Genomic DNA, 54828 nt, shown 5'->3' on the forward strand with positions numbered 1-54828 from the left:
CACGCTGTTGAGTTCTCAAGGAACGGACACTTCCTTCGAGCCACTCTCGTGAACTCTCCGGGCGCTTCGTTCTTTCGTGTTTCCAGCTTATCAGATCCGTTCCGCTCCGTTTTCCGGAGTTTCACTTTTCCAACCCTGGCCAGCCAGGTCCGCTTTTCTGCGGCGACCCCCACATTAGCGCATTTCCGGACTGGTCCGAAATTCACCGTTTCTTCGCCCGGCGCCACGCCGAAGCGCACCCAAATGAATGGGAGCCGAGTGAAGAGTAGGTACGTGCTTGATGTGCTGGTCGCTCCGGTCGGTTCGGTCCAGCCACAGGGGCCGACCCGCTCACCCGCCCGGTTCAGGCGACTCGTCCAACACTAGGCCACGCATCCGGCCGCGTCAAACACGTGGGGGCCGGATCCGTCCGGATCCGGCCCCCAGGGCTCAAAGACGCAGGTCAACGAGCGGCTGTTTTCAGCCTTCTGACGTCAACTCAACGGCGGCCAGGTTGCGCTTTCCGCGCCGCAGCACCAGCCAGCGGCCGTGCAGCAGGTCCGCCACGGCCGGCACCGCCTCCTCGTCCGACACCTTGGTGTTGTTGAGGTACGCGCCGCCCTCCTTCACCGTGCGGCGGGCCGCGGAGCGGCTCGGGGCCAGGCCGACGGCGACCAGCAGGTCGACGATCGGGAGCAGCTCGGTGACCTCGGCCTTCGGGACCTCCGCGAGGGCCGCCGCCAGGGTGGCGGCCTCCAGGTCGGCGAGGTCGCCCTGGCCGAAGAGGGCCTTGGACGCGGCCACCGCACGCTCGTACTGGTCGGCGCCGTGCACCAGCGAGGTCAGCTCCTCGGCCAGCGCACGCTGGGCGAGGCGGGCGGCCGGCCGCTCGGCGGTCTCGCGCTCCAGCTCCTCGATCTCCTCCTTCGAGCGGAAGCTGAAGATCCGCAGGAAGGTGGAGACGTCCCGGTCGTCCGCGTTCAGCCAGAACTGGTAGAAGGCGTACGGCGTGGTGAGCTCGGGGTCGAGCCAGACCGTGCCACTCTCGGTCTTTCCGAACTTGGTGCCGTCGGCCTTCACGATCAGCGGGGTGGCCAGCGCGTGCACCGACTTGCCCTCGGCCTTGCGGATCAGGTCCGTGCCGGCGGTGAGGTTGCCCCACTGGTCGCTGCCGCCGGTCTGCAGGGTGCAACCGTGCCGGCGGTTGAGCTCCAGGTAGTCCATCCCCTGAAGGATCTGGTAGCTGAACTCGGTGTAGCTGATGCCCGCGTCGGAGTTGAGCCGGCGGGCGACGGCCTCCTTGGCGATCATGTTGTTGACCCGGAAGTACTTGCCGACGTCGCGCAGCAGGCTGATCGCCGACATCCCGGAGGTCCAGTCCAGGTTGTTGACCATGCGCGCGGCGTACGGCCCGTCGAAGTCGAGGAAGCGCGAGATCTGGCCACGCAGGCGGTCCACCCAGGCGGCCACCGTCTCCGGGTCGTTGAGCACCCGCTCCGCGGTGGGCTTGGGGTCGCCGATCAGGCCGGTGGCGCCGCCGACCAGGCCGAGCGGCAGGTTCCCGGCCTGCTGGATCCGGCGCATGGTGAGGATCTGCACCAGGTTGCCGAGGTGCAGGCTCGGGGCCGTCGGGTCGAAGCCGCAATAGAACGTGACCGGGCCGTCCGCGAACGCCTTGCGCAGTGCGTCCTCGTCGGTTGACAGGGCGATCAGCCCACGCCACCGCAGCTCGTCGACGATGTCCGTCACGGTCACGCTTCTCCTTCGATCGGGCGCCCGGCCCCGGGACGGGCCCAGTTCGATCGGGCCCGGGGACGGTACGGCTCCAGCGTTGTAGAGGGTACGCGGTCGGGGCCGGCGGGTTTTCGCCCCGGCGGCGTCCGGCCCCCGCGCGCGGCCGGGCCGACACCGGAAATTCCGTTGTTCGTCGGCCCCGGGCCCGTTCACAGTGGTCCCACCGCCGTGCGGCGGCAGTGACGTGTGAGGAGCCGGTCGTGCCGCCTTGGCACGCCCGCAGGGAGGTGGCCGAGGTGCGCAACACGCTGGTGCTCAATGCGAGCTACGAGCCGCTGACGACGGTGTCGTTGCAGCGGGCCGTGGTGCTGGTCCTGCAGGACAAGGCGGTCGTCGAACACGCCCATCCGCTGCGCACGGTCCGCGGTACGGGAGTGAGCGTTCCGGTGCCACGGGTGATCAGGCTCCAGCGGTACGTCCGGGTGCCGTTCCGACAACGGGCGCCGTGGTCGCGTCGGGGGGTGCTGGTCCGTGACCAGCACCTGTGCGCCTACTGCGGGCGCCGGGCGACCACGGTCGACCACCTGCAGCCGAAGTCCCGCGGCGGGGCCGACAGCTGGCTGAACACCGTGGCCGCCTGTGCGGAGGACAACCAGCGCAAGGCGGACCGGACGCCGGAGCAGGCGGGGATGCGGCTGCTCCGCAGGCCCTTCGAACCGACTCCGCAGGCCACCCTGATGCTGGCGCTGGGGCTGGGCGGCTCGGACATCCGCGAGCTGGCCGCCTGGCTGCCGCCGACCGCGTCGATGACCGCGGCGGCCTGAGGATCCGCCGGTGCCCTCGGCACCGGCGGTGTGTGGGACGTCGGTGGGCCGGCCCGATCGGGGGACCGGCCGGCCCACCGGCTCCGCCGCGCCGGCGGCGGTGCCGGGCTACGCGACCCCGGGGAGGGCCGCCGGAGCGGGGATCAACCCTTGGCCTGGTAGGCGGAGGCCACCCCGAAGGTCGAGGAGTGCTCGGGAACGGCGATCACCTTGCCGCCGCCGATCAGCACCCGCCCGGCGATCAGCAGGGACCCGGTGCCCTGGGGGAAGTTGCCGCCCACCGTCTCGTCGCCGCCCGACAGGGCGAAACGGCTGAGCCGGGCGGGCTGGCCGAGCCGCTCGTCCGCGGCCAGCAGCAGGGCGCCGTTGTCCAGGCCGACGGCCCGGACCTTGCCCTTCTCCGCGGTCGGGGCCTTCCACAGCTGCTTGCCGGTGGTGAGGTCGTAGGCGGCGACGCTGACCGGGCCGCCCGCCACCGGGGTCAGGGTGACGGCCATCGTGTGGTCCTGGAAGTACATCCCCGGAGTGGCCGAAAAGCTGCCGTGCACCACGTCGATCCGGGTGTCGTCGGCGACGACCGGGATCTCGGTGGCCGGGTCGCCCTCGGCGCCCCAGGCGAAGACCCGGTCGTCGGCCGGCTTCTCGCCCGTGGTGGCCACCACGGCGGGCTCGGCGGAGAGCACGGTGACCGTCCTCGGCCGGTTGTTCAGGCCGCGCCACCAGCCCACCTTGCCGTCGGCGGTGTGCAGCGAGACGGCCTGGTCGACCGGGGTGGAGTCGGCGCAGCTGCTGTGCAGCACGACGGTCTTGCCCTCGACGCCGCCCGCGAGCGTGCAGAACTTGCCCTGTCCGGTGTACTGCCAGACGTCCGCGCCGTCGGCGGACTGCCAGGCGACCGCCTTGTCGTCGCCGATCGCGATCACCTTGTCCTCGGTGACGCCTATCCGGGCGCCGTACTTCTCCTTGGCGTCGGAGAGGGTCTTCGTCCAGGCGGCCTTCCCGGCCTTGGTGTCGACGGCGACCACCAGGGTGCAGGGGGCGTTCGGATCGGCCTGGGGCCGGAACAGCGCCGCGCCGAGTCCGGCGGCGTTGACGGACGGCGAGAGTCCGCAGGGCACGGCGCCGGCGACGGGCGGCTCCACCGACCAGGTGGGCTTGCCGGACGTGAGGTCGTAGGCCTGCACGCCGGTGCTCTGCGCCCGGACGACGGCTTCGCCGAGCAGCCAGCTGCCCAGCAGTGTGTCGTCCGCGCCGGGCTGCGCGGCGGCGGCGGGTTCGGCGGCCCACGCCTTGGTGTGGGCGACGGTGAAGCCCTTCTCCGCGGAGCTGCCGGCGGACGTGCGGTCGCCACCGCTCTCACCGCTCACCATCAGGCCGGCGGCGAGCAGCACGCCGAGGGCTGCGACGCCGGCCCCGGACCGGATCGCCAGCGCCCGGCGGCCGGGTGCGTGGTCGGCGGAGACCACCGCGCCGGCTGCGGACCGGGCCCGGTCCACCAGGGAGGTGCGGGTGCCGCCGGCGGGCCCGCTCGACCGGACACCGTCCGCACCGTCACCCTCCGCGCCGCCGTTGGTCGCGGCGCGGACCGGACCGGCCGTCGCCTCCTCGGCGTCGGCGGCGCTCCCGGCCGCGGTGTCGGGCTCGACCGGGTCGTAGTGAAGGGACTCGTAGGGGACGTAGCCGTCCTGGGACTGCTCGGTGCCGGCCGGCGCGTACAGCTGCTGGGACGGTCCGTCCTGCTGGGCGTACGGTTCGGGCTCCCCGTACGGAGACTGCGGCGCGTACACCGACTGCTGGTCGTAGCCGCCCTGCGGGGTGTAGGAGGTCGGGTCGTACGGTGCCTGCCCGCCCTGGACGTCACCGAGGTACCGGCCGCTGGCGTACTCCGTCCCGGCGTACCCGGGCGCGGTGTGCCGGTCCTGCGGGTAGCCGTCCGGCGCGTACGCGTCCTGCCCGAAGGGGGCCTGGCCGTACGCCTCCTGACCGTAGGCGCCCTGACCACCGGGGGTCCGACCGTACGGGGACTGCCCGTAGGCGGACTGACCGTACGGGGACTCGGCGTAGCCGTTCGGGGTGTACGCGCCGTGGTCCTGGGCGGCGGCCTGCGGCCGGTACCCGCCGGGGTACTCCTCGGGGACGCGCGGCGCGGGGATCGACTCCTGCCACTGCTGCCCGGGCGGGAACGGGACGTCGGCGGCGGGCTCCTGGCCGTACTCCCAGGGCTGCCGCGGGTCGCTTCCGAAGGGCGGCCGGCCGCCGGCGCCGGCGAAGTGCTCCGGACCGGAGGGGGGAAGGTCCTGAGCCATGTGTTCGTCCCTCCCGGCGCTCTGCGATGCGGCAGTCAGCATCTCACGCCGGGCGGAGCGGACCGCTCCGCCCGGCGTGGAGGTGCCGTGAGGGCCTTTCGGCGAGGGCGGCGCCCGCGGACGGGCCGGTCAGGCGTCCGGCGCCTCGGCCCGGAGGGCGTCGTCGATGCGGGCGGCGAGGGTCAGGTCCAGGGCGGTGAGGCCGCCGGCGCTGTGGGTGGAGAGGGCGAAGTGGAGGGTGCGCCAGCGGATGTCGATGTCCGGGTGGTGGTCCAGTTCCTCCGCGGCCTCCGCGACCGCGACCACCACCCGGATCGCGGCGGGGAAGTCCCTGGCGTCGGCGGTCCGGACGATGGTGTCGCCCACCCGCGACCACTGCGAGAGGCCGGTGAGGCCCGTGGTGATCTCGTCCTCGGTCAGTCGCGCTCTGCTCATCGGTCCACTCCCGGGTGCCGGTGGGGTCAGGTCGTCCGGCGGGGACGGGCCACCAGTTCGCCCCCGCAGTCGGGGCAGGTGCCGGCCATCGCCTCGGTGCATTCCGGACAGGAGGTGCACTCGTAGGAGCATAGGAAGGCGGCGCCGCCGGGGGTGAGCGACACCTCGCAGCGTTCGCAGTTCTCGCGCATTTCCAGGGCCGTGGGACGCGTCCGCCCACCGGGGGTCAGCTGATGAGCAGTTTGGTGACGGCCGCCAGGCCGACGACCACGATGACCGCGCGCAGCACCGGCGCCGGCAGCCGCCGTCCGACCTTGGCGCCGATCTGGCCCCCGACCACCGATCCGGCCGCGATGAGCAGCACGGCCGTCCAGTCGATGGTGGAGGTGAAGAGGAAGAACACCGCGGCCACGGCGTTCACGATCAGCGCCAGGCCGTTCTTGACCGCGTTGAGCCGCTGCATCTCGTCCTGCAGCAGCATGCCCATCAGGGCGATCAGCAGGACGCCCTGGGCCGCGCCGAAGTAGCCGCCGTAGATCCCGGTCAGGAACACCCCGGCCAGGAGCAGCGGGCCGCCGTCCGGGTCGCCTCCCTCGGGGCGCCGCGCGGCCACCGCACGCGCCACCCGGGGCTGGATCACGACCAGCACCAGGGCCAGCAGGATGAGGACGGGGACGATGGCGTCGAAGGCCTGGCCGGGCAGTTTCACCAGCAGGACGGCGCCGAGCAGGCCGCCGAACAGCGAGGCGGTGCCGAGGCGCCGCAGTCGGCGCCCCTGGCCGACGAGTTCGCGCCGGTAGCCGACCACGCCGCTGATGCTGCCGGGCACCAGGCCCAGCGTGTTGGAGACGTTGGCGGTGACCGGCGGCAGGCCCACCGCCAGCAGGACCGGGAAGGTGATCAGGGTGCCGGATCCGACGATCGCGTTGATCGCGCCCGCGCCGACTCCCGCGACCAGGACGGCCACGGCCTCCCAGACGGTCATCCGCCACTCCTCTGCTCGGTCCTGTCAGGGCATGATCATGCCCTGGCCGGGGCCGGGCTGCCCAGCCCCGCCCAGGATGCGGAACGCCCGAGGGCCCGCCTCGGTGGAGGCGGGCCCTCGACGATGCGTCAGGTGCCGGTCGGGCGGGCGGCGGAGCGCCCCGCCCTCACTCGGGGTCGAGCGTGGGGTACTCGCGGGTCCGGTCGATCCGGGGGCGGGCCGCGCCCTTGTCGGTGTCGACCGGGCGGGGGCCGGCCGCCGGGTCCAGCGGGACCTGGGTGGCCGGCGGGGCGGCCGCGGCCGGCGCCCCGGAGCCGTTGGCGCCGGTCAGACCGGTGAAGGCGCCGCCGAGACCCTTGAGCGCGTCGCCGACCTCGCTCGGGATGATCCAGAGCTTGTTGGCGTCGCCCTTGGCGAGCTCGGGCAGGGTCTGCAGGTACTGGTACGCCAGCAGCTTCTGGTCGGGGTTGCCGTCGTGGATGGCCTCGAAGACCGTCCGGATGGCCGCGGCCTCACCGTCGGCGCGCAGCACGGCGGCCTGCGCCTCGCCCTCGGCCTTGAGGACGTCGGCCTGCTTCTCGCCCTCGGCCCGCAGGATCGCGGCCTGCCGGGCGCCCTCGGCGGTGAGGATGGAGGCGCGCTTGTCGCGGTCGGCGCGCATCTGCTTCTCCATCGAGTCCTGGATGGAGGTCGGCGGGTCGATCGCCTTGAGCTCGACGCGGTTGACGCGGATGCCCCACTTGCCGGTGGCCTCGTCCAGGACGCCGCGCAGACCGGCGTTGATGACCTCGCGGGAGGTCAGGGTGGATTCGAGGTCCATCGAGCCGATGATGTTGCGCAGCGTGGTGATGACCAGCTGCTCGATCGCCTGGATGTAGCTGGCGACCTCGTAGGTGGCGGCGCGGGCGTCGGTGACCTGGTAGTAGATCACCGTGTCGATGTTGACCACCAGGTTGTCCTGGGTGATCACCGGCTGCGGCGGGAAGGGCACGACCTGCTCGCGCAGGTCGATCCGGTTGCGGACCCGGTCGATGAACGGGACGACGATGTTGAGGCCCGCGTTCAGCGTCCGGGTGTAGCGGCCGAAGCGCTCCACGATGGCGGCGCTGGCCTGCGGGATCACCTGGATCGTCTTGATCAGCGCGATGAAGGCCACCACGACCAGGACGACCAGGACGATAAGGACGGGTTCCACGGACTCTCCCCTAGACGACCAGGGCGGTCGCGCCCTGGATTTCGACGACGTCGACCTGCTGTCCCGGCTGGTACACACTGCCGGGGTTGAGCGCGCGGGCCGACCAGACCTCGCCGTTCAGCTTGATCCGCCCGCCCTCCCCGTCGACTGTTTCCGCGACGACCGCGGTGGCGCCCTGCAGCGCCTCGATGCCCATCTTGACCTGCGGACCGTTCTTCAGCTGCCGGTATGCGATGGGCCGCACGACGACGAGCAGCGCGGTCGAGACCGCGACGAATGTGAGGACCTGCCAGACGATGCCGGCCCCCAGCCCCGCGACGCCGGCGGCCGCGCCGGCTCCGACCGCGAACATGGCGAACTCCGGCATCGCCGTGATCACCAGCGGTATACCGAGGCCGACGGCGGCGAGGAGCCACCAGATCCAGCTGTCCACGTGTCCATCCTAGGGAGCGAAGGGCTTCGAGGCGGAAGGTTCCCGCAGGTGGACGGGCGGAAACCGGCCGCGGGCACGACCGGTTGGAGTTCAGTGGAGTTCAGGACCTGATCGTTGTCGTCCGCCCCCGGTCCGAACCTGCCCGGAACGCCGCCGGGTGGCCGCGGCCCGCCCGCGCCGGGTGCCCGGCGGGGTGGGGCCGGCGGCGGGGTCCGGGACCGACGGGCACCGGGACCGACGGGTGCCAGGGAGCGGCCGGGCCGACCGGGGCCGGGGTCAGCCGAGCGGCAGCCCCTGGGCGGACCAGCGGTCGCCGTGCCGCTCCAGGGTCAGCGGCAGGCCGAAGCAGAGCGAGAGGTTGCGGGCGGTCAGCTCGCTGTCGATCGGACCCGCGGTGAGCACCTTGCCCTGGCGGATCATCAGGACGTGGGTGAAGCCGGGCGCGATCTCCTCGACGTGGTGGGTCACCATCACCATCGCGGGGGCGAACTCGTCCTGGGCCAGCGCGCCGAGGCGGCGGACCAGGTCCTCGCGGCCACCGAGGTCCAGGCCGGCGGCCGGCTCGTCCAGCAGCAGCAGCTCCGGGTCGGTCATCAGGCCGCGGGCGATGAGCGTGCGCTTGCGCTCGCCCTCGGAGAGGGTGCCGAACTTGCGGTGGGTGAAACCGGCCATGCCGAGCCGGTCGAGCAGGGCCAGCGCCCGGGACTCGTCGGTGTCCTCGTACTTCTCGTGCCAGGTGGCCGTCATGCCGTACGCGGCGGTGAGCACCGTCTGCAGGACGGTCTGCTCCGCGGGCAGCCGGTCGATCATGGACGCTCCGGCCAGCCCGATCCGGGCCCGCAGCTCGAAGACGTCCACCTCGCCGAGCTTCTCGCCGAGCACGGTGACCTTGCCGCTGCTCGGGAAGAGGTAGGTCGAGGCGATCTGCAGCAGGGTGGTCTTCCCGGCGCCGTTGGGGCCGAGGATGACCCAGCGCTCGCCCTCGGAGATCGACCAGGAGACCTGGTCGACCAGCTCGCGGCCCTCCCGGACCACGGAAACGTCCACCAGCTCCAGCACGTCGCTCATGCCTACGCCTTCCCCAATGCAGAATTTCGGCCGACCGAGGCTGCCCAAGGAAGTCTTGGCCGTGGGTCCTCGGGGTGCGGTCCACTCGTCTCGACAGCGGTGCGGGCGGGCAGCCTACTCCAGCACCGGGTCAGGTACGGAGGAGGTGCCGCGCTCGCAGCACAGGGCAAACCTACGCCACCCGGGTGTCGCAACTTTCCGTAGGCTGGCCGGATGCTCGTGACTCCTGCCGACAATCCGTACGAAGAGCCCCGATCAGGGCGGCTGACCGCCTGGGGCAACGCCCTGCTGAGCGGATTCGCACCGCCGGACAACGCCGCCACGGCCGTCCTGGGCCGGGACGAGACCCACCGCGTGACCGGCCTGCCCGGCGACGCCGAGGGCGAGCAGCACGGACTGACCTGGGCGCTCGGACGGCTGCGGGTGCTCGGGGTGACCGGGCTGCGGCTGGCGCTGCCCGCGGCCGGCCACCCGCTGGGGCTGACCGGGCCCGCCGATTTCAACGCCCGGGCGATGGGCGCCGGCGAGGCCGTGCTGGCGGTGGGCCGCCCGCTCGGGCTGATCCCCGAGGTGGAGACCTTCGGGCCGGTCGGCGACCAGGCGGTCACCGTGCTGTGGCGCTGCTCCGCGGTGGGCGAGGCCCCGCCGGCCGACGTCCCCTCGCTGCACGAGGCCGAGCGCGAGCTCGCGGACGGCCTGCGGGAGACCACCCTGCTGCTGGCCCGGCTGGACGTCGCCGGGGCCGGCCCGGAGGCACTGCGGGCGCTGGAGGCGTACCGGCGGCGCGGGCACGCCGAGCTGCTGGCGCCCGGGTACCCGCCGCGGGCGGTACGGGTGCTGGAGTCGGCCCGGCAGGTGTCGGCGCTGCTGTCGATCGCCTCCGGCGGGCACGGCGCGGCGGTCAGCGCCTCCGAGATGGCGGCCCGCCAGGCCGCGCTCGCCCCGCTGCGGCGGACCGCCCGGCGGGCACAGGTCGCCGCGTACAACGCGCTGGTGGACGAGCGCTCGGGCTGACCCGCCGTCGCCCGCCCGTCGCCCGGGGGACGTGCGGCGGGCGGGGCCCCGGGGCGTCGGGGGTCGCCGGCCCGTGGCCGGCGGGCGGAGACCGGCCGTCGGACGGAGATCGGCCGGCCGGGGCCGGTCTCAGCGGTCGCGGGCCGCGCCGTTGCGGACGGCCCAGAGGGCGGCCTGGGTGCGGTCGGCGACGTCCAGCTTCATCAGGATGTTGGAGACGTGCGTCTTGACCGTCTTCTCCGACAGGTGCAGCCCGCGGGCGATCTCGCGGTTGGAGCGGCCGTCCGCGATGTGGCCGAGCACCTCGCGCTCGCGCTCCGTCAGGGTGCCGCCCCGGCCCTGCGGGGCGCGCGGGGCGTCGTCCGAGAGCAGCGCCTCGGCCAGTTCGGGCTGGAGCAGCACGTGGCCGGAGTGCACCGAGCGGATGGCACCGGCCAGCGCCTCCGGGTCGACGTCCTTGTAGACGTAGCCGGCGGCGCCCGCGCGCAGGGCGGGGACCATCGTGCGGTGCTCGGTGAAGCTGGTGACGATGAGGATCCGGGCCCGGCTGCCGGCGTCCTTGAGCATCCGCAGGGCCTCGATGCCGTCCACGCCGGGCATCTTGAGGTCCATCAGCACGACGTCCGGAGTGAGCTCCTGGGTCTTCGCGACGCCCTCGGCGCCGTCGGCGGCCTCGCCGACCACCTCGATGTCGTCCTGGACCTCCAGGAACGTCCGCAGGCCGCGGCGGACCACCTGGTGGTCGTCCACCAGGAGGACGCGGATCGGCGGGTTCTCAGGCACCGGGGACCTCCAGTTCCACGGCCGTCCCCTTGCCGGGGGCCGACTCCAGGGTGAGCCGGCCGCCGACGGCGGCCGCGCGGTCGCGCATCGAGACCAGGCCGAGGTGGCGCCCGGCCCGGCGGACGGACTCCGGGTCGAAGCCCCGCCCGTCGTCGGTGACGCGCAGCACGGCTCCCCGGGCCGGGGTGCCGGTGAGGGTGACCACGACCCGGGCGGCGCCGGAGTGCCGCAGGGCGTTGTGCAGGGCCTCCTGGGCCACCCTGAGCACCGCCGCCTCCTGGGCGCCGGGCAGCGCCCGGACCCCGTCCGCGTCGAAGGAGACCTCGGCGGTGTGCGCGCGGTCGAGCACCTGCACCTGGGAGGCGAGGGTGGCGACCAGGCCGTCCTCCTCCAGCGCGGCCGGGCGCAGCTCGACGACGACCGCGCGCAGTTCGTCGGCGGCCTCGGCGGCGAGCCTGGCGACCTCGGCGAGTTCGGCGCGGGCCCGGTCCGGGTCGCGGTCGACCAGGGTGGCGGCGGCCTTGGCGGTCAGCCGCAGCGAGAACAGCTTCTGCGAGACGGCGTCGTGCAGGTCGTGGGCGATCCGGGCGCGTTCGCCGGCCAGCGTGAGCTCGCGGCTGCGCTCGTACAGCCGGGCGTTGCTGAGGGCGATGGCGGCGTGCGCGGCGAGGATGCGCAGCAGCTCCTCGTCGTGGTCGGTGAAGCCGCCGCCGGCGCTCTTGTTGGCGAGGAAGATGACACCCATCACCTCCGGCGTCCCGCCGGCGTCCTCGCCGGCCGAGGCGTCCGCGTCGAGGATCGGCATCCCGAGGAAGGCCTTCATGTCGGGGTGCGCGGCCGGCCAGCCCCCGAAGGCCGGCTCCTCGCGGACGTCGGCGAGCCGGGTGGGCCCGGACTCGTGCAGCATCAGGGCGAGCACGCCGTGCTGGCGGGGCAGCGGGCCGATCGCCCGCCACTGCTCGTCGGTGATGCCGTCCACCACGAACTGGGCGAAGCCGCCGTGGTCGTCGGGCACGCCGAGGGCGGCGTACTCGGCGCCGAGCAGGCTGCGGGCGGAGGCGGTGATCCGGCGCAGGACCTCCCGCACCTCCAGGTGCCGGCTCATCGCGAGCACGGCCGTGCTGACGGCCTCGATGCCGCCCAGGCACGGGTCGCACCGGACCGGGCCGGCGGCTCCGCGGGGGTGCGGCTCCTCGCGGGGGTGCGGCTCGGGGGCGGTGTCGCGGGGCTCGGGCGGCATACCGCCAACCTACCGCCGGGCCGCGGGCCGCCGCCTCGGTCCGCGGGCGCGTGGTCCCGGGTCCACGGACCTAGGCCGTTCGGCCCGGCCCGGCGGCGCGGGGGCCGGCTCGGCGGCCCGGGTGGGGCGGGGCCGGGCGGCCGGAACGCCGACGGGCGGCCCTCCCGGGGTGGGAGGGCCGCCCGTGCGGACGGAGCGGGGTTGCTCAGCCCTTGCGCATGACCTCGGGCTCGTGGCGCTTCTGCAGGCGGGTCACGATGTAGCCGAGGATGCCGGAGATGATGATCAGCACCGTCCAGTCGGCGACCAGCTGCCCGACGTTGTGCCCCCAGATCGAGTCCCACTCCGGGTTCTGCGGGTTGCCGTTCCAGGGCCCGATCAGGTGCGAGAGGTCGAGGGTGGTGGCCACCGCGCCGACGCCCCAGCGGGCGGGCATCAGCCAGGCGAACTGCTCCAGGCCGGGCTTGCCGAAGAGCTGGAAGAGGCAGCCGGTGAAGACGACCTGGATGATCGCGAACATCACCAGCAGCGGCATGGTCTTCTCCGCGGTCTTCACCAGGGCGGAGATGATCAGGCCGAACATCATCGAGGCGAAGCTGAGCAGGATCAGGCCGACGGCCATCTCGACGGCCGGCAGGCCGGTCAGGATCAGCCCCTCCTCGGGCAGCCTGCGCGGGGTGAAGCCGACGGCGGCGATGATCGCGCCCTGCACGACGCTGAAGAAGCCGAGCACGATGATCTTCGACATCATGTACGCCGATCGGGAGAGGCCGGTGGCCCGTTCCCGTTCGTAGATCGCCCGTTCCTTGATCAGCTCACGGACGGAGTTGGCCGCCCCGGAGAAGCAGGCCCCGATCGCCATGATCAGCAGAATCGTGGCGGCCCCGCTGTTGAAGCCGAGCCTGCCGTTGGGGAGCTGCTTGTACGTCAGGCCGGCCGTGTCGGGGATCATGATGCTGACCCCGCCGAGAATGGCCGGAAGCAGGATCGACAGCGCCATGAAGCCCTTGTCGGAGGCGATCACCGACAGGTAGCGGCGGATCAGCGTCCACAGCTGGGATCCCCAGCTCTGCGGCTTCGGCGGACGGATGGCCTGCTGCACGATCTGGGCGGACTGCGGGGCCACCGAGTCGGCGTCGGCCGAGTACTGCTGGTAGTGCACCGAGCCCCGGTAGCGGCCGGCCCAGTCGTGCTCCGGGTAGTTCTCGAAGGCCTGGAAGACGTCCGCCCAGGTCTCGTACCCGAAGAAGTGCAGGGCCTCGTCCGGCGGCCCGAAGTACGCCACCGAGCCACCCGGCGCCATCACCAGCAGCCGGTCGCAGAGCGCGAGTTCGGCCACCGAGTGGGTGACCACCAGGATGGTGCGGCCGTCGTCGGCCAGGCCGCGCAGCATCTGCATGACCTCGCGGTCCATGCCCGGGTCCAGGCCCGAGGTGGGCTCGTCCAAGAAGATCAGCGAGGGCTTGGTGAGCAGCTCCAGGGCGACCGAGACGCGCTTCTGCTGACCGCCGGAGAGGGCGGTGATGCGGTTCTCGGCGCGCTTGTCCAGGCGCAGCTCGTACAGCACCTCGTCGATCCGGCGCTCGCGCTCGGCCGCCTCGGTGTCGCCGGGGAAGCGCAGCCGGGCCGCGTACTTCAGGGCGGTCCGGACGGTGAGCTCCTTGTGCAGGATCTCCGACTGCGGGACGAGACCGATCCGCGAGCGCAGCTCGGCGAACTGCTTGTAGAGGTTGCGGCCGTCGTAGAGGACGTCGCCGCGGTCGGCCGGGCGGTAGCCGGTGAGCGCGCGCAGCAGGGTCGACTTGCCGGAGCCGGACGGGCCGATGACGGCGACCAGGGACTTCTCCGGGACGCCGAAGCTGACGTCGTTGAGCAGGATCTTCTTGGCGCCCTTGTGCTCGACCTCGACGGTCAGGTGGCGGGCCGAGAAGGAGACCGCGCCGGTGTCGACGAACTCCTGCAGCTGGTCGCCGACCAGGACGAAGCTGGAGTGGCCGACGGTCAGACGGTCCTGCGGCCCCATCAGCTGGCGCTGCACCGGCTGGCCGTTGAGGAAGATCCCGTTGTGGCTGCCGAGGTCGACGATCTCGTAGCGGCCGTCGGGCAGCTGGCGCAGCTCCGCGTGGTGGCGGGAGACCTGGAGGTCGGACACCACGATGTCGTTGTCCAGCGCACGGCCGATCCGGACGGTGCGCATCCCCGAGGTCAGGTTGCGGATCATCGTCGGCTGCGGGCCGTGGCCCTGCGGGCCCGCGAGGTTCGGCGGGAACCCCTGCGGAGGGACGGCCTGCGGCGGGACGCCCTGCTGCTGCGGGAAGGCCGGCGGCTGCGGCGTGTTCCACTGCTGGTGGACCGGGGGCTGCGGGTGAACGGGCGGCTGCTGGACGGGGGGCTGCTGGGCCCACGGCTGGGCGGCCGGCGCGGCGGCGCTCCGGCTGGTGGCGGCCTCGTGCCAGGCCTGGGCGGGGGCGGCGGCCTGGGCCGGCGCGGAGAAGCTCAGCCGGGGGCCGTTCTCGCCGTTGCCGAGGTTGACCACCGCACCGGGGAACAGCTGAGCGTGCAGGGTGCGAGCGCCCCCGACGTAGGTGCCGTTGGTGCTGCCGTGGTCCTCCAGCAGCCAGCCGGCGCCGTTGAAGGAGATGGTGGCGTGCTGCCAGGAGATCCTGGCGTCGTCGAAGGGGAAGTCCGACTGCGGGTTGCGCCCGATCGTGTAGGCCCTCCCCGGCTCCAGAGTCCGCTGCTGCCCGTTGATATCAATGACGAGTTGCGGCACTGCGCGCCTGCCCCGCTCTCTCGGTCCCCCGGTTTGGCCCCCTGCGGGGGTCTGTGTTCCTGAACTGACGGGGGGAATCATTCCAGCCCGCCGCCCGTTGACGAAAGTCACCCCTGGTGACTGTGACCAGGCGGCAACGATTCGCGGACGACCCCGAGTCGAAGCGCGCGCCCCGCCGTCCGGGCCCGCGCGGGGGCCCGGCGGGAGCTCCCGCGGCGGGGTCGGCGGGTGCTGTCCACGGTCCGGACCGGTGCCCTGGCCGCGGTCCGCGACGGGTAGCGTGGGAGCCACCATGAACGCATCGCCCCCGGCCGCTGAGCCCGCCCCCAGCCCGCAGCCCCGGACCGAGGACGAGCGCACCCTGCTCGTCAAGGTGTTCGGCAAGGACCGCCCCGGTATCACCGCCGGTCTGTTCGCCACACTCGGCGAATTCGCCGTCGATGTGATCGACATCGAGCAGATGGTGACCCGGGGCCGGATAACTCTCTGTGCCCTGATCACTCCCCCGGCCGGCGGCTCGCCCGGCGTCGAGGGAGCCCTCCGGGCCACCGTGCACCACTGGGCCGAGGAGCTCAAGCTCCAGGCCGAGATCATCTCCGGCACCGGTGACAACCGGCCCCGCCGCGAGGGCCGCTCGCACGTCACCGTGCTCGGCCACCCCCTGACCGCCTCCGCCGTCGCCGCCCTCACCTCCCGGATCAGCGCGGCCGGCGGCAACATCGACCGGGTGTTCCGGCTCGCCAAGTACCCCGTGACCGCGGTCGAACTGGCCGTCTCCGGTGTGCCCACCGAGGAGCTCCGGGCCGAGCTGGCGCTGGAGGCCGCCACCCAGCGGGTGGACATCGCGGTCGTCCAGGCCGGGCTGCAGCGCCGGGCCAAGCGGCTGGTCGTGATGGACGTCGACTCCACCCTGATCCAGGACGAGGTGATCGAGCTCTTCGCCGCGCACGCGGGCTGCGAGGCCGAGGTCGCCGAGGTGACGGCCGCCGCGATGGCCGGCGAGCTGGACTTCGAGGAGTCGCTGCGCGCCCGGGTGGCGCTGCTGGCGGGGCTCGACGCGAGCGTGACGGAGAAGGTCCGGGCGGACGTCCGGCTGACGCCGGGTGCCCGCACCCTGATCCGCACCCTGCAGCGGCTCGGGTTCCAGGTGGCGATCGTCTCCGGCGGCTTCACCCAGGTCACCGACTACCTGGTGGAGCAGCTCGGACTGGACTTCGCGGCGGCCAACACCCTGGAGGTGGAGGACGGCAAGTTCACCGGTCGGGTCACCGGCGAGATCGTGGACCGCGCCGGCAAGGCCCGCTGGCTGGCCCGGTTCGCCGAGCAGGCGAAGGTCCCGCTGGAGCAGACGGTGGCGATCGGCGACGGCGCCAACGACCTGGACATGCTGAACGCGGCCGGTCTCGGCGTCGCCTTCAACGCCAAGCCGGTGGTGCGTCAGGCGGCCGACACCGCGGTGAACGTGCCCTTCCTGGACACCGTGCTCTACCTGCTGGGGATCACCCGCGAGGAGGTCGAGGCGGCCGACGCCCTGGACGGCACCCCGACGGAGTGAGGTCGCGGGCGCGGCGCTCCGGCGGGCCCGCCGCGGAGCGCAGGGCCAGGAAGCGGAGTGCGCATAACAAAGGGGCGCGAGGATCTCTCCTCGCGCCCCTTTGCGACTCTGGTCGGCGCACCCGGCTCCCTGGCCGGTACCCGCGCCGGGCCCGGGCCGCGGACGCACTCGCCCCCGGACCCGTCCCGGACCATCACGGACGGGACGGACCATCGCGGACGGGACGGACCGGCGCGCGGTCCGTCCTCCGAGTCAGTCCTGCGGCGTGTGGTACGACACCAGCTCGGCCACCCCGGGCTCGACGCCCTTCCAGGAGCCGGTGAAGGCCAGCACGGCGATCGCCGCGGTCGGGAACCCGCCGAGCCGCAGCCGCTCCAGCGCCTCGCGGTCGCCGGCGTCGCCCGCCAGCACCTGGGTCAGGCCCAGCACACCGGGGTTGTGCCCGACGAGCACCACGTCGGCGTACTCGTCCGGGGTCTCCTGCAGCACGGTGATGATCTCACCGGGGCTGGCCTCGTAGACCCGGTCCTCGTACACCGTCTTCTGCGGTCGCCTGGGCAGCTCGTGCACGGCGAGCTTCCAGGTCTCGCGGGTGCGCAGGGCGGTCGAGCAGAGCACGTAGTCGGGGTTGATGCCGGAGTCGGCCAGCCAGCGGCCGGCGTCCGGGGCCTGGTGGCGGCCACGGTCGGCCAGCGGCCGCTCGTGATCGTCCACCTGGTTCGGCCAGTCGGCCTTGGCGTGGCGGAGAACGATGATCCTGCGGGGCGTTTCGGCGCTCATACCCAGCAAGCTTGGCAGAAAACCGGCCGCCGGGCGCGGTGCTCCGGGCAGCACCACCCGCAGGAGTGCGCCCCGAGCGGCCGGGCCGGTCAGCCGACGTTCTTCGCGATGATCGCGACCACGGCCAGCAGGATGACGATGCCGGCGATCACGGCGGCGATCTGGGCGAGCTTCTTGTGACCGTCGGTGGGGTTCGGTTCGAGTACGGGCATGCCCCGAGTCTGCCATCCCGTCCCGCGCGTGCCGGGTCCGGCCCCCGCGAGCGGACCCCACCCGGACACCCCGCGGCGCCGCTCGGCCCGCGGGGACGGTACGGCCCGGCGCGGGCGCTCAGGCCCCGGCGGGCACGGCCGGAGGGACGGCCTCGTCCTCGATGTGCCGGGGCAGCGCCGCCCGCAGGCCGAAGGCCATCTGCGGCACCAGCAGCAGGGCCAGGAAGCCCAGCGGCAGGTACCACTGGCCGGTGGCACCGTAGACGCTGCCGATCAGGATCGGGCCGGGGATGGAGATCAGGTAGCCCAGCCCCTGCGCGAAGGCGGAGAGCTGCGCCACCCCGCCGGGCGTCCTGGCCCGCAGGCCGATCATGGTGAGCACCAGCGGGAAGGCGCAGTTGGACAGGCCCATCAGCGCGGCCCAGACCCAGGGCGCCCCAGCTGGCGCCAGCGCCAGGCCGGTGTAGCCGGCGATCCCGCAGGCGGCCAGTACCACCACGAAGATCCGCTGGTCACCGCGCCGGGCGGCCCAGTTCGGCAGGACGAAGGAGACCGGCACGCCGACCACCATGGTGAGCGCCAGCAGCACCCCGGAGGTGGAGGAGGAGATGCCGGCGTCCTGGAAGATCTTCGGCATCCAGCCCATCGTCACGTACGCGCCGGTGGCCTGGAGCCCGAAGAAGCAGGCCAGCGCCCAGGCCGTCCGGCTGCGCGTGATCGGCAGCCGTTCGACGGCGCCGGCGGCCCCGCCGGAGCGCTCCCGGCGCAGCAGCAGGGTGACCAGCCAGAGCACCAGGGCGAGGGCCCCGGCGACGGCCCAGACGCCCAGGCCCACCCGCCAGCTGCCGCCGAGCGCGGAGGTCAGCGGCACGGTGACGGCGGCCGCGAGCGCGGTGCCGGCGGAGAGCGCCATGGAGTAGAGGCCGATCATCGGCCCGACCCGCTCCGGGAAGTACCGCTTGATCACCACCGGGATCAGCACGTTGGCGACCGCCACACCGGCCAGCGCGAGGGCGGTCAGCAGCAGGAAGACCGCGGTGCCGCCGGCGAAGGAGCGGGCCAGCACGCCGAGGGTGATGGCGCCGGTGCCGGCCGTGACCACCGCGATCGGGCCGATCCGGCGGGCCAGCGCGGGCGCGGCGAGGCCGAAGACGGCGAAGCAGAGCGAGGGGACGGCGGTGAGCAGTCCGGTGACGGTGGCGCTCATGCCGAGGTCCGCCTGGACCTGCTTCAGCAGCGGGCCGAGGCTGGTGACCACCGGCCGGAGGTTGAAGGCCGCCGCGGTGATCGCCACCGCGAGCAGCGCACCGAGGTACCGGGCGGGAGCCGGGGCGGGCCGCCCCGCGGGGGTGTCGCCGCCGGGCCGGGGGCCGGTCGGCGGGTCGGTCCGGACGTGCGGCCGAGCGTCTGCGGTGGAGTCTGCTGCGGTGGACATGGACGACATCATAGAATGATGGGATGAATTAACGCACGCTGGTTCCGCACGGTCGGGTCGCACGCCGGTTCCGCACCGCGGGGTCGCCCGCATCCGCGGACGGTGCCGCCGCCCGCCGGGCACGCACCGGCCCGACCCGCCCGTTCTTGGCATGATGGCCCGATCCGACCTACCCGCTAGGAGCCCCCCGTGGCGCTGTCCTCCCCGAGGCGCACCCCCTTGTCCGACCAGGTGATCGCGCAGCTGCGCACCCAGATCACCTCCGGCGAGTGGCCCGTGGGCTCGCGCATCCCCACCGAGGCCGCCCTGGTCGAGCAGCTGGGGGTCGCCCGCAACACCGTCCGCGAGGCCGTCCGGGCACTCGCCCACAACGGCCTGCTGGACATCCGCCAGGGCTCGGGCACCTACGTGCTGGCCACCAGCGAACTCGCCGGGGTGATGCACCGCCGCTTCGCCGACGCCGACCAGCAGCAGGTCGCCGAGCTCCGCGCCACCCTGGAGACCTCCGCCGCCGGACTCGCCGCGGAGCGGCGCACCCAGCGTGACCTGGACCTGCTGGAGAGCACCCTGGCCCGGCGCGAGGAGGCCTGGTCCTCCGGCGACGCCGAGGACTTCATCCAGGCCGACGCCGCCTTCCACCAGGCGGTGGTGGCCGCCGCCCACAACGACGTCCTGGCCGCCGTGTACGCCGACCTCGGCGAGGTCATGCGGGCGCACCTGCGGCACGACGTCGGCCCGGTACTCGTCCCGGAGCGCTACCTGGGGCACGACGGGATCCTCGAAGCCGTCCGGGCCGGCGACGCCCGGCGCGCCTCGGTCGAGGCGGGCCGCGCCATCGGCTCCTGCGCCCCGGCCGAGGCCTGATCCGGACACCACCCGGGTGGCTCGTATACGCGTGCTAACGTCCCGCTAGAACCGGCCCGGAGCCGGTTGACCGACAGTCAAGCGTGATGAATTCGGGGAGATTTCATGGCTGACCCAGACGCGGGGCAGACGAGTGTGGCACCCACCGCCGTCGACAAGGCGGCGCTGGCACTGGACAGCATCGCCACCGAGAGCACCGCAGCCGGTAGGACCGCGGACGACTCGACCGGAGCCGCGGCCTCCAAGCTGAGCGGCTGGGACACCGCCAACGCCCTCCGCTCGGCGCTGACCGAGTGGCACGAGCAGGTCTCGGCGCTGAACACCCGCCTCGGCCAGGAGGCCGGCATGATGCGCCAGACCCACACCAACTACATCGGCATCGACAGTGCCCTCGCCACGTCGTTCGGGGGGCGCTGACCATGCTCGGCTACGAGGACGTCCTCAACGCGGACCTGTCCGCGCTCACCACCGCCGCCACCGACTGGGAGTCGATGGCGAAGAAGTACGAAGGCGTCCAGCACCGCCTGGAGAACGAGGTGCTGACCGTCACCGGCAGCCAGGGCCTGTGGCTCGGCAGCGCCGCGAGCGCCGCCCACCAGCACGTCCTGGTGACGAAGCAGCAGACCATCGACGCCCAGACCGAGGCCAGGGCCGTCTCGACGATCATCGCCGACGCCCACGCGGACTTCGAGGCCGCGCAGAAGAAGCTCAAGGCGGCGGCCGCGGACGCCACCGCCGACGGCATGAAGGTCACCGGCACCGGCTCGGTCGTGTTCGACACCAGCCAGCTCGACCCGGCGACCCGCAACGCCATGCACCACGACCCGGAGTACATGCGGGAGCGCAACGACGCCGCCTCCAAGTGGGCGCAGCAGATCACCGCCGCGCTGAACGAGGCGACCGCGGCGGACGAGCGGGCCGTGCTCGCGCTGAAGCGCGCCGCCAAGATCGGCGACCCGTTCAACACCTTCAACGGCCAGGCCATCGGGGGCGGCGACGCCGCCGACGGGCGCCGGGCGGCCGATCTGGCCGAGAAGCTCAAGAAGGACGGCAAGCTCGAACCGGGTGAGCTCGCGGAGCTCAACAACCTGATGAAGGCCAACGCGAACAACCCGCAGTACGGCCAGACGCTGCTCAACACGCTCGGCCCCGAGGGCACCCTGAAGCTCGCCGACCAGCTGGAGAAGATCGGCGGCGACCGGGACGCCAAGAACAAGGAGGGCTACGGCCAGCTCCAGACCAACCTGGCCAACACCGTCGCCGGCGCCACCCGTGACCCGAACAGCAAGTTCTACCAGGACTGGCGCAAGGGCATGAAGGACATCGGCGACAAGAACCTGGGCCGCAACACCTCCCCGGTGTACGGGTACCAGACCCTCGCCACGCTGATGTCCAAGGGCGACGCGCAGTACTCGAAGGAGTACCTGAACGACCTGGGCGCCGACATCATCGACGTCGAGAAGAAGCACCCGCAGATCTGGAGCCACCAGTTCGACGGCGAGCGCCAGGACCTGGTCACCGACCCGCTGGACGGCGTCCTCAAGATCATGGGCAAGGACCCGGAGGCCGCCACCAGCTTCCTGGACCCCAAGTCGCCCGGCGCCGACGGCCGCCTCGACTACCTGCTGCGCGACCGCAAGTGGCCCGAGAACTACATGAACCCGCTGTTCAGCGCGCCCATGAAGATGGACGACCCGCTCCAGCGGGCCGGCCTCGGCGCCGCGCTGGAGGCCGCCACCACCGGCGACCCCACCGGCACCGCGCACAACGGCGGCGGGCACACCCCGGCCCAGGCCCGGGTCATGCAGGGCACCATCGACGCCCTCGACCAGGACAGCAAGGGCCAGGAGATCCCCGAGAACCTCCGCAAGCCGATCGCCGGCGCGCTCACCGACTACGTCGACGACACCCACGACATCCTCGGCGCGGAGCTCAGCTCGGCCAAGCACAAGGACGGCGCCTGGGAGGAGGGCGGCAAGGGCCACCTCTCCGACGACAGCTCCTCGCTCACCCGGGTGATGCGCGGCGTCTCGGACGACCCGGAGGCGTACGCCGCCCTCTACGAGGCCGAGAAGGCCAAGTCCGCCCAGGTGATCGGGGACATCCCGGCCGACGCCGGCCGCCCGGACCACGACCGCACCGGCCCCACCGACCGGTCCGGCTCCGCACTCGGCACCCTGGACGCCATCAGGAGCGACATCCTGCTGGACGAGCGGGACGACAAGAAGGAGTGGGCGGACAAGACCGGCGAGCTGGTCTCCGGCGGCGGCGGTCTGGCGACCGGCTACATCCCCGTGGTCGGCGACGTCGCGGGCGGCCTGGTGGACCTGGGCGTCAGCAACTGGTCGGACGGCGTCAAGGAGGAGGCCGCCGACAAGGCCAACAGCGAGGCCTCCAGCTCCCACGACGCCAACCTGAACCAGGGCACCCAGATGGTGATCGGCTGGGCCGAGCACAACAACCTCGACCCGAAGAGCGAGCTGGCCAACGAGGTCAACACCAGCCTGCGGGACGGCCACAGCCGCGGCTACGGCGAGGCGATGATCGCCCTCGGCCGGCACGGTTCGGCCGATTCGTGACGGTGAAGGTACGACGCCGGACGGCCTGGATCGCGCTCGTCGCGGTCCTGGCCGTCTCGGCCGGCACCGCCCTCACCTGGCGTCTGACCAACCTGTTCACCCCCGACCGGCTGTGCGGCGGCGCGGTGGCCCGCTCCGACGCCCAGCGGCTGCTGGGCGGCGGCCGGATCACCGAGGCCGGGCCGACCGCACGTGCCGGGGACCCGACGACCGACTGCACCATCACCGCGCGCACCGGCCTGGGCGGCACCGCGCGGGCGAGCGTCACGCTGCGCACCGAGCGCGCCGTCAGCCCCGGCATCGACACCCAGGCCAGGACGGTGCCGCAGATGTCGCAGCTCACGGGCGACCGGCCCGGCGCGTTCTCCAACCGGACCGGCTGGGTGCTGCTGCCGGCCGGCTGCGAGCTGCCCGTACCGAAGGACGACCCGCTGCCGCTGGTCTCCCTGGGCAACGCCGACGTGCTGCGGGCCGATGTCTGGCTCGCACCCGACGACGTCCAGCCGGAGCGGCGCCGCGCCGAGGAGGTGCCCGACCCCGCCGCTCGGGCGTCGCTGGCCCGGATCACCGACGGCCTGGCCGCCGCCATCGGCCGGGAGGCCCACTGCGGCACCCCCGTCACCGTCGAGGACCGGCTGGGCGACCCCGGCGGTGAGAGCCGCGCCTCGGACGACGGGAAGGCGTGCGGGCTGCCCGGGCTGAGCCTCGGCGCCGCGGCCGGCCGCACCACCCCGCTGCGCGAGCGGGTCACCGCGGAGGGCGCGCCGGTCTGGATCTGCGGGATCGACGACGGCTACTACGTCTCGCCCGTGGTCAGTTTCGTCGCCACCGCCGACGAGGCCTTCATCGGCGCCGCCGCCCTGGCCGGCGAACTGCGCACACCCCTGCCGGCCGGCTGGCGCGGCACCGGGGAGACGGACGGCCCGGTCCTGGTGCCGTGCGGCCGGGGCAGCCTCTACCTCGGGGTGTCCGCCCTGGACGGCGCGCTGCGGGACGGCGAGCAGGAGGGTCGCAGCGAACTGCCGAAGGACCTGTTCGCCCGCTTCGCCAACGCCGTGGCCGCCGCGCGCGGCTGCGAGCCGATCGCCCCGGGGTGAACCGCGGGCCTGCCGGCCCGCCGTCACGGAGAAACGCCGCTGCCCCGCCCGCCACTCCTGGAGTGGCGGGCGGGGCAGCGGCGTTCGGCGGGCGGGTGTCAGGCGCCGATGGCGTGCAGGCCGCCGTCGACGTGGATGATCTCGCCGGTGGTCTTCGGGAACCAGTCCGAGAGCAGCGCGACGACGCCGCGGCCGGCCGGCTCCGGGTCGGCGAGGTCCCACTTCAGCGGGGAGCGCGAGTCCCAGACGGCGGCCAGCTCCGAGAAGCCGGGGATGGACTTGGCGGCCATCGAACCGATCGGGCCGGCCGAGACCAGGTTGCAGCGGATGTTGCGCGAACCCAGGTCGCGGGCCATGTAGCGGGAGGTCGCCTCCAGCGCGGCCTTGGCCGGGCCCATCCAGTCGTACTGCGGCCAGGCGAACTGCGCGTCGAAGGTGAGGCCGACGACCGAGCCGCCGTCCTGCATCAGCGGGAGCAGCGCCGTCGTCAGCGACTTCAGCGAGAACGCGGAGACCTGCATGGCGGTGGCCACGGACTCCCACGGGGTGTTCAGGAAGTTGCCGCCGAGGGCGTCCTGCGGGGCGAAGCCGATCGAGTGGACGATGCCGTCCAGGGTCGGCAGGTGCTCGCGGACCTGGTCGGCGATGCCGGCCAGCTGCTCGTCGCTGGAGACGTCGAGCTCCAGGACCTTCACCGGGTTGGGCAGCTTGCGAGCGATCCGCTCGGTCAGGCTGGGCCGGGGGAAGGCGGTGAGGATGATCTCCGCGCCCTGCTCCTGGGCCAGCTTCGCGGTGTGGAAGGCGATGGAGGACTCCATCAGCACCCCGGTGATCAGGATGCGCTTGCCCTCAAGAATTCCGCTCATGTGATCAGTGACCCATGCCCAATCCGCCGTCGACAGGAATGACGGCTCCGGTGATGTACGCGGCCTCGTCGGAAGCGAGGAACCGCACGGTGGAAGCGACCTCGGAAGGCGCGGCGTACCGGCCGAGCGGCACCCCCGCGACGATCTCCTTGCGGCGCTCGTCGCTGAGCACCGCGGTCATGTCGGTGTCCACGAAGCCCGGCGCCACCACGTTGACGGTGATGTTGCGCGGGCCGAGCTCACGGGCCAGCGAGCGGGCGAACCCGACCAGGCCGGCCTTGGAGGCGGCGTAGTTGGCCTGGCCCGGCGACCCGCTCAGCCCGACCACCGAGGAGATCAGCACCACGCGGCCCTTGCGGGCGCGCATCATCAGCTTCGAGGCGCGCTTGACCACCCGGAAGGCGCCGGTGAGGTTGGTGTCCACCACCGAGGTGAAGTCCTCCTCCGTCATCCGGAGCAGGAGGGTGTCCTTGGTGATGCCCGCGTTGGCGACCAGCACCTCGACCCCGCCGTGCTTGGCCTCGACCTCGCCGAAGGCGGCGTCGACCTGGGCGGCGTCGTCGATGTCGCAGCGGACCGCCAGCACGTCGTACTTCGCCAGGGCCTCGGGGACCTCACCCGAGCGGCTGGTGATGGCGACCTTGTCGCCCGCCTCGGCGAAGGCCTGGGCGATCGCGAGGCCGATGCCCCGGTTGCCTCCGGTGACGAGAACCGAGCGGCTCAACGATCCACCTCTCTCCGTAGTTGACCGTGGGATCCGGCTGCGCGGGCGCTGTCGCCCGGGCCCGTCGGATCATCCGCGTACGTCGAAACGCGTACGCAATGTGACGCTATCGGTCGTGCGGAGGATGCGACGAATCGGGCTCCCACAGGTCCGTACCGGCTCAACTGTCGCGTTCCGACAATGGCACAGTGGTAGGACTGTGGTCCTACCGGCCGGGAACAACTCGGCAGGGTGTGCCCGTTGCCCTCTCGGTGCGAGGATGCCCGCGGACCGCCCGGCGGGCAACCACGGGTCGCCCGCACCGACTTGGCAGGCCCGGATGGCCACAGCGCCACCACCCGACGACTCCCAGTGAAGGCAGAGCCCTGATGAGCGAGGCACAGCCCGGTACCAACGGCCGACGGGGGCGACTGCTGGCCCTGGCCACCCTGGCAGCGGTGGCGGGAGCGGCCGCCTGGTCGCTGCGCGACCTGCCGGCGGCCTTCGGGCGGCGCCCGGACGCCGAGCGGGAGGAGCGGCTGCGCAGCTCGCCCCAGTACCGGGACGGCGTCTTCCACAACGCCCCCTCCAGCCTGGCCCGCGACACCGCCCGGCCGGAGATCGACCGCGGCACCGTGCGCCGGATGCTGTTCGAGCGCGAGGGCCGGACGCCGGTCCTGCCGGTGCCGACGGTCCGCTCGGCGGGCGGGCCCCGCCCGGCCGCCGACGGCGTGGAGATCACCTGGTACGGGCACGCCTCGGCGCTGGTCGAGATCGAGGGCGCCCGGGTGCTGCTGGACCCGATCTGGAGCGAGCGCTGCTCCCCCGCCGCGCACGTCGGCCCCAAGCGGCTGCACCCGGTGCCGGTGGAGCTGGAGGAGCTGCCGCCGGTCGACGCGGTGCTGATCTCGCACGACCACTACGACCACCTGGACATGGCCACGGTGAAGCGGCTGGTGCACAGCCAGTCGGCGCCGTTCGCGGTGCCGCTGGGCATCGGCGGGCACCTGCGGCGCTGGGGGGTGCCGGAGCACCGGATCATCGAGCTGGACTGGGACGAGACCTGCACCCTCGGCGACCTGGTGCTCACCCTCACCTCCGCGCACCACTTCTCCGGCCGCGGGTTCACCCGCAACACCACCCTCTGGGGCTCCTGGGTGATCGCCGGTCCGACCCGCAAGGTGTTCTACACCGGGGACTCCGGGTACTTCGAGGGTTACGCGGCGATCGGCGAGCAGCACGGCCCGTTCGACGCGGCGCTGGTGCAGATCGGCGCGTACGACGAGGCCTGGGCCGACATCCACATGACGCCGGAGGACGCCGTCCTCGCCCACCGGGACCTGAAGGCCGGACTGCTGGTGCCGGTGCACTGGTGCACCTTCAACCTGGGCCTGCACCCCTGGTCGGAGCCGGTCGAGCGGCTGCTGGCGGAGGCGAAGGCGCAGGCCGTGCCGCTGGCGGTGCCGCGCCCCGGCGAGCGGGTCGACGTGGACAACCCGCCGGAGCTGGACGGCTGGTGGGAGGGCCTGGCCTGACCGGCCCCGGGCTCAGCCCGCGACTCCGTCCGGGTGCAGCTGATCCGGGTGCGGCTGGTCCGGGCCCGGCTCACCGGGCCCCTGCTGGTGCGGCCCCGGCACGTCGGACCCGGGCCCGTCGAGCCCCAGCTCGTTCCGGACCTGCGCGTGGCCGTGGCGCGCGGACCGCAGCAGACCGTCGTGCTCCGCCGCCGGCCGGCCGGCCCGCGCCGCCCGCGCCCGGAGCTCCGTGGCGCCCGCCACCGCCTCGGCGGCGGGCGCCTCGGCCTCTTCCCACCGCCCCAACCTCCCCAGCTGCCGCACCTGCCCCAGCAGCAACAGAACGAGGGTGTCGAGGTCCTCGTCCGGGTGCGGCGACGGCCCGGCCGCCCCGCGGTACACGGCGACGGCTTCGCCGACGGCGTCCAGGGCCTCGTCCAGCCGACCGAGCGCGTCCAGGTCGACGGCGAGGTCGTTCAGCGCCCGGGCCAGCCGGCGGCGGGCCCCGGCCGACCGGGGCGCGGCTTCCCTCAGCAGCGCGACCGCGCGGTGGTCGGCCGCCACCGCCCGTGCGTGCCGCCCCGCCTGGGCGAGGTGGACGCCCAGCTGGAGCAGCGCGTCGGCGGGGAGCAGCCGGTGGTCGGGGTCGGCGGCGGCCAGCTCCTCGCTGATCAGCACCGCCCGCTCGGCCGCGTCGACGGCCTCCGCGTACCGCCGCTCGCCGGCCAGCAGCGGGGCGAGCTCCAGCAGCGCCGTCCGGTGGGCCTCGTCGACGGCCGCGGCGCGGGGCAGTCCGAGCCGCTCGGCGGCCCCGCGCACCTCCTCGAAGGCCGCCACGGCCTCGGCCGGCCGCCCGGCGGCGAGGTAGGCCCCGGCGAGGTTGCGGGCGGCGCCGAGGGCGGTCGGCGAGTCGCGCCGGGCCGGCGCGTCCGGGCGGTCGAGTTCGGCGAGCGCGCGCCGGTGCGCCCAGACGGCCTCCGGGTGGCGGTCGAGGTCGCCGAGGTGGGCGCCGAGGGTCGTCAGCGCCGCGGCCAGCCGCTCCGCGGCCTCGTCGTCCGGGTCCGCGCCGGTCAGCAGTTCCACCGCCTCGCGCTGCGCCGTGACGGCCTCCTCGAAGGCGTGGTCGGCCGCGCGGAGTTCGGCGAGCAGCTGGAGCGCCCGCGCCAGGTGGAGGCGCTGGCCGTGCACCGCACGGAGCACCTCCACCGCGCGGCCGGCGCTCTCGGTGGCCCGGTCGGACCGCCCCGTGTCCCGCTGCCGGACGGCGAGGTTGACCAGGCAGCCGCCGAGCTGCCCGCGGTCCGCGGACGGTTCGGCGCGCAGGACGTCGACGGCCTCGGCCGAGGCCGCGAGGGCCTCCTCCGGCCGGCCGAGTTCGGCGAGTTCGAAAGCGAGCAGGTCGAGCGAGCCGGCCAGTCGGCCGGCGCTCCGACCGGCCGTCCCCCGCCGGGCCGGCAGGCGGTGCAGCTCGACCGCCCGGCGCAGCAGCCGCTCCGCCTCCGGATGCCGGCCCGCGTCGGCGAGGAGGGCGGCCTGCCCGTGCAGGGCGCGTCCGCGGCCGCGGGCGCCGAGCCGGGGGTCGACCCTGGCGAGCGGGCGCCAGGCCCGTTCCACCGTGGCGTGGGCGCCGGCCAGCTCCTCCAGTGGTACGGAGGCGGCCAGCGCCCGGTTCACCATCCGGTTGAACCGCCGCGACCGGTTGATCCCGACCAGGGCGGCGAGCAGCAGGGCGGCGCCCCACCGGGGGCCGGTCAGCGCCCAGTACCCGGCCAGGGCCAGCAGGCCGGTCTGTGCCAGGCATCCGGCCGCCAGTGCCGTCTGCGTCCCCCGCTTGGTCATGGCTGCCACTATCCGACTCAACGGCCTTCGGCACCAGGGTTTTTGACGCCGCCGGAAGCCGGGCGGGCGGCCCTCGCGCCGGTGCGCGGGGCGGCCCGCGGGCGCCGGAGCGGGAGCGGTGACGGGCGCCGGCCGCCGCGTCGCGCCGCGTGCCGGGCAGGTCGAAATCTGCTGGAAGAAAGCCCCTGGACGGGCCATGATTCGATGTGGGAGCCCCCGTGCGGGGAGCCCGCCAGCCAGAACCGTCCCCCATTCCAGGGAGCCCGATGCCCTCCACCTCCAGCGCCGGCGGACCGCGGGGCCGCGCCGTCGACCCGCTGTTCCTCGCCTATCCGCTGCACGCGCTGGCCGACGCCGCGCTCGGCCGCGCGCGCGAACTCGGCGCCGCGCACGCGGACTTCCGCCTGGAGCGGGTCCGCAGCGCGTCCTGGCGGCTGCGCGACGCCCGGCCGGCCGGCACCTCCGACACCGTCCAGCTGGGCTTCGCCGTCCGGGTGCTGCTCGACGGCGCCTGGGGTTTCGCGGCCGGCGTGGACCTGACCGCCGACGCGGCGGCCGAGGTGGCCGCGCAGGCGGTGGCGGTGGCCCGGCTCGCCGGCGGGATCAGCCGGGCGGCCGGATCGAAGGACGTGGTCGAGCTGGCCGCCGAGCCGGTCTACCCGGACGCCACCTGGGTCTCCGCCTACGAGGTGAACCCGTTCGAGGTGCCGGACGCGGAGAAGACGGCGCTGCTGGCCGACTGGAGCGGGCGGCTGCTGGCCGCCGAGGGCGTCTCGCACGTGCAGGCCAGCCTGCTGACGGTGCAGGAGAACAAGTTCTACGCCGACACCGCCGGCACCGTCACCACCCAGCAGCGGATCCGGCTGCACCCGGCGCTGGAGGCCACCTCGGTGGACGCGCGCACCGGCGCCTTCGACTCGATGCGCACCCTCGCGCCGCCGGTCGGGCGGGGCTTCGAGTACCTGCGCGGCACCGGCTGGGACTGGGACGCGGAGCTGGCCGAACTGCCCTCCCTGCTGGCCGAGAAGATGAAGGCGCCGAGCGTCGAGGCCGGGGTCTACGACCTGGTGGTCGACCCGTCGAACCTCTGGCTGACCATCCACGAGTCGATCGGCCACGCCACCGAGCTGGACCGCGCGCTCGGCTACGAGGCCGCGTACGCGGGCACCTCCTTCGCCACCTTCGACAAGCTGGGGAGCCTGAAGTACGGCTCCGAGCTGATGCACGTCACCGGCGACCGCACCGCCGAGCACGGCCTGTCCACCATCGGCTACGACGACGAGGGGGTGGCCACCCAGTCCTGGGACCTCGTCCGGGACGGCGTCCTGACCGGCTACCAGCTCGACCGGGGGATGGCCGCGCTCAAGGGCCTGGGCCGCTCCAACGGCTGCGCCTTCGCGGACTCCCCCGCGCACGTGCCGGTGCAGCGGATGGCCAACGTGTCGCTCCAGCCGGTCGAGGGCGGGCCGGACACCGAGGGCCTGTTCGAGGGCGTCGAGAAGGGCCTGTACATCGTCGGCGACCGCTCCTGGTCGATCGACATGCAGCGGTACAACTTCCAGTTCACCGGCCAGCGCGCGTACGCGATCAGGAACGGCCGGCTGGCGGGCCAGGTGAAGGACTTCGCCTACCAGGCCACCACCACCGACTTCTGGGGCTCGATGTCCGCCGTCGGCGGCCCGCAGACGTACGTGCTGGGCGGGGCCTTCAACTGCGGCAAGGCCCAGCCGGGCCAGGTCGCGGCGGTCAGCCACGGCTGCCCGTCCGCGCTGTTCCGCAACGTCAACGTGCTCAACACGCAGCAGGAGGCGGGTCACTGATGGCCGCGATCCAACCCCACGAACTGGTCGAGCGCGCGCTCGGGCTCTCCCGCGCGGACGGCTGCGTGGTGATCGCCGACGAGGAGTCGACGGCCAACCTGCGCTGGGCCGCGAACGCGCTGACCACCAACGGCCTCACCCGGGGCCGGCGGCTCACGGTGATCTCCACGGTCGACGGCGGGCAGGGCACCGCGTCCGGCGTGGTCGCCCGCGAGGCCGTCACGCTCGACGAGGTGGAGAGCCTGGTCCGGGCGTCCGAGGCGGCCGCCCGCGACGCCGGCCCCGCGGAGGACGCCCAGCCGCTGGTGGCCGACCGCCCCTCCTCGCCCGACTTCACCGCGCCCCCGGCCGGGACGGCGGTCGAGGTGTTCGCGGACTTCGCGCCGGCCCTCGGCGCGGCCTTCGCCCGGGCCGCCGCTCAGGGCGAGCTGCTCTACGGCTTCGCCCGGCACGAGGTGACGTCCAGCTACCTGGGCACCTCCACCGGCCTGCGGCTGCGGCACGACCAGCCCACCGGTTCGGTGGAGCTGAACGCCAAGACCGCCGACCTGACCGGCTCCGCCTGGGCCGGCGCCGCCACCCGGGACTTCCGGGACGTGGACGTCACCGAGCTGCACCGCACCCTGACCCAGCGCCTGGCCTGGGGCGAGCGGAGGATCGACCTGCCGGCCGGCCGGTACGAGACGCTGCTGCCGCCCTCGGCCCTGGCCGACCTGATGGTCTACCTGAGCTGGTCCGCCGGCGGCCGGGACTCCGCGGAGGGCCGCACGGTGTTCTCCAAGCCCGGCGGCGGCACCCGGATCGGCGACAAGCTGGCCGGGCTGCCGCTCACCCTGCGCTCCGACCCGGCCGAGCCGGGCCTGGAGGCCGCGCCCTTCGTGCTCACCCACTCGTCCGGCGGCGACGCCTCGGTGTTCGACAACGGCCTGCCGCTGGGCGCCACCGACTGGATCCGCGACGGCGAGCTGACCAACCTGCTGACCACCCGGCACTCGGCCGCCCTGGCCGACCTGCCGCTCACCCCGGCCGTGGACAACCTGGTGCTGGAGAGCGGCGACCAGGCCGCCGCGCCGACGCTGGCGGACATGATCGCCCGTACCGAGCGCGGGCTGCTGCTCACCTGCCTCTGGTACATCCGCGAGGTCGACCCGGCGACGCTGCTGCTCACCGGTCTCACCCGGGACGGCGTGTACCTGGTCGAGAACGGCGAGGTGGTCGGCGCCGTCAACAACTTCCGCTTCAACGAGTCACCCGTGGACCTGCTCGGCCGGATCACCGAGGTGGGCCGCACCGAGCGCTGCCTGCCCCGCGAGTGGGGCGACTGGTTCACCCGCACCGCGATGCCGCCCGTCCGGGTGGCGGACTTCAACATGAGCTCCGTGAGCCAGGCCTCGTAGGAGCCGAACCACGACAGGACGAAGAAAGAGTGGACGAGAAGAACACGGTCAGGACCTCGAAGATGCTCTCGCGCATCCTGAGGCACGACCCCGCCTCGGTCGGCATCGCGCTGGACGAGGCCGGCTGGGTCCGGGTGGACGAGCTGCTCGCCGCCCTGGCCCGGCACCACCGGCGGCTGAGCCGCGCCGACCTGGAGCACGTGGTTGAGACGAACAACAAGCGCCGCTTCGCCTTCTCCGCGGACGGCGGCTCGATCCGGGCCAGCCAGGGGCACTCGGTGGAGGTCGACCTCGGCCTGGCCGCCGCCGTGCCGCCCGCGGTGCTCTACCACGGCACCGCCACCCGCTCGCTGGACGCGATATTCCGGGACGGGCTGCTGCCGATGAGCCGCCGGGACGTCCACCTGTCCGCGGACACCGAGACGGCCGTGCGGGTGGGGTCCCGGCACGGCCGTCCCGCGGTGCTGGTGGTGGACGCGGCCGCGATGGCGGCGGCCGGACACGAGTTCCGGGTGAGCGCCAACGGCGTCTGGCTGACGGACGCGGTCGCGCCCCGGTACCTGAGCCGCGCGGCCGGCTGAGGGCGCGCGGTCGCCCGGGGTGCCGACCGGTCCGCCGGTCGTTCGGGCGACCGGCCCGCACCCCGGCGGCCCGCCGTCAGCGCTTCCTGGCGCCGGCCCACAGCGGGGCCACCGTGGCGATCACCACGATCGCGGCGCCCAACTGGAAGAGGTGGCGCCACCAGTCGATGCCGCCGGTGTCCGCGACGCCGAAGAGGTACGCCACCCCGTTGCCGATCATCGCCCCGATCATGCCGAGGATCATGGTCACCCAGAGCGGGATGTGCTGATTGCCGGGGATCAGCAGTCGGGCGAGCCCGCCGAGGACCAGTCCTTCGATCAGTGCCGAGATGATTGCCCACATGCCAGCTCCCAGGGTTCGGGGCCGCCGACGACCGGTGGCGCTCCCCTTGCAGCTCACAGTCTTGGCCCCGTTCGGCCCAGCCGCACTCCGGCGGGCCGGGCCGGGCGCCCGGCCCGGCCCGCCGTCACCGTGGCCGGCGACCCGGCCCTCCCCCGCCCTCCTGTGCGGCCCCCGCGCGGCGTACCGTGAGAACGCCGCACGGCGAGGCGTGCGGCGTGCGGGTACGGACGAAGGCGGTAGGACATGGGCAAGAGCGCCGGCGACGGGCAGGTCTTCCGGATCACCGGGGCCCGCAGCAGCCTGACCGAGGACGTCCGCGGCCGGCAGCGCCGCTACGTCGTCTCGATGCTGGTCCGCACGCTGTGCGTGGTGCTCGCCGTGATCATGTGGGACGTCCAGCGGTACGTGGCCTTCGCCGCGCTGGCGGGCGGTGTGCTGCTGCCGTACTTCGCGGTGCTGATCGCCAACGCCGGCCGGGAGCGGGCCCCCGGACTGCCGAGCACCTTCGCGGTGCCGGCCGACACGCCGCTGATGCTGGGCCCGGGTGGGACGGGCGGTGGCGGTGCCGCCCCGGCCGCTCCTCAAGCCACCGAGCAGTGACTGTCCGGTTGACCCCGGTCTACCCCGATTTCTGCGCCAGAAAGCTCAAAAGACCCTCAAATTAATCATGGAAGTGCCCCCCGAACAGGGTATGCGCCATGACATACTGCGTACGCGCTCCGCATCCCCCGTCGGAGCGACGGACCGACGCCGGGCGGCTCCCCCCGTGGCTGCCCGGCGTCGCCATGCCCGGATTCCGTTCGGCCGGCCCCCACGGGTGCGGGAGACTGGCGGTGCACACTCCCGCCCCCTCCCGCCGGAGGGCTCCGACGCCACAGGACGGCCCGCGATGAACCCCCAGGACGACCAGCAGCCCCCGCTCAGCCTCTTCGGCGGCGCCGGCGGGCAGCCCGAGAGCCCGATCTGCTCGGGCAAGGGCTGCCGGGCGGCGGCCGAGTGGGTCCTGGTCTGGAACAACCCGAAGCTGCACACCCCGGAGCGGCGCAAGACCTGGCTGGCCTGCGACGGGCACCGCGAGCACCTCTCGCAGTTCCTCGGAGTGCGGGGCTTCCTCAAGGAGGTCCTGCCGTTCGCCGGGTGGACCCCCGAGGCGGACCCGGCCCGGCCGCAGGACGCCTCCCCGACGGGCTGACGCTCCCGCGGCTCCCTGTGCGCGGGGCCTAGCTGTGTGCGGGGCCTAGCTGTGCGCGGGCCCTAGCCGCCGATCGCCGACATCGGCCGCTCGGGCTGCAGGAACTCGGGGTCGTCGATCCCCGCCCCCGCCTTCTTGCCCCACATCGCGGCCTTCCAGAGCTCGCCGATCTCGGCGTCCGACGCGCCCGAGCGCAGGGCGCTCCGCAGGTCGGTCTCACCGGTGGCGAACAGGCAGTTGCGGACCTGGCCGTCGGCCGTCAGCCGGGTGCGGTCACAGGCCCGGCAGAACGGCCTGGTGACGGAGGCGATCACGCCCACGCGCGCCGGTCCGCCGTCCACCAGCCAACGCTCCGCCGGCGCGGCGCCGCGGACGGTGGACGGCTCGGGGGTCAGCGCGAAGGCGCCGCGGAGCCGGTCGAGGATCTCCTCGGCGGTGACCATCTGCGAGCGGTCCCAGCCGTGCTGGGCGTCCAGCGGCATCTGCTCGATGAAGCGCAGCTCGTACCCGCGCTCCAGGCACCAGCCGAGCAGGTCGGCGGCCTCGTGGTCGTTGACTCCGCGCATCAGGACGGCGTTCAGCTTCACCGGGTTCAGTCCGGCGGCCTCGGCCGCGGCCAGGCCGTCCAGCACGTCGTGGTGGCGCCGGCGGCGGGTCAGGGTGTGGAAGGTCTCCGGGTCCAGGGTGTCGAGCGAGACGTTGACCCGGTCCAGGCCGGCGGCCCCGAGCGCGCTCGCGGTGCGGGCCAGGCCGATGCCGTTGGTGGTGAGCGAGATCTCCGGACGCGGCTCCAGCTCCGCGCAGGCGGCCACCAGGCCGACCAGCCCGGGGCGCAGCAGCGGCTCGCCGCCGGTGAACCGGACCTCGCGCACGCCCAGGTCGCGGACGGCGAGGGCGACCAGCCGGACGATCTCCTCGTCGGTGAGCAGCTCCGGCTTGGCGAGCCACTGCAGGCCCTCCTCGGGCATGCAGTAGGTGCAGCGCAGGTTGCACCGGTCCGTGAGCGAGACGCGCAGATCGACGGCCTGACGGCCGAAGGTGTCGAGGAGCACGGCGGGCCCCTTCCCTGGAGTGCGGCCGGCCCGGCCGCCGTCACGGCGGGCCGGGCCAGCTTAACCGGACGGGCCGTCCACCCTCGGTGGCGTCCGCCTGGCGGAGAACTAGTGCGCGCCCAGCCCCGTGAGGGAGCGGACCTCCAGTTCAGCGTACTTCGCCGGGTCGGCCTCCCCCTTGGAGAGCAGGGTGCCGATCCAGCCGAGCAGGAAACCGACCGGGATGGAGACCAGGCCGGGGTTCTCCAGCGGGAACCAGTGGAAGTCGGAGTGCGGGAACAGCGAGGTGGGCTTGCCGGAGACGACGGTGGAGAAGACCACCAGCAGCACCGAGCTGATCAGGCCGCCGTAGACCGAGCAGACCGCGCCCCTGGTGTTGAAGCGCTTCCAGAACAGCGAGTAGAGCAGCGTGGGCAGGTTCGCCGAGGCGGCCACCGCGAAGGCCAGCGCGACCAGCGCGGCGGTGTTGAGCTTCTCGGCGAAGATGCTGAGCACGATGGCGACGGCGCCGATCGCCACCGCCGCCAGCTTGGCCGAGCGGACCTCCTCCTTCTCACTGACCTTGCCGCGCCGGATCACGTTGGCGTACAGGTCGTGGGCGAAGGAGGCGGAGGAGGCGAGGGTGAGTCCGGCGACCACGGCGAGGATGGTGGCGAAGGCGACCGCGGAGATCACCGCGAGCAGGATCGCCCCGCCGGTGGAGCCGGCGCCGCCGCCCAGCTTCTCCGCCAGCAGCGGGGCCGCGGTGTTGCCGGCCGCGTTGGAGGCCTTGATCACCTTGGGGCCGACCAGGGCCGCCGCGCCGAAGCCCAGCGCCAGGGTCATCAGGTAGAAGCCGCCGATGATGCCGATCGCCCACAGCACGGACTTGCGGGCCGCCCTGGCGGTGGGAACGGTGTAGAAGCGGACCAGGATGTGCGGCAGGCCCGCGGTTCCCAGGACCAGCGCCAGGCCCAGGCTGAGGAAGTCCAGCTTGGTGGTGCCGGTGGCACCGTACTTGAGGCCGGGTTCGAGGAAGTGCGAGGCCTTGCCGCTGGCGTCGGCGGCCGCGCCCAGCAGCGCGGAGGGGTTGAAGTGGTACTTGGCCAGGACCAGGACCGTCATCAGCGCGGTGCCGGCGATCAGCAGCACGGCCTTGACGATCTGCACCCAGGTGGTGCCCTTCATGCCGCCGATGGCGACGTAGACGACCATCAGGGCGCCGACCGCGACGATCGTCCAGCGCTTGGCCGCGCCGCCCTCGACGCCCAGCAGCAGGGCGACCAACGAGCCCGCGCCGACCATCTGGGCCAGCAGGTAGAAGATCGACACCACGATGGTGGAGATGCCGGCGGCGGTGCGCACCGGGCGCTGCCGCATCCGGAAGGCCAGCACGTCGGCCATGGTGTAGCGGCCGGAGTTGCGCAGCGGCTCGGCCACCAGCAGCAGCGCGACCAGCCAGGCCACCAGGAAGCCGATGGAGTAGAGGAAGCCGTCGTAGCCGTAGAGCGCGATGGCGCCGGCGATGCCGAGGAAGGAGGCGGCGGACATGTAGTCGCCGGAGATGGCCAGGCCGTTCTGGAACCCGGTGAAGCTCCGGCCGCCGGCGTAGAAGTCGGCCGCGTCCTTGGTCTGCCGGCCGGCCCAGACGGTGATGCCGAGGGTGGCGAGGACGAAGAGGCCGAACAGCGTCATCGTCAGGCCGCGGTGCTGGGTCGCGGCGGTGGCCAGCTGCGTGCCGGCCAGGTGCGTGCCGGCCGGATCGGTGCTCATTCGCCGGCCTCCCGGGGGGCGTGGACGGTGGCGGCCTCGAAACGGCCGCGGATGGCGGCGGCGGGCGGGTCCAGCCGGCGGTCGGCGAACCGGGCGTACCAGGCGGCGATCGCGAAGGTGGTGGCGAACTGCAGCAGACCCAGCACCAGTGCCACGTTCACGTGGCCGACCACCTTGGCGGCCATGAAGGCCGGGGCGTAGCTGGAGAGCAGGACGTAGAGCAGGTACCAGAGGATGAAGCCGATCGTGACGGGGAAGGCGAAACTCCGGAAGGAGCGCCGCAGTTCGCGGAACTCCGGGCTCTCCTCGATCCGTTGGACGGGCGACTGGTCGGTGGTGGTCGGCGGCGGTGATTCCACTCGGTCTCTCCTGACTCCTTCGTCGGGGCGGTGCGCACGGTGGAACGACCGGACGTGAGGGGCGTCACAGTTCGGCTGTGCGCCGCTGATGTTAGGAGCGGCCGGAGGGTCGCGAGAAGAGAACGAGCACGATCAGCCGGATCTTCACCCAGCCGCGCTCGTCAATTGGCCGAAACACGTCAGCTTCGGACAGGCGAACGGGGCGGCACCGGTCTCGGTACCACCCCGTGGGCGGATCGCCTGCTCCGAACGGCGGGAGCCGCCGGGCGTTTCGTCAGAAGGTGATGCGGACCTTCAGCGCCTCGCGCGCGTCCATCGCCCGGTACCCGTCCGGGACCCCGTCCAGACCCACCGCACGGTCGAACACCAACCCCGGATCGATCGCCCCCGACAACACGTCCGGCAACAACTGCGGAATGTACGCCCGCGCCGGCGCCACCCCGCCACGCAACGAAACGTTGCGCCCGAACATCTGGCCGACGTCCACACCCGCACTCCCCCCGTGCGGCACCCCCACATACCCCACCGCACCACCGTCACGCGCGATCGAGATCGCCGTCCGCATCGACTCCTCCGTCCCCACCGCCTCCAACACCGCATGCGCCCCCTGCCCACCGGTCAACTCCCGCACCGCCTCCACCGCACCCTCCCCCCGCTCCGCCACCACATCCGTCGCACCGAACTTCCGCGCCACATCCGTCCGCGCCTCATGCCGCCCCAACGCGATGATCCGCCCCGCACCCAACCGGTACGCCGCCAACACCCCGCACAGACCCACCGCACCGTCCCCCACCACCGCCACCGTCGACCCCGCCCGCACCCCCGCCGACACCGCCGCATGATGACCCGTCGCCATCACGTCCGACAACGCCAACAAACCCGGCAACAACCGCTCGTCCGACACCGCGTCCCCCGGCAACCCCACCAGCGTCCCGTCCGCGAACGGCACCCGCACCGCCTCACCCTGACCACCGTCCGACCCCACCTGCCCCCAGAACCCACCGTGCGGACACGACGTCTGCAACCCCTCCCGACAGAAGTCACACGTCCCGTCCGACCACACGAACGGCGCCACCACGAAATCCCCCCGCACGAAACCCCGCACCTCCGACCCGACCTCCTCCACCACCCCCAGGAACTCGTGCCCGATCCGCTGCCCCACCTCCCGAGCCGCCACCCCCCGGTACGCCCACAGATCACTCCCGCAGATACAGGCACTCACCACCCGCACCACCGCATCGGTGGCATGCCGAACCACCGGATCCGGCACCTCCTCCACCCGAATGTCACTGGGGCCGTGGATCACGGTGGCACGCATGGGGACTCGCCCTTCGAGGGGAGGCCGCCGCCGGGGATCGGGCGGCCGGGGAGGGCCGCCGGACGGTCCGCCGGACCCGCTCACCACTCTATTCCGGCGCCGCGCATACGACATTCGGGCCGGAACGCCCCCGCGCGGCCCTTATTCTGTTTGACCATGCACGCGATCCAGTCATCGACGAACCACGCGCCGTGGACGCTCCCCGTCCCGGCGCAGCGCTCCGCCGCCCCCGCCGAGGGTTTCGCGGTGGTGGACGTCGAGACCACCGGCCTCGGCCGCTCGGACCGCGTCATCTCCGCGGGCGTCTACCAGCTGGACGCCGAGGGTGAGATCACCGACCAGTGGTACACGCTGGTCAACCCCCTGCGCGATCCCGGGCCGGTCTGGATCCACGGCCTGACCAGCGCGGTGCTGCAGGACGCCCCGACCTTCCCGGAGATCGCGGAGGAGTTCGCCGACCGGCTGCGCGGGCGGGTGATGGTCGCGCACAACGCGCTCTTCGACTGGAACATGATCTCCCGCGAGTACTCCCGGGCCGGCCTGCACGCCCCGGTCGACCAGCGGCTCTGCACCATGGTGCTCTCCCGTGACCTGCGGCTGCCGCTGCCCAACGGCAAGCTCGCCTCGCTGGCCGCCCACTTCGGTGTCCAGCAGCGCCAGGCGCACAACGCGCTGGACGACGCCCGGGTGCTCGCGGAGGCCTTCCGGCCCAGCCTGCACCTGGCCCGCCAGGGCGGGGTCCCGCTGCCGCTGCAGGCCTGCGTGGCCGTCACCGACCTCGGCGAGGAGGAGGCGCAGGCACCCGGCCGCAGCTCCTGGAGCGGATCCTCCTACCGCGCCGCGAAGAAGCGCCCGCCGTGCCCGTACCCGAACCCGGGACGCTGGCAGGACGGCAAGCCACTGGTGCAGGGCATGCGGGTGGCGATCACCGGCGACACCGCCACCGACCGCGAGGTGCTGGAGGACCGCGCGGTGGAGGCCGGCCTGCACATCGCGACCTCGGTGAGCCGGCTCACCAGCCTGCTGGTGACCAACGAGCCGGGCAGTTGGAGCGGCAAGGCCCGCAAGGCGCGCGACCTCGGGACCCCGGTGGTCGGCGAGGACGCCTTCCTGCAGCTGCTCCGCGAGGTCGCGCCGCACCCCGGAGCCTGACCCACCCCCGGTGTCGGGCGGGCGCGTGAGGTGGGCGTACCGTGCCGGTGTGTACCGTTTTCTGCTCTCCCGGCGCTGGGTGATCACCGTCCTGATCGCCCTGCTGCTGATCCCCACCACGATCCGGCTGGGGTTCTGGCAGCTGCACCGCCACGAGGCCCGGGTGGCCCGCAACGAGCTGATCGCCCGTTCACTGGGCGCGCCGCCGGTCGCCTTCGACTCGCTGACCGCACCGGGCCGCGCCGTCCCCAAGGACCTCACCTGGCGGGCGGTCACCGCGACCGGGCAGTACGACGCCTCGCACGAGTTCGTGGTCCGCAAGCGCACCGACGCCGGCGGGGACAACATCGGCTACTTCGTGATCACCCCGCTCCGGCTCTCCGACGGCGCCGGCGAGGTGCTCGTGAACCGCGGCTGGGTCGCCTCGGGTGACTCCGCCGCCGCCTACCCGGCGGTGCCGGCCGCGCCCTCCGGCGAGGTCGTGCTCACCGGACGGCTGCGCGCGGACGAGACCGCGGCCGGCAGCGGCATCCGGGACCGCGGCGGACTGCCGGACCGCCAGTTCAACCTGATCAACAGCGCCCAGCAGGGCGAGCGGGACGGCGCCGCCGTGCTCCCCGGCTACCTGGAGCTCACCGCCACCGCGCCGGCCCCGGCGAGCCAGCCGCAGCTGCTGCCGGAGCCGAACCACTCCGACATCGGCCCGCACATGGCCTACGCCGTCCAGTGGTGGCTGTTCACCGCGATGATCCCGGTCGGCGTCTGGGTACTGGTCCGCCGCGAGGCCAAGGACCGCGCGAGGGAGGCCGCCGAGGCCACCGTGACCGCCGGCGCCGGCCCCGAACCGGTGCCCGCGGCCGGCTGAGCCCCCGCGGGCCGGACGCTCCGGGCGCACGGGCCGCCCGGAGCACCTCGGCCGGCTCAGAGCACGTCGGCCAGCTCGCGCAGCAGCCTGGCCTTGGCCCGCGCGCCGACCAGCGACATCACCGGCTCACCGTCCCGGAACAGCATCAGCGTCGGCATCGACAGCACCGCGTACGCCGCCTGGGTCTGCGGGTTGACGTCGACGTCCAGCTTCACCACCTTGAGCCGCCCCGCCAGCTCCCCCGCGACCTCGGCCAGCACCGGCGCGATCATCCGGCACGGCGGGCACCAGTCGGCCGTGAAGTCCACCAGGACGGGCCCCGCCGCGGCGAGCACCTCCGCCGCGAAGGTCCCGTCGGTGACCGACGCCACCCCGGCCCCCGTCGTCACTCCTGCCACCTGCACCATCGTGTCCTCCCTCATTCCTCGGAAACCCGTCCCTGCACCGGTCCGGCGAGCGGACCGGCCCCGACCCCGTGGGCCAGCTCGCACAGCGGCTCCTGCCCGGCCGTGCCGGCCTCCAGCTCCGCCCGGGACAGCTGCGCGCCGACCTGCTCCCGCACCTCCCGGAGCCGCTCGATGCACTCGTCCAGCTCGGCGAGCTTGCGCCGGTACACCTCCAGCGAGGCCGGGCAGGTGTCCCCCGCCGAGTGCCCCGCCTGCAGGCACTCCACGAACGGCCTGGTCTCCTCCAGCCCGAACCCGAAGTCCTGCAACAGCCGGATCTGCTGGAGCAGCCGCAGATCGTCCTCGCCGTAGGCCCGGTACCCGTTGCCGCTGCGGCGGGCCGGCAACAGCCCGCGCGACTCGTAGTACCGCAGCGTCCGGGTCGTCGTCCCCGCCCGCCTCGCCAGCTCACCGATCCGCATGCCCGTCCTCCCTCCGGCCGCCCCGTGCCGCCGCACCCGACGGTAGACCTTGACCCCGACGTCAACGCCAGCCCGCCGGCCGCCAGAACCGGCGCGACGGGGATCCACCACAATGAGACCCATGGATCTCGGACTGCAGGACAAGGTGTACGTGGTCACCGGCGCCACCCGGGGGCTCGGCTTCGCCGCCGCGCGGGAGCTGGCCGCGGACGGCGCGCGGGTGGTCGTGAGCGGCCGCTCCGAGGAGTCGTTGCAGGCGGCGGTGGCCGCCCTCGGCGGGGAGGGGCGCGCGCACGGCGTGCCGGCGGACAACGCCGACCCGGATTCCGCCGCCCGGCTGATCGGGGCGGCCCAGGAGGTGTTCGGGCGGCTGGACGGCGTGCTGATCAGCGTGGGCGGCCCGAAGGCCGGCCCGGTGGTGCTGGCCGAGGACGAGACCTGGCGGTCGGCCTTCGAGTCGGTGTTCCTCGGGGCCCTGCGGATCGCCCGGGCGGCGGCGGCCGAGCTGGGCGAGGGCGGGGTGATCGGTTTCGTGCTGTCGGGCTCGGTCCGCGAGCCGATCTCCGGGCTCGGCGTCTCCAACGGGCTGCGGCCGGGGCTGGCGATGGCCGCGAAGTCGCTCGCCGACGAGTTGGGCCCGCGCGGCATCCGGGTGGTGGGCCTGCTGCCGGCGCGGATCGACACGGACCGGGTGCGGGAGCTGGACGCGCTGAGCGGGGACGCCGAGGCGGCCCGGGCACGGGCCAGCGCCGCGATCCCGCTCGGCCGGTACGGGACGGCGGAGGAGTTCGGCCGGGTCGCGGCCTTCCTGCTCTCCCCCGCCGCCTCGTACCTGACCGGCGTGATGGTCCCGGTGGACGGCGGTGCGCTGCGCGGTCTCTGACGCGGCGTCAGCCAGGCTGACGGTACGTCAGATCACCCGGCGGTGCTTCGGGGTGGCGGTCGGCTTCTCGGTCGCCACCTTCAGCCTCAGCCGCGCCGGCAGCCCGGGCAGGCCCAGGCTGGTCCGGCCCTGGGCGAGCGGACCGGAGTCGAAGCGCTCGACCAGGGCCGCCGGGTCGCCGCCGGGTGCGAGCAGCAGGGCGCCGTTCACGGTCAGCCGATCGACCCGGCCGGCCACCCGGACCCGCGCCCGCTCGACCTCGGGCAACCCGGCGGCGCCGGACTCCAGGGCGTCCACCAGCGTCCTGGTGCGCAGGCGGAGCCGGAGGCCGGTGTCCGCCGGGGCCGGCAGCACCAGGGTGCCGGGCACGGCGGGGCGGAGCTGGGCGATCAGCCACCAGAGGCCCAGGGCCACCGTCAGCGACAGCCCGCCGATCACCGCCGGCCACCACCAGTCCTCCTCCTTCCAACGGGTGCGGGAGGCGTGGCTGAGCAGCGGCTGGTCGGGTGAGGTGAGCGGCCACCCGTCGGGCGGGACGACGCCGAGGTGCCGGTAGAGGTCCAGCCCCCCGGCGAGCACCAGCAGGCCGACGAGCAGCAGCGCCACCCCGGCCACGGCCAGCACCGTCCGGTTGACGGTCGAGCGGTTCATCCGGTCGTTCCTCCTCCGGCCTGCGCGGCCCCCTTCCCGGCCCGGTCCGCACCCGGTCCGGACCGGGTGCGGACGTCCAGTCGGAGCGGCCTGGCGAGGGCGATCCGTTCGAGTTCGGCGGCCAGACTGCGCTGGACGGCCGCCGGATCGGCGTCGCCGACGAGGAGGACCCGGGCCCGGCGCCGGCTGATCTTCACGGTGGTGGCCTCCACGCCGGGCGTCTCCCGGGCCCGCACCACCAGCAGCGCGCCGACGCCGGCCCGGTCGATCACCGCGTCGGAGGTGGCGGCCGGTCGCAACGGCAGCCAGCGGCGCAGCCCGGGGGCGAAGGCCAGCCAGCAGAGCCAGCCGCCGATCAGGACGGCCCCGCCGGCGCCGAGCAGCACCCACAGGTCGTCCAGGTGGCGGGTGGCCAGGTCGTCGGCCAGGTCCACCCGCCAGTCGCCCGCCCGGCGGCCGGCCCGGACGGCGACGACGTCGTAGAGCAGGGCGCCGGCGGCCAGCACGACGACGACCACGACCACCGCGGTCGCCGCGGTCCGCCGGGCCCGCAGGCGGCGGACCCGGCGGACCGGGGGCCCGCCGACCGCCCCGCCCGCGGCCTCCGCAGGGGGCTCCTCCCCCGTCACCTCCCCGGCCTCGCCCGCCTCCTCGCCCGGTCCGGCCGCCGGAGCGCCGTCCGGCTCGGCCTCCGGCCCGTTGTCCGGCCCGTCGCCAGGTCCGCTCTCCGGCTTGCTCTCCGGCCCGGTCATCGCGACCGCCTCCCCGCCCGGTGCGTCATCTCACTTCCCGCCCGTCGTCGCCGGTACCAGCCGCTCGATCACCACGGTCACCTCGGCGACCCGGGTGCCGGTGAGGGCCGTGACCTGCTCCACCACCCGGTCGCGGACGGCACCGGCCAGCACCGCCAGGGCGGCGGGGAAGGGAAGCTCCACGCCGACCCGGACGGTGGCCGTGCGGCCCGACACCGCGACGGAGACCTTGGGCGGGGCGCCGCGCCCGGGCCGCCCGACCCAGGCGCCGTCCAGCGCCTCGCGCGCGGCCCGGGCGGCGGTCTTCACGAACACCCGGTCGGCGATCCGCAGACTGCCGCGCCGGGTGCGGCTGCGGGCGAGGACGGCCGGCATCAGCCGCGCCGGTCGCGACCGCGCAGCATGTCCCCGAGGTCACCGAGGTCGATGTCGCCCTCCAGCAGCCGGCCCAGCACGAAGCCGACCGCCCCGAGGACGGCCACCAGCAGGAAGGCCGCGAAGCCGCCGAAGTAGCCGGCGAAGCCCAGGGCCATTCCCGCCACCAGGCCGACGATGGCCAGGTTCATCCGCTGCTCCTCCTGTGCCCGGGTCCTCGTGGGTCCGGTCCTCGTGGGTCCTGGTGGGTCCGGCGGGCCCCGCGGTTCGCGGGTCCGGCCGGTACGGCGCCGCCGGTGGGGTCCGGGACGGCTACTGCAGCTTGGGCCGCTGGCCCGGCGCCACGGTCTCCTCCTCCTCGATGTCCGGCTCGTCGGGCAGGTGGACGTCGTTCACCGCGATGTTGACCTCGACCACCTCCAGGCCGGTCATCCGCTCGACCGCCACGATGATGTTCTCCCGCACCTGGGAGGCGAGTTCGGGGATCACCACGCCGTACTCGACGACCAGTGCGATGTCGATGGCGGTCTGCTTCTCGCCCACCTCGGCCTTGATGCCGCGCCCGACGCCCGACTTCCCGCCGGGCACCTTGTCGCGCATCGCGCCGAAGGTGCGGGAGAGGCCGGAGCCGAGGGCGTGGATGCCCGGCACCTCGCGCGCGGCCATGCCGGCGATCTTCTCGACCACGCCCACGGCCAGTGCGGTGCGCCCGCGCTCGGTCGACTGCCTGGCCGCGGAGGCACCGGACGACCCCTGGGAGGAGGCGCCGGCGGCGGTGCTCTTGTGCATGGTGGCGGGCGTCGGCGTGTCGGACATGGCGGGTCTCCTGTCGTTGCGTGTCCAGCTATATCGCAAATCACCCCAACTCTGGCATTCCGCCACGGAACCCGCCCCCGGAAAGCACGGATGGCCCGCACCCCTCCCGGGGCCGGGCCATCCGTGCGCGGCCGTGCGGCCGCACCTGCGCCGTGCTGCGGACCGGAGCCGCGGGCTCCTGGTCCTGCCGATCAGTCGCGTTCGGGCGCCGATCGGGCGCGGATCAGTCGCCGATGCCGGCGAGGTCACGCATCCGGCGCGCCTGCGCCACCCGTTCGGCCGAGCGCTGCTCCTCGTAGGAGCGCTCACCGGCCCCGCGGAGCAGCGCCTTCGTCTCGATCACCGCGTTGCGCGGGGCCGCCAGCAGGGCGGCGGCGAGGTCGCGGACCGCAGCCTCCAGCTCGGGCGCGGGCACCGCCAGGTTGGCCAGACCGGTGGCCACCGCCTCCTCGGCGCCGACCCAGCGGCCGGTCGCGCAGATCTCCAACGCCCTGGCATAGCCCACGAGTTCGGTGAGGGGCTTGGTGCCGGCCAGGTCCGGCACGAGGCCGAGCGAGGTCTCCTTCATGGAGAACTGGACGTCCTCGGAGACCACCCGCAGGTCGCAGGCCAGGGCGAGCTGGAACCCGGCGCCGACCGCGTGGCCCTGGACGGCCGCGATGCTGATCAGGTCGGGGCGCCGCCACCAGGTGAAGGCCTCCTGGAAGCCGGCGATGGTGTCGTCGAGGTCCTTGTCCTCGGCGGCGGCCAACTGGATGAAGTTCCGCTCGCCGGGCAGGCCCTCCGGGGTGAACATCGCCCGGTCCAGGCCGGCCGAGAAGGAGACCCCCTCGGCCCGGAGCACGACCACCCGCACCGTGCCGGGCAGGGCGCGGCCGGCGGCGGTCAGGGCGCGCCACATCGCGGGCGACTGGGCGTTGCGGCGCTTCGGCTGACAGAGCGTCACCAGGGCGACGTCGCCGTCGATCTCCAGACGGACGCCGTCCTGCTCCCAGGTCTCGGCCTGCGGGTCGGTGGCGGGAGCGGTCATGGGGCACCTCCGGCGGTGAAGGGATCGCGTGGGCACGCGCCGCCGAGGGGGTGGCGGCGGACCACGGCCGACGGCGGGCGGAACGGCCCGTCCGATCGGCTACCGGAGAGTAACAAACTTGCCGGGACTGCGGCAGGGGCGCCCCGGACATGGCGATCGGCGGCCGGTTCGCCCGGCCCGGGGGCGGACGACCCTCACGTCGTCTCCCCGGCCGGCGCCCTGCCGCCGATTCATCCTGGCCCTCGGACCGCGCAGCTGTGCGCAGCGTCCGGCACGGCGACCACGACCCCCGTTAGGGTCCGCTCAACGGTCGCACCGCCGCCCGGCATGACGGAATGTCAGGAACCAGCTCCCGCAGTAGCCTTGTTCTTGCCCCGCGTGGCACCGCCGCGGCCCCGGAGATTCACTCCGGATTCGCTCAGCATGCGGTGCACGAAGCCGTAGGAGCGACCGGTCTCCTCCGCCAGCGCGCGAATGCTCGCTCCGGAGTCGTATTTCTTCTTCAGATCGGCCGCGAGCTTCTCACGCGCGGCACCGGTCACCCGGCTGCCCTTTTTCAGAGTCTCGGCCACCCGTGCCTCCTCGTAGCGTTGCTCGGTCAGATTCCCATGATCACCCATCGACCGCGTCCTGGCCACCCATTCGACAAGGTGGATGTCGGGAAGCGCGACCCGCCGGTGGTGATCGCAGCGCACGAGGGCGCTCACGCTGGGTGCACGCGCCCCTGCTGGGAGTGCCCTCCCGGAGGCGAAAGAGCTGATCAGCACGTCGGCCCGGCGTCCGATGGACGCCGGGCCGACGGGATCCCACACAAACGGAATCCCACACCACTTCATTCCCGGACACACCGGGAGGACTAGTTCTTCTCGTACCGACGGACTACCCCGCGTCTACCCGAGGTCACCGTGCGGTCATGCCAGCGAGACGAGGTCCGCGTACGCGGGGCTCCACAGGTCCTCGACGCCGTCCGGGAGCAGGATGATCCGCTCCGGCTGGAGCGCGTCCACCGCCCCCTCGTCGTGGGTCACCAGGACGACGGCGCCGCTGAACTCGCGCAGCGCGCCGAGGATCTCCTCGCGGCTGGCCGGGTCGAGGTTGTTGGTGGGCTCGTCGAGCAGCAGCACGTTGGCGCTGGAGACCACCAGCGAGGCCAGCGCGAGACGGGTCTTCTCACCGCCGGAGAGCACCCCGGCCGGCTTGTCCACGTCGTCGCCGGAGAACAGGAAGGAGCCGAGGATCTTGCGGATCTGCACCAGGTCGGTGTCGGGCGCCGAGGAGCGCATGTTCTCCAGCACCGTCCGCTCCGGGTCGAGCGTCTCGTGCTCCTGGGCGTAGTAGCCGATCTTCAGGCCGTGGCCCGCGATCACCTCGCCGGTGTCCGGCTGCTCGACGCCCGCGAGCATCCGCAGCAGGGTGGTCTTGCCCGCGCCGTTGAGCCCGAGGATGACCACCCGCGAGCCGCGGTCGATCGCCAGGCCCACGTCGGTGAAGATCTCCAGCGAGCCGTACGACTTCGACAGGCCCTCCGCCGTCAGCGGGGTCTTGCCGCAGGGGGCCGGGTCCGGGAAGCGCAGCTTGGCGACCTTGTCGGAGACCCGGACCTGCTCCAGGCCGGCGAGCAGCTTCTCGGCGCGCCGGGCCATGTTCTGCGCGGCCACCGTCTTGGTCGCCTTGGCGCGCATCTTGTCGGCCTGCGAGTTGAGGGTCGCGGCCTTCTTCTCGGCGTTGGCCCGCTCGCGCTTGCGGCGCTTCTCGTCGTCCTCGCGCTGCTGCTTGTACTGCTTCCAGCCCATGTTGTAGACGTCGATCGCGGCGCGGTTCGCGTCCAGGTAGAAGACCTTGTTGACGACCGTCTCGACCAGCTCGACATCGTGGGAGATCACGATGAAGCCGCCCTTGTACGTCTTCAGGAAGTCCCGCAGCCAGGCGATGGAGTCGGCGTCGAGGTGGTTGGTGGGCTCGTCGAGCAGCAGGATGTCGGCGTCCGAGAAGAGGATCCGGGCCAGCTCGACCCGACGGCGCTGACCACCGGACAGGGTGTGCAGCTCCTGGCCGAGGATGCGGTCCGGCAGGCCGAGCGCGGCGGCGATGGTCGCGGCCTCCGCCTCGGCGGCGTAGCCGCCCTTGGTGAGGAACTCGGTCTCCAGGTTGGAGTACTTGCGCATCGCCTTGTCGCGGGTGGCGCCCTTGCCGTTGGCCATCCGCTCCTCGTTCTCGCGCATCTTCTTCAGCACGGTGTCGAGGCCGCGGGCGGAGAGGATGCGGTCCCGGGCGAGCACGTCGAGGTCGCCGGTCCGCGGGTCCTGCGGGAGGTAGCCGACCTGGCCGGAGTTGGTGACCGAGCCGCCGGCCGGGATGCCCTCGCCGGCCAGCACCTTGGTGAGCGTGGTCTTGCCCGCGCCGTTGCGGCCGACCAGGCCGATCCGGTCGCCGGGGGCGATCCGGAAGCTGGCGGACTCGATCAGGACGCGGGCGCCGGCACGCAGTTCGAGGGCGTTCGCGGAAATCATGGCTGGGTACTCCTGGGACGTGGGCGGGCAACCGGCCAACCCCAGGGGCTGGGGGTACCGGGCCTGAGCGGCGGCGGGGGTGAGGGGGCGGCGTCACGGAACACGGCCGGCCGTCGGGAACACCGCTGAGGTGCGCCGATCGGCTCGCCGTCCCGCCCGCTAGTGCCCGGAGAAGTCAGCCATGCGCACCAGTCTACCGGGCGCCGCGCGAAGGCCAGAAGGCATTGCCGGGCCCGGTGGGCGGGCAGCCGCCCGCGCGGGCGCACGCCCGCCCGGCCGGCGGCCTCAGGGGGCGGGCGCGGGCGCCGGCTCGACGACGCAGGAGCCCTGGGGGCGGACGGCCGCGAAGACCTCGGTCCGGCTGCCGCAGGCGGACTCCGGGGCGGCCGCCCTGGTGTCGAAGACCCGGCTGCCGACGATCGGACCGTCCTCGATCTGCACCCGCTGCCCGTCCAGCACCCGCATGGCCACGGCCGGGCCGGTCGCGAGCTGCCAGTTGCTGCTGTCCAGGCGGTAACCGGTGATGCCGCCGAAGGCCTGGTGGGCGGCGCCGCTGCCGGTGCAGGTCCGCGGGACGAGCACCGCGTAGTCGGTCCGGACCGTGCGCAGCGGGTCGTAGCTGCAGTTGCCCGCCGGACGGTCGTTGTAACGAAGGTCACCGTCGGCGTCGCGGAAGCCCATGGTCAGACCCGGCGTCACCACGGCCACCCAGGGCTTGACCTCCGGCACCGTGTACAGCGCGATGGCGGCGCGCTCCACCGCGAGCTGCTGGCGCTGCGTGTCGGTGCGCTGGGCGGAGCCCGGTTCGCCCTCGCCGCGCAGCCACTCCGCGAGCCCGGGGACGGCGCGGTGCCAGCGCACCTCGTGGTCGCTCGGCCGGACGGAGGTGACCAGGCCGTCGTCCCAGAGCACCACGGCGTTCTCACCGGCCATCGACAGGTACAGGGCGGTCGCGCCCTCGCGGCGGTAGGACCACGCGTGCTCGCCGTTGGCCGGGTTGTAGGCCTCCAGCCCGGGGCCGACCCTGAGCTCCAGTCCGGCCGTGTCCAGGGACTGCGCGGTCACCGGGCTCGCGTCCGCACCGCCGGGCTCGGCCACCCTGTCCCCGAACGGGACCGGCTTGTTCGCATGCGCCGCGGCGCCCGCCAGCAGCACCAGCAGGACCGCCAGGGCAGGCAGGATCGAACGAGGGGTGAGGACACGCAACGGCTTCCAGGACACGGGCGGAGCGTACCTTCCGTTCGCCCCGCGAGTCAGCCGGACGTCGTCCGCCGTCCGTAGGACGGACACCGGCGCGGGCAGCCGGCCGGTGCTCCGCGCGGGCGTCGGCCGACCTGCACCGTCGGGGGCGGCGCCCGGCGCACGGGTCGTACGGACACCCTCCGCCGCGCTGCCGCGGGGGGCCCGCGGACTGTTACAGAGGTGGTACAGAGGAGCGCTCCCGCGACCGGGCACCGCGGGCGGCCGCCCGCGCCGCTTCGCCGCCGGGGAGGACCGCGGCCGGGGAGGCGGCCGGGCGTGTTCGGAGGGCGGCGCGGCAGGGGTCGAACGGCGTCCACTTTCGGGTGACATCAGGCTTTTCTGACGTTCTGTGGGCCTAGACTTGCCGGCACATGGTGGGCGGCGCTGGCCGGGCCGGCCGCGACGCCCGCGAGGAGAGACCATGCGATTGGGCCGCCTCACCCCGGCCGCCGCCGCACTGCTCATGCTGGCCACGGCCAGCGTCCCGGCCGGCACCCCGCTCAGCCGGACCGAGCGCAGCGCCGCCCTCTCCTCCGACGCGATCGGCACCCGTGGCGCCGCGCCCCGGCCGGTCGTCCAACGCCCGCGGCACGAGCCGCCGTTCGGAGCCTTCGTCGGCTCCTGGGACACCTACATCCCGCAGATCGGCCGCTACGCGAACTGGCTGGGCAACGCCAACCTCCAGGTCGGTCACACCTACCTGGCCGGCAACAGCTGGGGCGACGTCGAGGGCGAGCCGGTGGTGCTCGGGCTCTGGTCGCAGTGGCGGCTGGCCGATCCCTCGCGGACGCTCGTCCTCGGCGTGCCGATGCTGGTGCCGAGCGAGGCCCAGGTCCCCGACGCCGAGGTGGCGCGGCTGCTCGCCGAGGGTGCCCGGGGGGACTTCGACCAGCACTTCCTCAAGCTCGCCCGCAAGCTGGTGGCACTGGGCGGCACCGACACCGTGCTGACCCTCGGCTGGGAGATGAACGGCACCACCTACACCCACCGCTGCAAGCCCGACCCCACCGCCTGGAAGGCCTACTGGCGGCGGATCGTCACGGTGATGCGCTCGGTGCCGGGGCAGCGGTTCCGCTTCGACTTCACGCCCAACCGGGGCCTGGACGCGATCCCCTGGACGCGCTGCTACCCGGGCGACGACGTGGTCGACATCATCGGCATGGACAGTTACGACCAGCCCGCCGGGGGCACCTTCGACGGCTACGTCTCGGAGCCCTACGGGCTGCAGGACCAGGTCGAGTTCGCGGCCAAGCGGGGCAAGCCGGTGTCGTACCCGGAGTGGGGGCTGTTCCGCAACGGCGACAACCCGGAGTACGTCCGCCGGATGGTCGAGTGGATGCGCACCCACGACACCAGCTACCAGACCGTGACGGACTACTGCCCGCACGGCTTCTGGGGGTGCGACCGCAACCCCCGGTCGAGCGCGGTGTTCAAGCAGCTGATGACCGGCTCCCGGGGCGCGCCGTCCCCCGCCGCGCCTCCCGCACCGCCCGCGCCGACGCCCACCCCCACGCCCGCTCCGGCCGTACCGGCTCCGACCGCGTCAGCTCCGCCGGCGGGCCGCTAGCGCCTCCTTCAGCCGCGGCAGCCGGGAGCGCAGCAGTCCGACCGCGGCGGCGCGGGCCCGGGCGGCCAGCCGCAGGGCGGTCACGGCCGGGGCGAGCCGGCCGGGGCCCAGCAGCAGCCGCTGGTTCGCCAGCGCGTCGGGGCGCCAGCGCTGCTTGTACGGCTCCTGGCCGCGCAGCAGGCTGAGGACCGGGATCCCGGCGTCCACCACCTCGTCCAGGGCGGCGCCGAACAGCAGCCCCGCGATGTCGAGGCGCTCGCGCAGGGCCGGGTGCGCGCCGTAGAGGTAGAGGCCGCCGAAGGCCGGCGAGAGCAGCAGCAGGTTCACCGCGACCAGCTCGCCGTCCAGCCGGAACTCGTGCACGGCGGCCCGGCGGGCCGCGACCAGGCCGGCGGTGGACTCGGTGAGGTGGCGGGCGAAGCGCTCGGAGCGGTGCTCCGCGGTGACACCGCGCTCCTGCCACTGCAGGAAGTGCAGCCGCAGCAGGCCGGCGATCGCCTCCGGCACCTCCTCCGGGGTGCTCGGCCGGACCTCCACGCCCGACTCGGCGATCCGGCGCAGCTTCACCCGGCTGCGCTGGGCGGTCCGGCCGGGCAGCCGCTTGAGCAGTTCCTCCATCGGGACGGCCGGCAGGTACTGGCAGAGCGAGTCGGGCAGCCGGTGCCGGGCGCCCCGCCACTGCTCGAAGACCAGCTGGACGGCCGCCTCCGGGTGCACCTCGCGCAGCTCCAGGCTGTGCCAGGGCCGGCTCAGCGGGAGGGCCGCGGCGAGCTCGGCCGCGGCGCGCTCGGCGCAGGAGTCGTCCAGCAGCACGTCGGTGAAGTCGATCAGGCCGCCGCCGAGACCGGTCAGCCCGCCGAGCAGGCGCCCGAGCGGGCCGCCGCGCCGCTGGAAGGCGCCCGCGCCGACCAGCAGGCCGTCCCGCCGGACCAGGACGACCACCAGGGCGCCGGGCCGGCCGTAGCACCGCCACCAGGAGGCCTGCCAGGCGGCTGCCTGGAAGGAGGTGGCCGTCCGGCAGCGGGCGGCGAGGGCGTCCCACTCGGCGGCGAGGGTGGTGAGGGCCCGGTCGTCCCGGCGGACCTCGGTGGTCCAGCGCGGCGCGGCGGCCCGCGCCGGCAGGCCGGCCGCCGCCAGCTCGGTGGTCATCGGGTGCTCCCGGCCGGTTCGGCGCCCTGCTCCCGGCCCCGGGCCCCCCGCCCGGCGGGCTGCCCGGCGGGCTGCCCGGCAAGCTGCCCGGCGGACTGCTCGGCGGACTGGTTCGGGACGGCGGACCCCGGTGCGGCGCCGGTGGGGGCGGCCGGCGCGGCCGGGGTGGCGGCCGGCTCGTCGCCGCGCCGCCGGGTCATCATCACCAGCGCCCCGAGGAGCAGTCCGGCCGCCCCGCCGACCGCCACGTCCAACCGGCCGGACGGCGAGGTCGGCTGATCCGGCTCCGCCGCGGCGGCCAGCGGGACGAGCTTCACCCCGGTCTCCGGCGTGCTGGGGTTGGCGAAGGCCACCAGGGACTTCGCCACCGCGTCGGCGGCCCGCGCGGCCTCCTTCGGCTCCGGGCCCGTCCCGGTGATCTCGATCATCGGCGCGTCCGGCGAGGTGGTGCCGTGCACCAGCGCGGCGAGGTCGGAGGTGGTGTGGCCGGTGGTCGCGGCGGCCGGGCCGAGCACCTGCGGCTGCCCGGCCAGCCGGCCGTACGCCTGGGCGAAGTTGACGGCGCTCGCGCCGTCGCCGGGGCTCTGCGGCACCACCACGACATAGGCGTTGGCGGCGTACACCGGGTGCACGACGGCCGCGTACCCGGCGCCGGCCGCGGCGCCGAGCGGCACCGCGAGGGCCACCGGCCACCAGCGGCGGGCCAGTTGGCGAGCGCTCTGACGCAGTTCGGACATTCGGGGACTCCGTGGGGTTGGGCGGCCCGGGCGGGCCGGATCGGACGGGACCCGGCTCAGGTGCCGGGCGGTGCGGGCACCGGACCCGGCACCGGGTGGTCGTGCAGCGGGCGGCCGTGCAGCGGGCGGTCGTAGACCAGACGGTCGTACAGGGCGCCCAGGTCGGCGGCGGCCCTGGCGATGTCGTAGTGGGCCACCGCCGGCGCCGGGGCGAGCGGTCGGGTGCCGCCCGCCCGCCGGTCGTACAGCTCGCGCAGGGCCGCGGCGTAGGCGGCCGGGTCGGAGGGGATCCGGCGGGCGCCGGGGGCCGCCGCCGGCGGCAGCTCGTCCAGGGCCGGGCAGGCGCTGTGCCGGACCGGCAGGCCGGCCGCCAGCCCCTCCAGCACGCCGAGGCCGAAGGTCTCCTCGGTGGAGGGCGCGGCCAGCACGTCGAGGGCGGTCAACAGCTCCGGCACGTCGTCGCGCTCGCCGGTGAGCAGCACCCGACCGCGCACGCCGAGCCGCTCGGCGCGGCGCTCCAGGGCGGCCCGCTCCGGGCCGCCCCCGATCAACACCAGCCGGGGGCCGTCCAGCTGCGCCAGCGCGTCGAGCAGGACGTCGAACCGCTTGCCCGGCACCAGTCGGCCGACCGCGCCGACCACCCAACTGCCCTGCGGCAGGCCGAGGTCGTCGCGCGTCCGGCGGCGGATCGCGGCGCGCTGCCCGACCGGCCAGCCGTACCGCGCGGCGTCGATGCCGTTGGGGATCAGCTCCACCCGGGCCGGCGGGACACCCCAGCCGTGCAGCGTCCGCTCCACCTGCCGGGAGACGGCGACGGTGGTGCGGCCGAGGCGTTCGGAGGCCAGGTAGAGGCCCTTGACGCCCGGGGTGACCGGGCGTCCCTCGATCACCCCGGGGTGCAGCGAGTGCTCGGTGGCCACCACCGCCCGCACGCCCGCGAGGCGGGCCGCGAGGCGTCCGTACAGGCCCGCCCGGTAGAGGTGGGTGTGCACCAGGTCGTAGCCGCCGGTCCGGATCAGCCGGACCAGCCGGGGCAGTGCGCCGACGTCCCGGTTGCCGCGCATGGCGATGTCGTGGACGAGGACGCCGTCGGCCCGCAGCGCGCCGGCCACCGCGCCCGGGTTGGTCAGCGTGGCCACCTCGCAGCGCTGGTGGGCGGGCAGGTTCCGCAGCGTCAGCAGCAGCTGGCGTTCGGCACCGCCGGAGGCGAGCCCGGTGACGATGTGCAGCACCCTCATCGTGCGGACCTCCGGCGCCGCCCGGCCAGCCGGCTGCGGCGCAGCCCGTTGACGGTGTCGCGCAGGCGGTGCCGGCCGCGCTTGGCTCGCAGCCGCCAGCCGCCGTCGCGGTCGCCGACGTAGCAGCGGGGCAACGCGAAGCGGCCGGTCAGCGGGGAGTGCGCGATCGCGCAGGCGTAGTCGTAGCCGGCGTCCCGCACCGCGAGGGTGGCGGCCAGGTCGACCGCGCCGTACGGGTAGCAGAAGCCGGTGACCGGGCCGCCGACCATCTCCTCCAGGGCCCGCCGGCTCTCCCTGGTCTGGGTCGCCAGCTGGTCGGCGGGCAGCCCGGGCAGGGCCTGGTGGCCGAGCCCGTGCGAGCCGATCTCCCAGCCGGCGGCGGCCAGCCCGGCCACCTGGTCGACCGTCAGCAGCTTCTTGCGGGGGCCGTCGGAGTCCCAGTCGTTGACCCGGCCGAGCAGGTCCGGCACCACGTAGGCGGTGGCGGTGAAGCCGTACTGCTGCAGCACCGGGACGGCGTACCGGGCGAAGTCGGCGTAGCCGTCGTCGAAGGTCAGCCCGACCAGCCGGTCCGCCCGGCCCTCGGCCTGCGCCCGCATCAGCTCGCGGGTGGAGACGCCCCGGCGGCCGGTGCGGTGCAGCCAGTGCATCTGCTCGGCGAACCGGCCGGGGCTGACGGTGAGCAGGTACGGGTCGTCCTCCTCGACGGCCACCGAGTGGTACATCAGGATCCACGGTGCCCACGGCGAACCCGGGCGGGACGCGGTGGACAGCGGCCGCCGGGGGTAGGGCAGGCGGCCGGCCCGCGCCGCCGGGCCGGCCGGCAGCGCTTGCGGCGCGCCGGCGGGGCGACGGCGCGCACCTGACAGGACCGAGCGGACCGGGCCCCGTTCAGCGTCCATGGGGCAGCTTCCCTTCATCGGCGATGGGTGACGGGCACAGGGCCCGGACGGCGGCGAGCACGGG

55 protein-coding genes (1 of these 55 only partly in view) are annotated in these 54828 nt (G+C 73.9%); 17 read left to right on the forward strand and 38 right to left on the reverse strand.

All coding sequences use genetic code 11. From position 1 onward, the window contains the following. Window positions 1–459: 459 nt before the first annotated feature. Window positions 460–1728, reverse strand: a complete 1269-nt coding sequence (gene tyrS / locus ACFTWP_RS30185) for a tyrosine--tRNA ligase (RefSeq protein WP_380268185.1) — start codon at window positions 1726–1728, stop codon at window positions 460–462. A gap of 281 nt (window positions 1729–2009) precedes the next feature. Between tyrS and ACFTWP_RS30190 the strand changes: the two genes are divergently transcribed. After that, entirely contained in the window at window positions 2010–2537 is a 528-nt protein-coding gene (locus tag ACFTWP_RS30190; protein ID WP_380268186.1) for an HNH endonuclease, read from the forward strand. A gap of 143 nt (window positions 2538–2680) precedes the next feature. Here the strand turns inward: ACFTWP_RS30190 and ACFTWP_RS30195 are convergent, their stop codons facing one another. The 7 genes from ACFTWP_RS30195 to ACFTWP_RS30225 all read right to left on the reverse strand — a co-directional run bounded on the left by ACFTWP_RS30195 (window position 2681) and on the right by ACFTWP_RS30225 (window position 8959). After that, window positions 2681–4843: a PQQ-binding-like beta-propeller repeat protein gene (locus ACFTWP_RS30195; RefSeq protein ID WP_380268104.1), complete on the reverse strand. Its 2163-nt coding sequence runs from the start codon at window positions 4841–4843 to the stop codon at window positions 2681–2683. Between the two features lie 129 nt (window positions 4844–4972). Beyond that, window positions 4973–5278, reverse strand: coding sequence for a 4a-hydroxytetrahydrobiopterin dehydratase (locus ACFTWP_RS30200; RefSeq protein ID WP_380268105.1), 306 nt, complete (start codon window positions 5276–5278; stop codon window positions 4973–4975). A 26-nt stretch (window positions 5279–5304) separates the two neighbouring features. Beyond that, window positions 5305–5469, reverse strand: a complete 165-nt coding sequence (locus ACFTWP_RS30205) for a DUF1272 domain-containing protein (RefSeq protein ID WP_380268106.1) — start codon at window positions 5467–5469, stop codon at window positions 5305–5307. 35 nt (window positions 5470–5504) lie between these two features. Beyond that, window positions 5505–6263, reverse strand: a complete 759-nt coding sequence (locus ACFTWP_RS30210; RefSeq protein ID WP_380268107.1) for a sulfite exporter TauE/SafE family protein — start codon at window positions 6261–6263, stop codon at window positions 5505–5507. A gap of 166 nt (window positions 6264–6429) precedes the next feature. Then, entirely contained in the window at window positions 6430–7458 is a 1029-nt protein-coding gene (locus tag ACFTWP_RS30215) for an SPFH domain-containing protein (RefSeq protein WP_380268108.1), read from the reverse strand. Window positions 7459–7468: 10 nt separating this feature from the next. Further along, entirely contained in the window at window positions 7469–7891 is a 423-nt protein-coding gene (locus tag ACFTWP_RS30220; protein ID WP_380268109.1) for an NfeD family protein, read from the reverse strand. Between the two features lie 276 nt (window positions 7892–8167). Beyond that, window positions 8168–8959 carry an ABC transporter ATP-binding protein gene (locus tag ACFTWP_RS30225; protein ID WP_380268110.1) on the reverse strand — a complete coding sequence of 264 codons (792 nt, stop codon included), beginning with the start codon at window positions 8957–8959 and terminating at the stop codon, window positions 8168–8170. A 213-nt stretch (window positions 8960–9172) separates the two neighbouring features. Between ACFTWP_RS30225 and ACFTWP_RS30230 the strand changes: the two genes are divergently transcribed. Continuing rightward, window positions 9173–9973, forward strand: coding sequence for a hypothetical protein (locus tag ACFTWP_RS30230; protein ID WP_380268111.1), 801 nt, complete (start codon window positions 9173–9175; stop codon window positions 9971–9973). 129 nt (window positions 9974–10102) lie between these two features. Here the strand turns inward: ACFTWP_RS30230 and ACFTWP_RS30235 are convergent, their stop codons facing one another. The 3 genes from ACFTWP_RS30235 to ACFTWP_RS30245 form a co-directional block, all read right to left on the reverse strand. Continuing rightward, entirely contained in the window at window positions 10103–10756 is a 654-nt protein-coding gene (locus ACFTWP_RS30235; RefSeq protein ID WP_380268112.1) for a response regulator, read from the reverse strand. Further along, the gene (locus ACFTWP_RS30240) at window positions 10749–11861 is read right to left on the reverse strand and encodes a GAF domain-containing sensor histidine kinase (RefSeq protein WP_380268187.1); all 1113 of its coding nucleotides are present in this window, start codon (window positions 11859–11861) and stop codon (window positions 10749–10751) included. The genes ACFTWP_RS30235 and ACFTWP_RS30240 overlap by 8 nt, the downstream gene beginning before the upstream one ends. 340 nt (window positions 11862–12201) lie before the next feature. Further along, window positions 12202–14769 (reverse strand): FHA domain-containing protein, encoded by a 2568-nt coding sequence (locus ACFTWP_RS30245; protein WP_380268113.1) that lies wholly within the window; start codon window positions 14767–14769, stop codon window positions 12202–12204. A 292-nt stretch (window positions 14770–15061) separates the two neighbouring features. Between ACFTWP_RS30245 and serB the strand changes: the two genes are divergently transcribed. Beyond that, window positions 15062–16324, forward strand: coding sequence for a phosphoserine phosphatase SerB (gene serB / locus ACFTWP_RS30250; protein ID WP_380268114.1), 1263 nt, complete (start codon window positions 15062–15064; stop codon window positions 16322–16324). A 252-nt stretch (window positions 16325–16576) separates the two neighbouring features. Here serB and ACFTWP_RS30255 read toward each other — a convergent pair whose 3' ends face one another. From ACFTWP_RS30255 to ACFTWP_RS30265, 3 genes are all read right to left on the reverse strand, one after another. Beyond that, the gene (locus tag ACFTWP_RS30255; RefSeq protein WP_380268115.1) at window positions 16577–17104 is read right to left on the reverse strand and encodes a SixA phosphatase family protein; all 528 of its coding nucleotides are present in this window, start codon (window positions 17102–17104) and stop codon (window positions 16577–16579) included. Window positions 17105–17193: 89 nt separating this feature from the next. Next, window positions 17194–17316 (reverse strand): SGM_5486 family transporter-associated protein, encoded by a 123-nt coding sequence (locus tag ACFTWP_RS30260; RefSeq protein ID WP_380268116.1) that lies wholly within the window; start codon window positions 17314–17316, stop codon window positions 17194–17196. Window positions 17317–17434: 118 nt separating this feature from the next. Beyond that, complete coding sequence (locus ACFTWP_RS30265) at window positions 17435–18751, reverse strand: CynX/NimT family MFS transporter (protein WP_380268117.1); 1317 nt, start codon at window positions 18749–18751, stop codon at window positions 17435–17437. Between the two features lie 189 nt (window positions 18752–18940). On the opposite strand from ACFTWP_RS30265, the gene ACFTWP_RS30270 reads away from it, so the two are divergent. From ACFTWP_RS30270 to ACFTWP_RS30285, 4 genes are all read left to right on the forward strand, one after another. After that, the gene (locus ACFTWP_RS30270) at window positions 18941–19615 is read left to right on the forward strand and encodes a FadR/GntR family transcriptional regulator (protein WP_380268118.1); all 675 of its coding nucleotides are present in this window, start codon (window positions 18941–18943) and stop codon (window positions 19613–19615) included. A gap of 105 nt (window positions 19616–19720) precedes the next feature. Beyond that, complete coding sequence (locus tag ACFTWP_RS30275) at window positions 19721–20032, forward strand: hypothetical protein (RefSeq protein ID WP_380268119.1); 312 nt, start codon at window positions 19721–19723, stop codon at window positions 20030–20032. Window positions 20033–20034: 2 nt separating this feature from the next. After that, on the forward strand, window positions 20035–22194 hold the full coding sequence (locus ACFTWP_RS30280; protein WP_380268120.1) for a DUF6571 family protein: 2160 nt from the start codon (window positions 20035–20037) through the stop codon (window positions 22192–22194). Between the two features lie 2 nt (window positions 22195–22196). After that, window positions 22197–23291, forward strand: a complete 1095-nt coding sequence (locus tag ACFTWP_RS30285; RefSeq protein ID WP_380268121.1) for a hypothetical protein — start codon at window positions 22197–22199, stop codon at window positions 23289–23291. Between the two features lie 98 nt (window positions 23292–23389). Here ACFTWP_RS30285 and fabI read toward each other — a convergent pair whose 3' ends face one another. Continuing rightward, entirely contained in the window at window positions 23390–24157 is a 768-nt protein-coding gene (gene fabI / locus ACFTWP_RS30290) for an enoyl-ACP reductase FabI (RefSeq protein ID WP_380268122.1), read from the reverse strand. 4 nt (window positions 24158–24161) lie between these two features. Further along, window positions 24162–24881: a 3-oxoacyl-[acyl-carrier-protein] reductase gene (gene fabG, locus ACFTWP_RS30295; protein WP_380268123.1), complete on the reverse strand. Its 720-nt coding sequence runs from the start codon at window positions 24879–24881 to the stop codon at window positions 24162–24164. 368 nt (window positions 24882–25249) lie between these two features. On the opposite strand from fabG, the gene ACFTWP_RS30300 reads away from it, so the two are divergent. Continuing rightward, window positions 25250–26395: an MBL fold metallo-hydrolase gene (locus tag ACFTWP_RS30300; protein ID WP_380268124.1), complete on the forward strand. Its 1146-nt coding sequence runs from the start codon at window positions 25250–25252 to the stop codon at window positions 26393–26395. A gap of 12 nt (window positions 26396–26407) precedes the next feature. Here ACFTWP_RS30300 and ACFTWP_RS30305 read toward each other — a convergent pair whose 3' ends face one another. Beyond that, window positions 26408–28213 (reverse strand): tetratricopeptide repeat protein, encoded by a 1806-nt coding sequence (locus tag ACFTWP_RS30305; RefSeq protein ID WP_380268125.1) that lies wholly within the window; start codon window positions 28211–28213, stop codon window positions 26408–26410. A gap of 266 nt (window positions 28214–28479) precedes the next feature. Between ACFTWP_RS30305 and ACFTWP_RS30310 the strand changes: the two genes are divergently transcribed. Genes ACFTWP_RS30310 through ACFTWP_RS30320 form a run of 3 tightly spaced genes read left to right on the forward strand, consistent with a single transcriptional unit; the run spans window position 28480 to window position 32011 of the window. After that, window positions 28480–30033 carry a TldD/PmbA family protein gene (locus ACFTWP_RS30310; RefSeq protein ID WP_380268126.1) on the forward strand — a complete coding sequence of 518 codons (1554 nt, stop codon included), beginning with the start codon at window positions 28480–28482 and terminating at the stop codon, window positions 30031–30033. Continuing rightward, complete coding sequence (locus ACFTWP_RS30315) at window positions 30033–31430, forward strand: metallopeptidase TldD-related protein (RefSeq protein ID WP_380268127.1); 1398 nt, start codon at window positions 30033–30035, stop codon at window positions 31428–31430. Before ACFTWP_RS30310 ends, ACFTWP_RS30315 begins: the two co-directional genes overlap by 1 nt. A 29-nt stretch (window positions 31431–31459) precedes the next feature. Next, complete coding sequence (locus tag ACFTWP_RS30320; protein ID WP_380268128.1) at window positions 31460–32011, forward strand: RNA 2'-phosphotransferase; 552 nt, start codon at window positions 31460–31462, stop codon at window positions 32009–32011. A 76-nt stretch (window positions 32012–32087) separates the two neighbouring features. On the opposite strand, the gene ACFTWP_RS30325 is transcribed toward ACFTWP_RS30320, so the two are convergent. Then, entirely contained in the window at window positions 32088–32354 is a 267-nt protein-coding gene (locus tag ACFTWP_RS30325) for a GlsB/YeaQ/YmgE family stress response membrane protein (RefSeq protein WP_380268129.1), read from the reverse strand. 243 nt (window positions 32355–32597) lie between these two features. On the opposite strand from ACFTWP_RS30325, the gene ACFTWP_RS30330 reads away from it, so the two are divergent. Both ACFTWP_RS30330 and ACFTWP_RS30335 read left to right on the forward strand, forming a co-directional pair. Continuing rightward, on the forward strand, window positions 32598–32954 hold the full coding sequence (locus tag ACFTWP_RS30330) for a DUF3099 domain-containing protein (protein WP_380268130.1): 357 nt from the start codon (window positions 32598–32600) through the stop codon (window positions 32952–32954). Between the two features lie 289 nt (window positions 32955–33243). Then, the gene (locus ACFTWP_RS30335; RefSeq protein WP_380268131.1) at window positions 33244–33546 is read left to right on the forward strand and encodes a hypothetical protein; all 303 of its coding nucleotides are present in this window, start codon (window positions 33244–33246) and stop codon (window positions 33544–33546) included. 62 nt (window positions 33547–33608) lie between these two features. Here ACFTWP_RS30335 and moaA read toward each other — a convergent pair whose 3' ends face one another. From moaA to ACFTWP_RS30355, 4 genes are all read right to left on the reverse strand, one after another. Next, the gene (gene moaA, locus ACFTWP_RS30340) at window positions 33609–34598 is read right to left on the reverse strand and encodes a GTP 3',8-cyclase MoaA (protein ID WP_380268132.1); all 990 of its coding nucleotides are present in this window, start codon (window positions 34596–34598) and stop codon (window positions 33609–33611) included. A 108-nt stretch (window positions 34599–34706) separates the two neighbouring features. Further along, window positions 34707–36350, reverse strand: a complete 1644-nt coding sequence (locus ACFTWP_RS30345) for a cation acetate symporter (RefSeq protein WP_380268133.1) — start codon at window positions 36348–36350, stop codon at window positions 34707–34709. Then, window positions 36347–36709 (reverse strand): DUF485 domain-containing protein, encoded by a 363-nt coding sequence (locus tag ACFTWP_RS30350; RefSeq protein ID WP_380268134.1) that lies wholly within the window; start codon window positions 36707–36709, stop codon window positions 36347–36349. The genes ACFTWP_RS30345 and ACFTWP_RS30350 overlap by 4 nt, the downstream gene beginning before the upstream one ends. A gap of 274 nt (window positions 36710–36983) precedes the next feature. Beyond that, the gene (locus tag ACFTWP_RS30355; protein ID WP_380268135.1) at window positions 36984–38027 is read right to left on the reverse strand and encodes a zinc-dependent alcohol dehydrogenase family protein; all 1044 of its coding nucleotides are present in this window, start codon (window positions 38025–38027) and stop codon (window positions 36984–36986) included. Between the two features lie 156 nt (window positions 38028–38183). Between ACFTWP_RS30355 and ACFTWP_RS30360 the strand changes: the two genes are divergently transcribed. Next, window positions 38184–39179: a DEDDh family exonuclease gene (locus ACFTWP_RS30360; RefSeq protein WP_380268136.1), complete on the forward strand. Its 996-nt coding sequence runs from the start codon at window positions 38184–38186 to the stop codon at window positions 39177–39179. Window positions 39180–39228: 49 nt separating this feature from the next. Beyond that, window positions 39229–40044 (forward strand): SURF1 family protein, encoded by an 816-nt coding sequence (locus ACFTWP_RS30365; RefSeq protein ID WP_380268137.1) that lies wholly within the window; start codon window positions 39229–39231, stop codon window positions 40042–40044. A gap of 56 nt (window positions 40045–40100) precedes the next feature. On the opposite strand, the gene trxA is transcribed toward ACFTWP_RS30365, so the two are convergent. Together trxA and ACFTWP_RS30375 are read right to left on the reverse strand one after the other, a co-directional pair. Then, window positions 40101–40442, reverse strand: a complete 342-nt coding sequence (gene trxA / locus ACFTWP_RS30370) for a thioredoxin (protein ID WP_380268138.1) — start codon at window positions 40440–40442, stop codon at window positions 40101–40103. Between the two features lie 20 nt (window positions 40443–40462). Then, window positions 40463–40912: a MerR family transcriptional regulator gene (locus tag ACFTWP_RS30375; RefSeq protein ID WP_380268139.1), complete on the reverse strand. Its 450-nt coding sequence runs from the start codon at window positions 40910–40912 to the stop codon at window positions 40463–40465. 121 nt (window positions 40913–41033) lie between these two features. Between ACFTWP_RS30375 and ACFTWP_RS30380 the strand changes: the two genes are divergently transcribed. Beyond that, on the forward strand, window positions 41034–41795 hold the full coding sequence (locus ACFTWP_RS30380; RefSeq protein ID WP_380268141.1) for an SDR family oxidoreductase: 762 nt from the start codon (window positions 41034–41036) through the stop codon (window positions 41793–41795). A gap of 27 nt (window positions 41796–41822) precedes the next feature. On the opposite strand, the gene ACFTWP_RS30385 is transcribed toward ACFTWP_RS30380, so the two are convergent. From ACFTWP_RS30385 to ACFTWP_RS30425, 9 genes are all read right to left on the reverse strand, one after another. Next, window positions 41823–42446 (reverse strand): alkaline shock response membrane anchor protein AmaP, encoded by a 624-nt coding sequence (locus tag ACFTWP_RS30385; protein ID WP_380268142.1) that lies wholly within the window; start codon window positions 42444–42446, stop codon window positions 41823–41825. After that, window positions 42443–43198, reverse strand: a complete 756-nt coding sequence (locus ACFTWP_RS30390; protein ID WP_380268143.1) for a DUF6286 domain-containing protein — start codon at window positions 43196–43198, stop codon at window positions 42443–42445. The genes ACFTWP_RS30385 and ACFTWP_RS30390 overlap by 4 nt, the downstream gene beginning before the upstream one ends. A gap of 30 nt (window positions 43199–43228) precedes the next feature. After that, window positions 43229–43573: a hypothetical protein gene (locus tag ACFTWP_RS30395; protein WP_380268144.1), complete on the reverse strand. Its 345-nt coding sequence runs from the start codon at window positions 43571–43573 to the stop codon at window positions 43229–43231. Further along, complete coding sequence (locus tag ACFTWP_RS30400) at window positions 43573–43764, reverse strand: hypothetical protein (RefSeq protein WP_380268145.1); 192 nt, start codon at window positions 43762–43764, stop codon at window positions 43573–43575. The genes ACFTWP_RS30395 and ACFTWP_RS30400 overlap by 1 nt, the downstream gene beginning before the upstream one ends. Window positions 43765–43885: 121 nt before the next feature. After that, the gene (locus tag ACFTWP_RS30405; protein ID WP_380268188.1) at window positions 43886–44362 is read right to left on the reverse strand and encodes an Asp23/Gls24 family envelope stress response protein; all 477 of its coding nucleotides are present in this window, start codon (window positions 44360–44362) and stop codon (window positions 43886–43888) included. 250 nt (window positions 44363–44612) lie between these two features. Further along, on the reverse strand, window positions 44613–45419 hold the full coding sequence (locus ACFTWP_RS30410) for an enoyl-CoA hydratase/isomerase family protein (protein ID WP_380268146.1): 807 nt from the start codon (window positions 45417–45419) through the stop codon (window positions 44613–44615). Window positions 45420–45757: 338 nt separating this feature from the next. Next, window positions 45758–45991, reverse strand: a complete 234-nt coding sequence (locus tag ACFTWP_RS30415) for a helix-turn-helix domain-containing protein (protein ID WP_344468063.1) — start codon at window positions 45989–45991, stop codon at window positions 45758–45760. Between the two features lie 339 nt (window positions 45992–46330). Next, a complete protein-coding gene (locus tag ACFTWP_RS30420) occupies window positions 46331–47929 on the reverse strand; it encodes an ABC-F family ATP-binding cassette domain-containing protein (RefSeq protein ID WP_380268147.1) in 1599 nt (532 codons plus the stop codon). 285 nt (window positions 47930–48214) lie between these two features. Next, window positions 48215–49150: a hypothetical protein gene (locus ACFTWP_RS30425; protein WP_380268148.1), complete on the reverse strand. Its 936-nt coding sequence runs from the start codon at window positions 49148–49150 to the stop codon at window positions 48215–48217. Between the two features lie 442 nt (window positions 49151–49592). On the opposite strand from ACFTWP_RS30425, the gene ACFTWP_RS30430 reads away from it, so the two are divergent. After that, window positions 49593–50738, forward strand: a complete 1146-nt coding sequence (locus ACFTWP_RS30430) for a glycoside hydrolase family 26 protein (protein WP_380268149.1) — start codon at window positions 49593–49595, stop codon at window positions 50736–50738. Here the strand turns inward: ACFTWP_RS30430 and ACFTWP_RS30435 are convergent. The 5 genes in view from ACFTWP_RS30435 to ACFTWP_RS30455 are tightly spaced (at most 56 nt apart) and all read right to left on the reverse strand, a layout consistent with a single transcriptional unit that may run on beyond the window. Further along, complete coding sequence (locus tag ACFTWP_RS30435; RefSeq protein ID WP_380268150.1) at window positions 50715–51887, reverse strand: GNAT family N-acetyltransferase; 1173 nt, start codon at window positions 51885–51887, stop codon at window positions 50715–50717. The two genes, ACFTWP_RS30430 and ACFTWP_RS30435, sit on opposite strands and share 24 nt — an antisense overlap. Next, entirely contained in the window at window positions 51884–52624 is a 741-nt protein-coding gene (locus ACFTWP_RS30440; RefSeq protein ID WP_380268151.1) for a Wzz/FepE/Etk N-terminal domain-containing protein, read from the reverse strand. Before ACFTWP_RS30440 ends, ACFTWP_RS30435 begins: the two co-directional genes overlap by 4 nt. A gap of 56 nt (window positions 52625–52680) precedes the next feature. Beyond that, complete coding sequence (locus ACFTWP_RS30445) at window positions 52681–53862, reverse strand: glycosyltransferase (protein WP_380268152.1); 1182 nt, start codon at window positions 53860–53862, stop codon at window positions 52681–52683. Next, complete coding sequence (locus ACFTWP_RS30450) at window positions 53859–54764, reverse strand: polysaccharide deacetylase family protein (RefSeq protein ID WP_380268153.1); 906 nt, start codon at window positions 54762–54764, stop codon at window positions 53859–53861. The genes ACFTWP_RS30445 and ACFTWP_RS30450 overlap by 4 nt, the downstream gene beginning before the upstream one ends. After that, window positions 54754–54828 carry the 3' portion of a lipid II flippase MurJ gene (locus ACFTWP_RS30455; protein WP_380268154.1) on the reverse strand. The gene runs 1749 nt beyond the window's last position, so the window shows 75 of its 1824 coding nt (coding positions 1750–1824); the start codon falls outside the window, past its right edge; its stop codon occupies window positions 54754–54756. The genes ACFTWP_RS30450 and ACFTWP_RS30455 overlap by 11 nt, the downstream gene beginning before the upstream one ends.

The sequence above is a fragment of the Kitasatospora sp. NPDC057015 genome (assembly GCF_042673745.1).
Lineage (GTDB): Bacteria > Actinomycetota > Actinomycetes > Streptomycetales > Streptomycetaceae > Kitasatospora.

Excerpts from the sequence above, each read along its gene's own strand:
- ACFTWP_RS30360 (WP_380268136.1), top strand. The coding sequence starts at position 38,184 with ATGCACGCGATCCAGTCATCGACGAACCACGCGCCGTGGACGCTCCCC.
- ACFTWP_RS30395 (WP_380268144.1), bottom strand. The coding sequence starts at position 43,573 with ATGCCGGCCGTCCTCGCCCGCAGCCGCACCCGGCGCGGCAGTCTGCGG.
- ACFTWP_RS30330 (WP_380268130.1), top strand. The coding sequence starts at position 32,598 with ATGGGCAAGAGCGCCGGCGACGGGCAGGTCTTCCGGATCACCGGGGCC.
- ACFTWP_RS30440 (WP_380268151.1), bottom strand. The coding sequence starts at position 52,624 with ATGTCCGAACTGCGTCAGAGCGCTCGCCAACTGGCCCGCCGCTGGTGG.
- ACFTWP_RS30225 (WP_380268110.1), bottom strand. The coding sequence starts at position 8,959 with ATGAGCGACGTGCTGGAGCTGGTGGACGTTTCCGTGGTCCGGGAGGGC.
- ACFTWP_RS30260 (WP_380268116.1), bottom strand. The coding sequence starts at position 17,316 with ATGCCCGTACTCGAACCGAACCCCACCGACGGTCACAAGAAGCTCGCC.
- ACFTWP_RS30375 (WP_380268139.1), bottom strand. The coding sequence starts at position 40,912 with ATGCGGATCGGTGAGCTGGCGAGGCGGGCGGGGACGACGACCCGGACG.
- ACFTWP_RS30305 (WP_380268125.1), bottom strand. The coding sequence starts at position 28,213 with ATGACCAAGCGGGGGACGCAGACGGCACTGGCGGCCGGATGCCTGGCA.
- ACFTWP_RS30210 (WP_380268107.1), bottom strand. The coding sequence starts at position 6,263 with ATGACCGTCTGGGAGGCCGTGGCCGTCCTGGTCGCGGGAGTCGGCGCG.
- ACFTWP_RS30310 (WP_380268126.1), top strand. The coding sequence starts at position 28,480 with ATGCCCTCCACCTCCAGCGCCGGCGGACCGCGGGGCCGCGCCGTCGAC.
- ACFTWP_RS30385 (WP_380268142.1), bottom strand. The coding sequence starts at position 42,446 with ATGAACCGCTCGACCGTCAACCGGACGGTGCTGGCCGTGGCCGGGGTG.
- ACFTWP_RS30300 (WP_380268124.1), top strand. The coding sequence starts at position 25,250 with ATGAGCGAGGCACAGCCCGGTACCAACGGCCGACGGGGGCGACTGCTG.
- ACFTWP_RS30380 (WP_380268141.1), top strand. The coding sequence starts at position 41,034 with ATGGATCTCGGACTGCAGGACAAGGTGTACGTGGTCACCGGCGCCACC.
- ACFTWP_RS30195 (WP_380268104.1), bottom strand. The coding sequence starts at position 4,843 with ATGGCTCAGGACCTTCCCCCCTCCGGTCCGGAGCACTTCGCCGGCGCC.
- ACFTWP_RS30345 (WP_380268133.1), bottom strand. The coding sequence starts at position 36,350 with ATGAGCACCGATCCGGCCGGCACGCACCTGGCCGGCACGCAGCTGGCC.
- fabI (WP_380268122.1), bottom strand. The coding sequence starts at position 24,157 with ATGAGCGGAATTCTTGAGGGCAAGCGCATCCTGATCACCGGGGTGCTG.
- ACFTWP_RS30265 (WP_380268117.1), bottom strand. The coding sequence starts at position 18,751 with ATGTCCACCGCAGCAGACTCCACCGCAGACGCTCGGCCGCACGTCCGG.
- ACFTWP_RS30200 (WP_380268105.1), bottom strand. The coding sequence starts at position 5,278 with ATGAGCAGAGCGCGACTGACCGAGGACGAGATCACCACGGGCCTCACC.
- ACFTWP_RS30355 (WP_380268135.1), bottom strand. The coding sequence starts at position 38,027 with ATGCGTGCCACCGTGATCCACGGCCCCAGTGACATTCGGGTGGAGGAG.
- ACFTWP_RS30275 (WP_380268119.1), top strand. The coding sequence starts at position 19,721 with ATGGCTGACCCAGACGCGGGGCAGACGAGTGTGGCACCCACCGCCGTC.
- ACFTWP_RS30280 (WP_380268120.1), top strand. The coding sequence starts at position 20,035 with ATGCTCGGCTACGAGGACGTCCTCAACGCGGACCTGTCCGCGCTCACC.
- ACFTWP_RS30435 (WP_380268150.1), bottom strand. The coding sequence starts at position 51,887 with ATGACCACCGAGCTGGCGGCGGCCGGCCTGCCGGCGCGGGCCGCCGCG.
- ACFTWP_RS30315 (WP_380268127.1), top strand. The coding sequence starts at position 30,033 with ATGGCCGCGATCCAACCCCACGAACTGGTCGAGCGCGCGCTCGGGCTC.
- ACFTWP_RS30445 (WP_380268152.1), bottom strand. The coding sequence starts at position 53,862 with ATGAGGGTGCTGCACATCGTCACCGGGCTCGCCTCCGGCGGTGCCGAA.
- ACFTWP_RS30335 (WP_380268131.1), top strand. The coding sequence starts at position 33,244 with ATGAACCCCCAGGACGACCAGCAGCCCCCGCTCAGCCTCTTCGGCGGC.
- serB (WP_380268114.1), top strand. The coding sequence starts at position 15,062 with ATGAACGCATCGCCCCCGGCCGCTGAGCCCGCCCCCAGCCCGCAGCCC.
- ACFTWP_RS30390 (WP_380268143.1), bottom strand. The coding sequence starts at position 43,198 with ATGACCGGGCCGGAGAGCAAGCCGGAGAGCGGACCTGGCGACGGGCCG.
- ACFTWP_RS30255 (WP_380268115.1), bottom strand. The coding sequence starts at position 17,104 with ATGAGCGCCGAAACGCCCCGCAGGATCATCGTTCTCCGCCACGCCAAG.
- ACFTWP_RS30405 (WP_380268188.1), bottom strand. The coding sequence starts at position 44,362 with ATGCACAAGAGCACCGCCGCCGGCGCCTCCTCCCAGGGGTCGTCCGGT.
- ACFTWP_RS30430 (WP_380268149.1), top strand. The coding sequence starts at position 49,593 with ATGCGATTGGGCCGCCTCACCCCGGCCGCCGCCGCACTGCTCATGCTG.
- ACFTWP_RS30400 (WP_380268145.1), bottom strand. The coding sequence starts at position 43,764 with ATGAACCTGGCCATCGTCGGCCTGGTGGCGGGAATGGCCCTGGGCTTC.
- ACFTWP_RS30450 (WP_380268153.1), bottom strand. The coding sequence starts at position 54,764 with ATGGACGCTGAACGGGGCCCGGTCCGCTCGGTCCTGTCAGGTGCGCGC.
- ACFTWP_RS30205 (WP_380268106.1), bottom strand. The coding sequence starts at position 5,469 with ATGCGCGAGAACTGCGAACGCTGCGAGGTGTCGCTCACCCCCGGCGGC.
- ACFTWP_RS30325 (WP_380268129.1), bottom strand. The coding sequence starts at position 32,354 with ATGTGGGCAATCATCTCGGCACTGATCGAAGGACTGGTCCTCGGCGGG.
- ACFTWP_RS30410 (WP_380268146.1), bottom strand. The coding sequence starts at position 45,419 with ATGACCGCTCCCGCCACCGACCCGCAGGCCGAGACCTGGGAGCAGGAC.
- ACFTWP_RS30230 (WP_380268111.1), top strand. The coding sequence starts at position 9,173 with ATGCTCGTGACTCCTGCCGACAATCCGTACGAAGAGCCCCGATCAGGG.
- ACFTWP_RS30420 (WP_380268147.1), bottom strand. The coding sequence starts at position 47,929 with ATGATTTCCGCGAACGCCCTCGAACTGCGTGCCGGCGCCCGCGTCCTG.
- ACFTWP_RS30240 (WP_380268187.1), bottom strand. The coding sequence starts at position 11,861 with ATGAGCCGGCACCTGGAGGTGCGGGAGGTCCTGCGCCGGATCACCGCC.